We start from the raw sequence: 43403 nt of genomic DNA, 5'->3' as shown, positions 1-43403 counted from the left end.
GACGAGCAACGCGGCATGGCCGTCTCTTTGGCGGCAACCCGAAGGGCTGGCCCCAAAGCGGGCGCATTGCGGCGTCTCTCCCTCCTTGTGTACGTCCAGTACACCGCGTCGGTCGATCCTTGCACTGCGCCCGCTTTGGGGCCAGCGCAGCGATCAATTCAATGTCAACAGGCCCTGGTGTTCATGATTCCGAGCCTCAAAGTTTCGTTGCAAGATTACTGTCGATCCCAATGGGGGTTCTGTTCAAGGGCGTGGCGAAAAAGGCCCTCTTGCAAGACCTGAACGATATCAAGTCCGCAGTTGAACAGGGCAGTTGAACAGGAATGATCGATTGCGGCCTGGCGGTTCAACCGGGTTCGGCCGCAGAAAACACACTCTCCCTCACCACCCGTTCTCGGAGGTTCCATGAAGCGAGTCACTGGCATTGGCGGCATCTTCTTCAAAGCCAAAGACGCTCCAGCACTACAGGCCTGGTACAAGCGGCACCTCGGGATCGATGTCCAGGCATGGGGCGGCACGGCTTTCACCTGGACCGACGGTGAAGGCAAGCCGGTTGCCGGAACGACCGTCTGGTCCATCGGTTCGGCTCAAGGCGACCAATTTGCGCCCAGCACTGCAACTTTCATGGTCAATTACCGGGTGGAGGATCTCCACGCGCTGGTTAAAGTCTTACGCGAAGAAGGTTGCAACGTTCTCGAGAAGATCGACGATTCCGAGTACGGGAAGTTTGCCTGGGTCATCGATCCAGAAGGAAACAAGGCCGAACTTTGGCAACCGCCTGCCGGCCAATGACCCGTGTCATTGGCTTCAGCACGAATCTGCAGCCCTTCGGTGTTGTTCGTGCTGGTGACGTACCGGCCGCTTGATCATCGGCGCGGCGCGGCGGGTATAAAAGACCCGCCCGCCGGGCTCGGAACCCGGCCAGCGGGTCTTTTTGGGGCAGAGGCCGGGTTCCGGGAGCGGCGGGTGGGACTCGGCGAGCGGCGCCTCGGCCTTTTTGCCCGGAGCGTCGGTGTTTTAGTGCGGCGCATGCCCCTTTTTGGGTGGCGCCTGGGTCTTTGAAACCGGGCGCCGGGACGTTATGGGTGGCGCCTGGGCCGAAAAAGGGCATCGCTGGGGTTCATCGGCCCGCAGGTCTCAACCCGCTGTCGCATAAGCGTAAGCTGAGCCCCGCTGTCACCTACGAAATGGAGCTGGCCATGCCGAAGTACGTCATCGAGCGCGAGATTCCAGGGGCGGGGAAGCTCACGGCGCAAGAATTGAAAGCGATCTCGCAAACGTCCTGCGGCGTTCTCAACGAGTTGGGCCCCCAGGTGCAGTGGCTTCAAAGCTATGTGACGGGCGACAAAATCTACTGCGTGTATATCGCCCCCAACGAGGCGCTTGTAAGAGAGCACGCCAGGCAAGGCGGCTTTCCTGCAAACCGTGTATCGCAGGTCACGTCGACCATTGATCCCACAACGGCGGAGTAGCGCCGCTCGGCGCCCGGCTCATGCAGAACGGTTTCATCAATCACCTGGATCTCAGCGTCGCGGATCTGGCGATCTCCAGCGTCTTCTACGACAAGGTTCTGGGCCGGCTCGGCTACACGCGGACCAGTGAGTACGAGGGCGAAGTGCCCTGCTGGGTGCGCGCGCGCGCTGGCGCCACGCTCAGTATCGGTCTGCACCAGGCCAGGCTCGCGACGCCGCACAACCGGTATTCGGTCGGCCTGCATCACCTGGCGTTTCATCTCGGCAGCCGTGCGCAGGTCGACCGCTTTCACGAATTCCTGCTCGCCGAGCGGATCGGCACGGTTCTCGACGCACCCGCCGAATACGACTACACGCCGGGCTACTACGCGCTGTTTTTCGCCGATCCGGACGGGATAAAACTCGAGCTGGTCTACGAGCCGCGCTTCGATCCGCCCGCGTCCGCCTGACCGCGGGCACCCGCGCCAGCAAGGCGCAGAAGCAACAAGCGGCCTCACTTGCTTCGGCTCCGGGACGCTGCGAATAATGCCGCGCCCGGTTCGCGCCGATGGGAGGCGCGGACCGGGCAAGAGCTACTAAAACAATCGACATCGAATGGGGAGCCGCCATGAACCGAATCATCGTCGCAGTATTGTTGCTGTCCGCCGCGGGCACCGCTTTCGCCGGCAAGCCCTGCGAAGAACTGAAGACTGAAATTGCCGCCAAGATCGACGCCAAGCACGCCAGCGGCTACACGCTGGAGATCGTCGCCAGCGACGCCGCCGGCGACGCCAAGGTGGTCGGCAGCTGCGAGGGCGGCGCCAAGAAGATCGTCTACTCGAAGAAGTAGCCCCGATCACCGGTTTCTGTGCCGTCCGTTCGTGCATTGGGGCAAACCCGCATGACGCCGGCAGCAAACCCGACCTGTCCGCTGTGTGGCGCAGCCAACGGCTGCGCACCAGCGGCCAGCGGCACTTTCGACGGGCCCTGCTGGTGCCGTGACGTGGTCGTTGATCCTGCAGTGATCGCAGGCCTGCCCGTTTCGGAGCGCGGCAAAGCCTGCCTGTGCCGGCGTTGCGCCACTGCAAACGGCACCGTCCCGGCGCCGACGGTGAAGCCCGCGAACGACTAAAATCGGCAGCAGTCCGTTCGCCGGGAAGCTCGAAGCAATGCCGTTTTTCATCCTGTCGCTGATCGTCCAGCTTGGCTTGGTGGTGCATGTGCTGAAGACCGGCCGCAACATGAGCTGGATCTTCATCCTGCTGTTCTTTCCGCTGATCGGCACCCTCGCCTACCTGATCGTCGAACTGCTGCCGGAGTTCAGCAACAGCCGCGCTGCGTACAAGGCGCGGCACAATCTGAGCCGCAGGGTCAACCCGGACCGCGAGCTGCGCCAGGCCACGCAGCAGCTCGCCGTCGCCGACACGGTCAAGAACGCGCTCGCGCTGGCCGAGCAGTACCTGCAGAAAGAGCGCTACGCCGAAGCCCGGGAGCTGTACGCGCGCTACCTCAAGGGTATCCACGCCGACGATCCGCAGTTGATGGTCGGGCTGGCGCGATCGCAGTTCGGGCTGGGCGAATTCGACGCCGCGGCGGCGACCCTGGAGAGCTTCAAGGAGAAGAACCCCGACTTCCGTTCTGCGGAGGGCCATCTGTTGTATGCGCGCACCCAGGACGAGCTCGGCAAGACCGAGTCCGCGATCCACGAATACGAGGCGCTGCGCCGCTACTACCCGGGCCCGGAGCCGACCTGCCGCCTCGCCGCCGTGCTGAAACGCAGCGGCCAGGCGCAGCAGGCGTGCGAGTTGTTCCAGAAGATCGTCGACGAAAGCCGTATCGCCGGCCACCATTACAACAACGTCAACAAGCAGTGGGTCGCGATGGCACTGCGCGAGTCCCAGGCTGTTTGAATGAGCCGCATGCCATGATGCCCCTGCAGACCCCGCGGCTGCGCCTGCGCCAGCTGACACTCGACGATGCGGCCTTCATCCTCGAGCTGGTCAACGAGCCGACCTGGCTGCGCTACATCGGCGACAAGAATGTGCATGATCTCGACGATGCGCGCCGCTATCTGCGCGAGGGGCCGATCGGCAGCTACCAGCGGCTCGGCTTCGGCCTGTATTGCGTGGAGCTGCCGGCGGACTCGACACCGATCGGCCTGTGCGGGCTGATCAAGCGCGACACGCTGCCCGATGTCGACATCGGTTTCGCGTTGCGGCCGGCGTACTTCGGCCAGGGCTATATTCCCGAAGCGGCGCGGGCGGTGATCGAGCAGGGGCGCAGCGAATTCGGGCTGCAGCGCTTGCTGGCGATCACGCAGCCGGACAACCAGGCCTCGATCGCCGTATTGCTCAAGCTGGGGATGAAGCCGGAAGGCAGCGTCAGCCTGGCGGAGGCGGCGCCGATCCTGCTGTTCGCTATCGACCTGTAGGTCGGCAATCCTTTGCCGACGTGTGCCTCGATTGCGCATCGGGCTTTACACGTCGGCAAGGGATTGCCGACCTACGGCTTGTTTGACGCCGTGCTGGTCGTCAGGTAGCGGATCTGCGCCAGTGCCGCGATGCCGGCGATCAGGTGCATCGCGCGCGGCAACCGGTGCCGCTCGCCGACCAGCAGGTCGGACTGCCAGTAGCCGAGGCCGATCACCACGAAACCCCAGAAGGCCGCGAACATCACGCGGTAGATCGATACGCCGGATCGGGCCGCCATGTAGCCGGCGATCCACAAACCGATCACCAGGATCGCACCGGCCGCAACATGCAATGGCAACCATTGGCGCGAGTAACCGGCCCACAGCAGCACGCCCAGCCCCTGGGCGACGAGTGTGGCGATAACGGCGCAGACCACCAGCCGCTTGGCAAATGACAGCTGGGACACGAAAAGGAGAGCCGTTGCGGAGAAGCGCGGATTCTACGCGAGCGCCGCCCGCTGACCGGCGGCTGATCCCCCACCGCCACCCACACATGGCAAGATCGCGCGCTTATGACGACAGCCGATCCATCCCTGCCCGCACCGGTGCTGACGGTCCGCGATCTGTGCAAGCGCTACGGCGACAAGCGCGCCGTCCACGATATTTCTTTCCATGTCGCGCCGGGCGAAATCGTCGGCCTGCTCGGCCCCAACGGCGCCGGCAAGACCACGACGATCAACATGGTGCTCGGCGTACTCGAGCCCAGCGCCGGCCGCATCCTGATCGACGGCTTCGACGTATCGCGCCAGCGCAGGCGTGCGCTGGCCGCGACCAACTTCGCCGCGGTGTACGCGCCGCTGCCCGGCAATCTGACGGTCGAGCAGAACCTGCGGATTTTCGGCCTGATCTATCAGGTGCGGTCGCTGCAGGCGCGCATCGAGGCCTTACTGGAACAGTTCGATCTGCTGGCCTTCCGCGACACCCGCTGCGGCCTGCTGTCCAGCGGCGAGCAGACGCGGGTGTGCCTGGCGAAAGCGCTGCTGAACCGGCCTAAGCTGTTGCTGCTCGACGAGCCGACCGCGTCGCTGGACCCGGCGACCGCGCGTGATATCCGCGAGCAGATCCGGCGCATCGCCAATGATGACGGCGGCGGCATCCTGTGGACCTCGCACAACATGGTCGAGGTCGAGGAGGTCTGCGATCGCGTGATGATCATGTCGCAGGGCCGCGTGCTGCTCGAAGGCGATCCGCGCACGCTGGCGCAGGAACACCGCGCGGATTCGCTGGAAGACCTGTTCGTGCGCCTGGCGCGCGATCCGGCGAACAGCGCCGAGCAGCGCGAGGCCGCGCGATGAATCTGCATGCGCTCTACGCCATTGCGCTGCGCCAGTTCTACCTGATGCGCGGCAGCCCGACGCGGGTGCTGCCGATCTTCGCCTGGGTCGCGGTCGACATCGTGCTCTGGGGTTTCATCAGCCGCTATTTGAGCGGCGTCAGCCACGGCGGCCCGGACTTCGTCGCGACGATGCTCGGCGCGGTGCTGCTGTGGGACTTCTTCTCGCGCGTGATGCAGGGCGTGACCACGGCCTTCCTCGAGGACGTGTGGTCGCGCAACTTCCTCAACCTGTTTGCATCGCCGCTGTCGGTGCGCAGCTATCTCGGCGGCCTGGTGCTGACCAGCGTGCTCGCCAGCCTGGTCGGCCTGCTGGTGATGCTGGTGCTGGCGACCGGCGTGTTCGGCCTGTCGTTCGCGAGCTACGGCCTGCTGCTGATTCCGTTCATGCTGGTGCTGTTTTTGTTCGGCATCGCACTGGGCATCTTTGCCTGTGCGATGGTGCTGCGCCTGGGGCCGGCGTCGGAATGGCTGGTGTGGCCGATCCCGGCGCTGCTGTCGCCGTTCGCCGGCGTGTTCTACCCGCTGGCGACGCTGCCGCCGTGGATGCAGGCAGTCGGCCGCGCGCTGCCGCCGTCGTATGTGTTCGAAGGCATGCGCAGCGTCGTCGCCGGCGATGGTGTCTCGTCGGCCGCGCTGGCGGCCGGGCTGGGACTGGCGCTGCTGCAGATCGCACTCGCCTGCTGGCTGTTTTCGCGGGTGTTCAAGCAGGCGATCCGCAGCGGGCTGCTGGCGCGCTACAGCGCCGAGAGCGTGGCCTGAGCGGATCTGCATCCCTGCGCTCGTAGGTCGGCAATCCTTTGCCGACGTGAGGCCCCGGTTGCGCATCGAAGGTACACGTCGGCAAAGGATTGCCGACCTACGACTGTAGGAGCGGTCCTTGACCGCGATTGTGCCGACGGGGTCTCAATCGCGGTCAAGGACCGCTCCTACAGTAGTGCCATTGCAGTTCCCGAATGAGCCGCTGCACTAGCAGGATTCGCGGCGCTCTGCCAAGAGCAAACGGCTGACATTCATGCGCGCGCGGCTGATGCAGAATGCGGCCACTGGGGATCAACAAAAAGGGAGAGGGGCATGAACCTCCGTCTGTCCGCTGCAGCGATGTTGCTGTGCGTCTGCGCGCCGCTATGGGCCCACGACGTACAGCAGGTCGAGAACGTCACCAGCTTTACCGGCAAGGTCTATTCGGACCTGCGCAACCGAGACGTCATCTACTTCAGGCCCAACCAGGCCAGCGCGACGCCGGCGCCGGCCGTCGTGCTGCTGCATTACCTGCACGGCACACCCGAAGACATGGCCGACCTGACCAATATCGCGCGCCTGGCACGCGACTCGGGCGCCTGGGTGATCCTGCCCGACGGCATCGAGGGTAAATGGAATTACGGCGCGGCCTCGGTCAAGACCGTCGACGACGTCAAGTTCCTGACCCGGGTCATAGACGACGCCGTCGCCCGGTATCCGATCGATCCCAAGCGCGTTTACATGGCCGGCTACTCCAACGGCGGCCTGATGGCGCAGCGTTACGCCTGCGAGCAGCCCGAGCGCATCGCCGCGGTCGGTGTGGTGTCGACCACCATCGAGCAGCTCGACGCGCTGAACTGCACACCCCCGGTGGGCACGCCAATGCTGTACATCAACGGCGTCGCCGACCCGATCGTGCCGTTCAACGGCAACCTGTTGAAGCGCTCCGCGGCCGAGACGATCGCGCTGTGGCGCGGCATCGACGGCTGCACCGACGAGGCAACCGACTCGGTGATACCCGACACGGTCGACGACGGCACCTCGACCGTCGTGCATTCCTGGCGCGGCTGCGCCAGCGGCCTGGCGGTGGACCAGTACGTCGTCACCGGCGGCGGCCACACCTGGCCGGGCTCGGCGCGCTACACACTCGGGCTGGGCGTCACCAGCCAGGACTTCAACGCCACCGACGCGATCTGGGCTTTCGTCAGCCAGTTCGCGCGTCCTTGAGGGCTAGCCCATGAGCATCGTTCGCAACTGCATCGCCCTCGCCTGCCTGATCACCGGCGCCCTCGCACCCAACCTCGCCGCTGCGCAGGCCGCGCTCGCGCCGGAGTTCCGGGTCAACCCCGCCACGCCCGGCAACCAGGGCCTGCCGGTGGTCGCCAGCGCCGCCGACGGGCGCTTCGTCGTGGTCTGGGAAAGCGACAAGGGTAGCGCCCGACTCAACGACATCTACGCCCAACGGTATGCAGCGGACGGCACTCCGATTGGCGGCCAGTTCCGCATCAACAGCGAGTCTGCCGAGCGCCAGGGCAACGCGGCGGTGGCGATGAATGCCAGCGGCGAATTCGTCGTCGTCTGGAACAGCGCAACGCATCTGCCCGCGACCACCGGCGTGTTCGCGCAGCGTTACGCGGCCGACGGCACGCCGCGCGGCGGCCAGCTCCGCGTCAACACCGGCGAGCGCGACATCTATGCGCTGGTGAGCGTTGCGATCGGCAGCAATGGCGACTTCATCGTCGCCTGGCCCGAGCGCGGCAAGAGCCTGCCAGTGGCGACCAACGTCGTGCCGGGCTTCATCGTGGCGCAGCGCTACAGCGCCGACGGTGTCGCCAAGGAAGCGGCGATCACCGTGCAGAACAGCTACATCAACAATCTGCGCGTACCCAGCGTCGGCATCGACGAACAGGGCGGCTTCGTTGTCGCCTGGAACTCCGATTCGCAGGTCGGCCTGCTGACGCCGACGACCAACCTGGGCCAGTTCCTCGGCGTGTATGCGCGCCGCTACGGCGCCGACGGCAAGCCGCTGGGTGCAGGCTTCCAGGCCGACGTGAGCACGAGCGGCATCGCGGTCGATCGTCCGGTGCTCGCGGTCGCGCCCGACGGCAGCTTCGCGCTGGCCTGGCAGACCAATGCGCCGGACTCGACACCGCGCGGCATCATGCTGCGCCGCTACGGCGTCGACGGCGCCGCGCTCGGCGCCCCGGTCGCGGTCGATGCCGAGCATCTGCTGCGCAAGCCGGCGCTGGCGGCCAACGCGGCGGGCCAGATCGTCGTCGCCGCCTATTCCGACGGGCTTTACCTGCGCCGCTACGATGCCGACGGCACGGCCGGCGCGACGATCCGCGCCGACGGCGGCACCACCAGCAATGCCATCCTGCAGCCGGCCATCGCCTCGGACGCGGCGGGCAATCTGGTCGCGGCCTGGCAGGTCTACGGCCTGGATGGCAGCGGCCGCGCGGTGTATGCGCGGCGGTTCGCACCGTAGGTCGGCAATCCTTTGCCGACATGTACCGTCGATGCGCAACGAGGGCCTCAGGTCGGCAAGGGATTGCCGACCTACGGGCGGTTCAATAGTCCCGGCAGCAGTACCAGCGTGCACAACAGCGTCATGCACAAACCCAGCGTCAGCAGCAAACCCATGCTGGCCATGCCCGGATGCGGCGCCAGCATCAGATTGCCGAAGTTGGCGATGGTGATCAGTGCGCCATACCAGACCGCGCGCGCAGTGCTGGTCTGCAGCAGGTTGGCGCCGCGCGGCGCGGCGCGCCCGCTCTGCGCCAGATACACGCCGTAGTCCACGCCGACGCCGAGCACCAGCGGCAGCGCGATCACGTTGGCGAAGTTGAAGGGCTGCTTCAGCAACACCATCGCCGCGACCGTGAACGCGCCGGCCAGCAGCAGCGGCAACACCACGCGCAAGGTGTCGGCGACGCTGCGCAGCAGGATCATCAGCAGCAGCAGCACCGCGACGATCGCGTAGCTGAAGGCCTCGCGGAATGCGTCGACCACGGTGCGTCCGGCCTCCAGGAAGCCGATCGGCGGGCCGACCGCCGCCGGCGCGGCGCCGCGCACCGCGTCGACGAAACGTGCCATCGCCGCCGGCGATTCCAGCGATTCGCGCGGCCAGATCTCGACCCGATACTGGCCGTCGTCGCTGCGGTAGCGGCGACGCAGTTCGGCCGGCAGATCGGCTTCGGTGACGGCTCCCGCCTTCAGCGACTCGCGCAACTGTGCGAGCTGCGCCGGCAGCGCGCCGAACAGGTTTGTGTGCAGATGCGACACGATCGCGGCAGCGTCCGCGCCATCAGCCGACTGGACCAGACGCCGCAATTGCGTGCTCAGTTTTGCCGCTGCGGGCAAAGGGCTCGCAGCGAGCGCCTCGGCCAGGGCTTGCGCGGCCGCGGCCTCCTGCTCCGGCGTCACCGCGGCGGCCGGTGCCGGCGGCGGCAGGTTCAGGCTCAGCACCAGGTCGTCGATGATCGCCAGCTTGTCGGGCTGATCCGACGGCACCAGATCGCCGAGGCTGAAAGCACGCGCGACCTCCGGCAGCTTCGACAAACGGGCGCTGATCGCTTTCGCCTGCTCCGCATCCGGCGCCAGCACCGACAGCGTCAGCGGCGGCAGCGAGGGATCGCGCAGCAGATCGCGGAACGTCGCGACCGATTCGGAATGCGGGTCGCGCAGGTTCAGCGGATCGGTGTCGAAGCGCGCCTGCGTTGCCAGCGCGATCGCGGCCAGGCCGAGCACGACGGCGGCGATCCGGATCGGCCCGGCATAGCGATATGGCCAGGCCAGGACGCGCGCCGCAAAACCCGAACCGGGCTTTGTTACGCGCGCTTTGATGCCTTGAGGCAGACGCGCGATCAAGGCCGGCAGCAGCGTCAGGCTGACCGCGAAACTGACGAACATGCCGACGCCAGCGATCAGCCCCAGCTCGCCGATGCCGGCGAAACGGGTCGGGATGAAAGCGAAGAATCCGATCGAGGTGGTCAGCGCGCAGACCAGCATGAAGCCGCCGACTTCGCCAGCCGCGCGCGGCAGCGCCGCGGCACGCTCGATACCCTGGGCGCGATGCTCGCGGTACTGCATGCACAGGTACAGCGCGTAGTCGATGCCCAGGCCGACATAGAGCAGGCCGAAGGCGATCGAGATCAGGTTCAGATGGCCGACCGCGAGCGCGGCGAAGCCGGCCGTCAGCAGCAGGCCGTAGACCAGCGTCAGCACCGCGGCGATCACCAGCCAGACCGAGCGCAAGGCCAGCCACAGCAGCACGGCGACCAGCAGCGTCGCGCCGATCAGCGCGACACCGGTGCCACCGAAGGCGCTGAGCAGCTCCTCGTGTTCGAGCGCGACCGAGCCGGTCAGACGCACGCGCACCTCGTCCATCTGCGGATCGCTGGCCCGCAGCGCAGTGATCTGTTGCCGCACATAGCCGATCGCCGCGGCGGCCGGCGTCAGCTGACGGAAGTCGAGCACCGGGTCGAGCGCGATGAAGCGGCGCCTGCCGGGCTGCAGCATCGAGCTCGCGCTGCCGGCATCGGCGCCGCCCATCATGCTTTGCCAGGACAGCGCCTGATTACGGCCGTCGATGGCCGCGCCGACACCGTCGGCAAGCGCGTTGAAGGCCGGGCTCAGATCGAAAGGCAGCGCCTCGGGCCGCTGCAGCGCGGGGATCAACAAGCCGGACAAGCCGCGCAGGCTGGGATCGCGGCCCAGCGTCGCCAGGAAAGGCTGCGCCAGGTTCAGCTGCTGCGCCAGCGCGTCGAGCGCATCGGTGGGCAGGTAGAGCAGGCCGTTCTGGCGAAAGTAGGCCTCGGTCTCGGCCGCGAACACGCTGCGATACAGATCGGGCCGCTGGCGCAGCTGCCTGACCAGCTGTTGCTGGGCGAGGTCCGCGGCCTCCGGCGTCGGCGCGTCGATGACGACGGCCAGGCTGCGTTCCAGCTGCGGGAAACGGTCGAGCAGCGCGCGCTCGGCCTGCCTCCAGGGCAGCTGCGGCGACAGCATGTTCTCGGTGTTGGTGTCGACGCTCAGATGACCGGCGACGTAGACGCCGACTCCGATGCCGAGCAGAGCGCAGAACAGCAGCACCGCCGCGCTGCGGCGCTGCACGAAGGCGACCCAGCGTGCGGTCCATGGCGCTCCGCGTTGCGCAGTCGTTTTGTGCTCTTGCATACCACCTCTGGCGGCCGGATCATCCGCCGCCATGCTAACTCGTGGGTCGGCGATTCTTTGCCGACGTGTCGCTTTCGATGTGTAATCGAGGGCACACGTCGGCAAAGGATTGCCGACCTACGGGTGTAGGAGCGGGTCATACCCGCGACTGTGCTCTTCAGGGCCTCAGTCGCGGGTATGACCCGCTCCTACACGAGCACCGATGGCATGCTCAGAAACGGGACTTATCAACCAGCGAACAGGAGACGACGTGTCGAGATTCATTGCGGTGCTGGGCCTGGCGCTGCTGCCGGTGTGGGCCGGAGCTGCATCGTCACCGGCGGCCGCCGTCGTCGACGGACTGCAGACGGCGCTGATCGCCGGCCTGCGCATGCCGCAGTCCTGCGCGGCGCGGCGCCAGCGCCTGGAGCCGGTGGTCGGCAAGGCTTTCGACTTCGACCTGATCGCGCAGAAGCTGCTGCGCCGCCACTGGAAGGATCTGGATGACGCCCAGCGCGCGCGCTTCCGCGCCGTGATCGCCGACACCGCGATTACCACCTACGCCAGCGAGTTCGCCAGCACCGCCGCGGACAAGACCACGCACTTCGAAATGCTGAGCAGCGACGACGACGACGACGCAGCCGCTGGCCGCGTCTCGGCGCGGCTGCTGCCGGCCAGCGGCGACCCGGTGAGCTTCGACTACACGCTGCGCCAGAACGGCGGGGACTGGAAGATCGTCAACGTCGTCGCCCAGGGCGTCAGTGACCTGGCGGTGCGCTCGGCCCAGTACGAGGCGCTGATCACCCGCAGCGGCATCGACGGCCTGCTCACCGAACTCGAGTACCGCAACCAGCAGGCCCGCGCCGCCTGCGGAACCGCGCCATGAGCGCGCGTCGCCCTGCCCGGCGCCGCGCCGGGCACCGCGCCGCGTGGCTGGCTTTGGGCTTGCTGCCGCTGACCACAGCGTCCGCCCAGGACGAGGCCGCGAGCCTGCCGCTCACCGCATCATCCGATGCTCCCGCCGAGCGGCCGATGGAGATCGAAACCGTGGTCGTCACCGCCACCAAGACCGCGCGCGATGCGCAGGACGTGCCGGTGTCGCTGACCACGGTCGATGGCGAATTCATCCGCCAGGCGGGGCTGGCCTCGTTCAACGACCTGCAGAATTACGCGGCGAATCTCAACATCACCGTCGCCGGCAACTCGGGCACGCTGGGCGTGCGCGGCTTCGCCACGCCGGATCTGAATCCCTCGTTCGATCCCTCGGTGGGCACCGTCGTCGACGGCGTCTATTACGGCCGCAGCGCGTTCCTGTCGGCGTTCTTTTTCGATATCGACCGACTCGAGGTGCTGCGCGGTCCGCAAGGCACCTTGTTCGGCAAGAACACCACCGCCGGCCTGCTCAACCTGAGCACCAATACGGCGCGCTCGTCGACCGAGGCGGTCGGCGATTTCACCGGCAGCAGCTATGGCCGCCGCTCGATCCAGCCGGCATTCAACGTCGCGCTCGGCGACGGCTGGAGCTCGCGCCTGGCCGGCAACGCCACGTATGGCGACGAGGGCTCGCAGTACAACACCGACCTCGAGCGCGGCGAGTCCAACCCTTCGCAGCGCACGGCGCGCGCGCGCATCGGCTACGACGGCGCGGGTCCGTTCCATGTCGACCTCGGCGGGTTCTACTCGCACCAGTTCCGCAACTACAACCTGTTCGCTTTCGACCACGTCGGGCCGAACATGCTGGCCTTGGCGCAGACCTACGATCCGCTGGCCGAGGCCGACGCCAGCAATCACACCAACTCCGAGAATCATCCCTCGCGCGACGATGCCGATCTGTACGGCGGACATGTCACCGTCGACTTCGATCCCGGCGAGCTGTGGCGCATGAACAAGGCGACCGTGACCTCGGTCACCGCCTACGCCGGCAGCACCGAGCACCGCGACGATCTCGATGCGGATTTCAGCCCCATTCCATTTATCGTCGACCAGCTGGTCAAGCCCTCGCGCTACCAGCAGATCAGCGAGGAGCTGCGCCTGGCCGGCGAGACGCCGGATCTGTTCGGCTGGGGTTACGGCGTCAGCTTCGTCACCGGCTTCTTCCTGTTCGATTCGCACTACACGACCTCGGACCTGTTCCTGGTCGAAGACCTTGGTGCGGCCGCCGCCTACGAGGTCGCGGCGCAGGCCGATGCGCAGCTGGCGGGCCGCAGCAGTTCCGGCTCGGCCGGCCGCCTGTTCGGCGCGCTGGCGCCGCCGCTGGGCCAGATTCTCGACGTGCTGTCGCCGCTGACCGCTCCGGTGATCGGCCAGCAGGTTTCGGCGGCGGTGGGCCTGGACCAGCACACCCAGAGCTATGCGTACTTCGGGCAGTTCGAACATCGCGTGCTCGAGGATCTTTCGATCATCGGCGGCCTGCGCTTCGGCTACGAGCGCAAGACCGCCGATGCCTACAGCCACACCAACAGTCCGCTGATTCCGCTGATCACCAACGGCGCGCAGAAGGATCACGACACCCGCGCATCGCAGGGCGACTGGGACCTGTCGCCGAAAGCCGGCCTGAAGTACGAGCCGAACAAGGCCCTGACCGCGTATTTCACCTGGGCTCAGGGCTACAAGAGCGGCGGCTTCAACGGCCGGCCGCTGTCGGCCGAAAACCTCGAGTACCAGCCGGAGCTGGCGACCAGCTATGAGATCGGCGCCAAGACGCGCGCGCGCTTCTTCGGCATGCCGGTGCAGTTCAACATCGCCGCGTTCACGACCACGTTCGAGGACCTGCAGGTATCGACGTTCCAGGATGGCAGCTTCGTCATTCTCAACGCGGCATCGGCGCGATCCAGCGGATTCGAGGGCGATTTCACCTGGATGCCGCTGCAGGGCATGCTGCTCAGCAGCTCGTTCGGCTATGCGGATGCGCATTACGTGAAGTATGAAAACGCGCCGGCGATCTCCAGCTCCGGCGAGGACTCCCAGGATCTCGGCGGCCGGCCGCTGGAGCTGGCGCCGAAGTGGACCGCGAGCTTCGTGCCCGCCTACCTGCTGCCGCTGCCCGGCCCGATCCACGTGACCGTCGGCGGCGACCTGCTGTATCGCAGCCAGCGTTATCTGGATGTCGACGACGATCCCGCCAAGCTGCAAAAAGCGACCCTGGTCTACAACGCACGTGTCACCGCGGCGACGCCGGCGGAGGGCTGGACGCTGACCTTCGCCGGTCACAACCTCAGCGACGTGGCGATCTACAACCAGGCCCTGAGCCAGCCGCTGGCGCCGGGCAACAGCGTCCGCTGGATGGCGGACTACGGGCGCTTCTATACGCTGGACCTGACGATCAGGCTGTGAAGGCACACGCTGAGTAGGTTGGGGTGAGCGCAGCGAACCCCAACGATCACTGCCGTTGGCGCGGGACGAATGTTGGGGTTCGCTGCGCTCACCCCAACCTACTCGCTACTCGCTGACGATCCCGCCGTAGAACCGTAGGGTGGGCAAAGCGAAGCGTGCCCACGCGGGGAGTTAGCGCGTCATCCGCGTGGGCAAACGAAAAAATGTTTGCCCACCCTACTCCCCGATTGAGTTACCGGCGGGCGGGCGAATGGCAATCGCATAAACTCCGCGCATGCACGCCCCTGATCGCAAGCAAGTCGTCATCGTCGGCGCCGGTTTCGGCGGCCTGACCACGGCGCAGTCACTGGCCAAGGCGGACGTCGATATCACCGTCGTCGATCGCCGCAACTTCCACCTGTTCCAGCCCCTGCTCTATCAGGTCGCGACCGCGGGCCTGAATCCGTCCGACATCGCATGGCCGGTGCGCAGCGTGCTGCGCAACCAGGCCAATGCGCGCGTGCTGCTGGGCGCCGTCGGCGCGGTCGATACCGCCGCGCGCGAAGTCATCATCAATGACGGCCGGCGCCTGCCTTACGACTACCTGGTGCTGGCCACCGGCGCCACGCATACCTACTTCGGCCATGACGAGTGGGCGCCGATCGCGCCGGGCCTGAAGCGCATCGACGATGCCACGCTGATCCGCCGCCGCCTGCTGCTGGCCTTTGAGCGCGCGGAGAACACCGACGATGCCGCGCTGCGCCGCGCGCTGACCACGTTCGTGATCGTCGGCGGCGGGCCCACCGGCGTCGAGATGGCCGGCGCGATCGCCGAGCTGGCGCAGCATGCGCTGGCCGCGGACTTCCGCAGCATCGACCCGCGCGACACGCGGATCATCCTGGTCGAAGGCGCGTCGCGGCTGCTCGGCGCGTTTCCGGAATCGTTGTCCGAAGTCGCGCGCCGCGATCTGCAGCGCATGAGCGTCGACGTGCGCCTCAACGCCCAGGTGATCGGCTGCGACGCCCAGGGCGTCACGCTGCAGAAGGATCGCATCGACGCGCACACCATCGTCTGGGCGGCCGGCGTCGCCGCCTCTCCGGCCGCGCGCTGGGTCGGCTGCGCGGCGGATCGCGCCGGGCGCGCGCTCGTCGGCGCAGATCTGTCGGTGCCGGGGCACGCCGAGATTTTCGTGATCGGCGATACCGCCTCGGTCAAAGCGGCGGACGGCGCGCCGGTGCCCGGCGTCGCACCGGCGGCCAAGCAGGCCGGCCAGCATGTCGCCGCCTGCATCCGCGCCGAGACCGAGGGCAAACCGCGGCCGGCTGCCTTCCGCTACCGCAATTTCGGCAACCTGGCGACGATAGGCCGCAACAGCGCGGTGATTCATTACGGCCGGCTCAAGCTCAGCGGCCGCCTGGCCTGGTGGCTGTGGAGCTTCGCGCACATCTACTTCCTGATCGGCATGCGCAACCGCACCCTGGTCGCGATCCAGTGGTTCTGGAACTACCTCAGCTATGGCCGCGGCGCGCGGCTGATCGTCGGCTCGGATACGCGGCCTCCGGGCGCGCCGTGATTGCACTGTGCTCATGACGCGGCAGGAATCTGCAATGCAGCCACTGTAGGAGCGGTCCTTGACCGCGATTGAGGCCCTCCCGGCGCAATCGCGGTCAAGGACCGCTCCTACAGTTCCAGCACCTGGGCCTTGGGTCGACGCGGCAGAAATCTGCAATGAACTAAGGGTAGGAGCGGGTCGTGCCCGCGACTCCGGCCCTGAACCGCACAGTCGCGGGTACGACCCGCTCCTACCGTTCCAGCGCCTGGGCCCGTAGGTCGACGCCCTCGCCCCGCGGCGCGTTAAAGTGTGCCGATGAAGCTCCATGCACGACTCGACGATCTGCCGTTCGAAAACCATTTCGAGCGCCTGGACCCGGCCTACTACTCGCGCGTCGATCCGGCGCCGCTGAGCGATGTGCGGCTGCTGCATTTCAACGCCGGACTGGCCGCGGAACTGGGCCTGGACAGCGCTACGGCCGGCGATGCCGGCCTGACCGAGGCGCTGGCCGGCAACCGCAAAATCACGGCCGGCTGCTATCTGGCGACGGTCTACGCCGGCCACCAGTTCGGCTCCTACGTGCCGCAGCTCGGCGACGGCCGCGCGATCATGGTCGGCCAGGTCCGCGACGCGCGCGGCGGGCTGCGCGAACTGCAGCTCAAGGGCGCCGGCCCGACACCCTACTCGCGCTTCGCCGACGGCCGCGCGGTACTGCGCTCGAGCATCCGCGAATACCTGTGCGGCGAGGCGATGCACGCGCTCGGCATTGCGACCACGCGCTCGCTATCGCTGATCGGCAGCAGCCTGCCGGTGCGGCGCGAGACCCTGGAGCGGGCGGCGGTCATCTGCCGCGTCGCGCCCAGCCATGTGCGCTTCGGCCACTTTGAATACTTCTACCTGCTGCAGCGTCACGAGATGCTCAAGCCGCTCGCCGACCTGGTCATCGACGATCACTACCCCGAGCTCGCCGGCTTCCCGAACCGCTACGCCGCCTGGCTCAGCGAAGTCGTCGAGCGCACGGCGCGGACGATCGCGCAGTGGCAGGCGGTGGGCTTCTGCCACGGCGTGATGAACACCGACAACATGAGCGTGCTCGGGCTGACGCTGGACTACGGGCCTTACGGTTTTCTCGACGCCTTCGACTCTCACCACATCTGCAACCACACCGACGAGGGCGGGCGCTACGCCTACGACCAGCAGCCGACGATCGGCCACTGGAACTGCTCGCGCCTGCTACAGGCGACGCTGCCGCTGCTGCACGAGGACCCCGACCAGGCGGTGGAAATCGCCAACGGGATTCTGAATCGCTATCCGGCCGCGTACACGACGCGGATGATGGAACTATGGCGGGCCAAGTTCGGCCTGCGCTCGGCGCAGGAAGCGGATCGCGAGCTGATCAACCGCTTCCTGAACCTGCTGGATCGCGGAAAAAACGATTTCAGCCTCAGCTTTCGCGCGCTCGGCGAGCTGCGCATCGATGCGGCAAGCACGCCGCTGCTGCGCGACCTGATCACCGATCGCGAAGGTTTCGACGCCTGGCTCGCCGACTACCGCGCGCGGCTGCAGTTCGATGGTGAAGACGAGGCGGCGCGGCGCGCGCGCATGCACGCGGTCAATCCGAAATACCTGCTGCGCAATCATCTGCTGCAGGCCGCGATCGAGCGCGCCGAAGCCGGCGACGCCGACGAGATCGACCGCCTGTTCCGCATCGTGCAGCGGCCGTTCGACGAGCAGCCTGAAAACCAGGCTTACGCTGCCGAGCCGCCGCCGGAAGCGCGGCACATCAGCGTCAGCTGTTCTTCCTGAGTGCTCGGCCGCAGGGCCGACGATCTTCCGAATGCGAGGAGCCCGGGCATCATGACTTTGCCAACGATCATCGGCGACCCCGCCTGCGACGACATCCTGCGCTGGCTGGACGCGCACAGCGTGACGCTGAGCCTGGGCCTGCCGGCGCAGCTGCTGCACAAGCGCTGGGCCGAGGCCGGGCGCGAACCGGCACAGCTCGGCAGCTCGCTGCAGAGGCTGTTCGACGAAGACTGGGTTGCGCTGACACCGGGCCGCGAGCCGGTGCATCTGCGCTTCACCGTCGAAGGCTTCCGCCGCCTGATCGACATCACCGCCGCGCCGCCTGCCGCCGCTGCCGCAGCACCGGCGACATCGCCCCCGCCGGCCGCACCGGACCCGGCCGGCGTCGCGGCGGCGCAGCGCTCGCACCTGAGCGAGCTGCGATTACGCAACGACATCCTCGGCGTATATCGCGAGCTGCGGCTGAAAGCCGACAGCCGGCTGATCGGCATGACGCTGTCGCGTTACTGGCAGGAGATGGGCAACCGTGCCGGCGATCTGCGCACCGGCCTGGACGTCGTGGTTCGCGACGGCCTGCTGCTGCCGCGCCTGATCGGCATGGACCGCTACTGGCAGCTGACCCCTGACGGCGAAGCCTGGCTGCTGGGCCCGGTAACGCCCGAAGTGCTGCTGCAGCTGGCCCCTCCGCTGGCGGATGTGGCGCCCGCACCGACCACTGAGGTGGCACACCGCCTGGTTGCGCGGACGCTCGCCGGCCAGGCCGCCGGCGCGGCCTTCGTCCCCTATGAGCGGCTGCAGAGCGCCTGGGCCTATGCATCGAGCTTCGACGACAACGCGCTGCTGACCGGACTGGACCTGCTGCTCAAACACGGCCACGCAAGCCTGGATGCCGCAGCCGGCAACGGCTTCGCTCTGAACGAGCGCGGACGCGCGTTCGCCGGCGAAGAGACGCCGCGATTCTCCAAGCTGCTGGCAAAGCTGAGCCGCGTGCTGGGCTCCAACCCGTAGGTCGGCATGCCCTTGCCGACATGTACGCCCGATGCGCGATCGCAGCCTCATGTCGGCAAAGGCATGCCGACCTACACGTCACATCCATGCGCATCCTGATCATCGAAGACAACGCCGATCTGGCCGCCAACATCGGCGAGTTCCTGGAAGGGCGCGGCGAGATCGTCGACTATGCCGGCGACGGCATTAGCGGCCTGCATCTGGCCGTGATCAACTCCTACGATGCGATCGTGCTCGACCTGAGCCTGCCCGGCCTCGACGGCCTGGAGCTGTGCCGGCGCCTGCGCGCCGAAGAATCCCGCTACGTGCCGATCCTGATGCTGACTTCGCGCGACACCGAGCGCGACAAGCTGCTCGGCTTCGACATGGGCGCCGACGACTATCTGACCAAGCCGTTCTCGCTGCCGGAGTTGCTGGCGCGGCTGCGCGCGATGGCGCGGCGCGCCCATGCTCCGCAGAGCCTGCTGCAGGTCGCGGATCTGGAACTGAACCTGCGCACGCTGATCGCGCGGCGCGGCGAGCGGCGGCTGGAGCTGTCGCCGATCGGCCGGCGCATGCTGGAGAAACTGATGCGCGCCTCGCCGGCCGTGGTCAGCCGCGCCGACATGGTCAACGCGATCTGGGGCGACGATCCGCCGGACAGCGACGCGGCGCTGCGCACCCATATCCACGCGCTGCGCGCGGCCGTCGACCAGAACAACCCGGTCAAGCTGCTGCATACGATGCACGGCATCGGCTACCGGCTCGCAGTCGACGATGCGATCTAGGAAATCCGCCTTCGGCCTGCGCGCACGTCTGATCGGCGGCATGCTGTTGCTGGTTGTGCTGCTCGGCGGCGCCTTCTGCGTCGCGGTCTTCAGTTTCATGGAGCTGCTGGAAACCGAGCTGCTGTCGAACAATCTCGCCGAAGAGCTGCAGGAATTCGCGGCCGACTACCGGCATGACGCCAAGGCGCTACCACCGAGCGCCGGCGGCTTCGACGGCTATGTGGTGACGCCAGAATCCAGCGGCGACACGCCGCCCGAACTGCTGCCGCTGGGCCCCGGTCTGCACGAGGACGTGATCATCGACGGCCAGGAATACATGGTCGGCCGCCAGGACGTCGGCAAGGCGCATGTGTACGTGCGGCTTAACGTGCAGCCGGTGTACCGGCTCGAAGCGCGCCTGGCCTGGCTGGCAATGCTCGGCACGCTGCTCGCCTGCGGCCTGACCGCGCTGGTCGCGGCCGGCCTGTCGCGCTGGGTGATGCAACCGATCCTGCGGCTGTCGCAGAAAGTCTCGGGCTTCGATCCGAGGCATCGGCTCGAGCGGCTGCAGCCGCAGTTTCAGGAACGCGAAACCGAGGTCATAGCCAGCGCCTTCGATCGCTTCATCGAGCGGCTCGACGACTTCGTGACGCGCGAACAGACCTTCACCGAGGACGTCAGCCACGAGCTGCGCACGCCGCTCGCAACCATCGCCAGCGCGATCGACCTGCTGATGGAGCAGGCCGATCTCGACGAGGCGACGCGGCGGCGCGTCGCGCGCATGCAGCGCGCCACGCGGCAGATGCAGGGGCTGATCGAATCGCTGCTGTTCCTGGCGCGCGAGGACGGCGGCCTGCAGGTCTTCGACTACACCGTCGAGGAGATCGTCGAGGAGGCGGTCGCTGCGCAGCGCGAACAGCTGGCCGGCAGGCCGGTGAGCCTGCAGCTCAGCGCGCAAGGACCGCCGCAGATCGTGCGCGTGCCGCTGGGCATGGCCACGTCGGTGATTAACAACCTGATCGCCAACGCCGCCCAGTACACCCCCAGCGGACGCATTGAGGTACGGCTGGAAGCCGGTCATCTGGAGGTCAGCGACACCGGCCTCGGCATCGCGCCGGAGGAGCTGCCGCAGGTGTTCGAGCGGCGTTACCGCGGTGCCACCAGCCGCGGCAATGGTATCGGCCTGTACCTGGTCAAACGGATCTGCGAGCGCCTCGGCTGGCAGCTCGAGGTCAGCAGTACCGCCGGCGTCGGTACGCGCTTCGACGTGCATTTCACGACGGTTCGAGATCCCGGGACGCAGTGGTAACGAAAATTTAACGTAGATTTAACGGGCTCTTTTTCTGAGCCGCATAGCGTGTCCCCATTGTCTGCCTTGGGATACGCCATGGGTCTCGACCCGACCTCGCTGGTAACGACCGGACCGGCGGCCGCCCGTCTACAGCTGCTGACCGGCCTGCCGTTTGCCGAAACCGGCAGCCGCCGATATGCAGGAGCGCCGCAGATCGGCTTTCTGTTCAATCACGAACAGATCCACCAAATTGCGCACAGCGCGCCGATCGCCTTCGAGTTGTCGCAGCTCCATCCGCGGTGGCGCATCTGTCTGCTGACCTCCTCGGACGAGCAGGCGCGCGCACTCGAGGCACTGGCCGGGGCCTACCCCGAGCACCGCTGCGAAATGCTCAGGCTGGAACTGTCGCCGGGCTTCCGCTGGCTCGATGCCGTGGTGGGCTCGTGGCTGCCGGTGCGCAAGATCGGCGTGCTCAAATGCAATGCAGCGACCTTTCGCCAGTTCGATGCGCTGGTGGTGCCGGAGAAGACCAGCCTGATGCTGCGCACGCGCTTCGGCTGCCCCGATCTGAAGCTGATCCATACCCGCCATGGCGCCGGCGATCGCGCGGTCGGCTTCGACCGCAGCAGTCATCGCTTCGACCTGGTGCTGGTCGCCGGCGAGAAGATCAAGCAGCGGCTGCAGGACGCCGGCCCACTGCGGCCCGGGCAGTTCGAAGTCGTCGGCTATCCGAAGTTCGACGCGGTCGGCGCGCTGCGGCGCGGCGCTACGCGCAAGCGCTTTTTCGACAACGAGCGCCCGACGGTGCTGTACAACCCGCACTGCTCGCCGCATCTGTCGTCGTGGTACGAAGACGGCCTGCGCGTACTCGAATTCTTCTACCGCTCGCGCGACTACAACCTGATTTTTGCGCCGCACGTGATGCTGTTCCACAAGCGGCTGCAGATCAGCATCGACAAGCTGTCGGTGCGCTGGACCGGCGCGCTGCCGCAGCGCTATCGCGACTGCGCCCATATGCGCATCGACCTCGGCAGCCAGGCCTGCACCGACATGAGCTATACGCTGGCGGCCGATCTGTATCTGGGCGACGTCAGCAGCCAGGTCTGCGAATTCCTGGTCGAACCGCGTCCCTGCCTGTTCCTGAATCCACATGGTTTCGACTGGCGGCAGGACAGCTGCTTCGAGGCCTGGCAGATGGGCAGGGTCGTGGACCGGCTCGAGAGCGCCGACGCGCTCGGCCCGCATCTGGCACAGGCTTTTGCGACGCACGCCAGCGAGTATCGCGACCGGCAGCGGGCGTACTTCTCACGCACTTTCGATCTGTCGGAAGTGCCCTCGGCGCAGCGCGCGGCGGCGGCGGTTGCCGGCTTCGTGAAGAACTCGCGGCGCAGCCTGGCATAAGCCGTAGGTCGGCAATCCCTTGCCGACGGGCACACCCGATACGCAACCGAGGCCTCAGGTCGGCAAGGATTGCCGACCTACAACTCGGCGATGCGTCCGCAGCGCAGGTTGGCCGGCACCGCGACATCCATCAGCAGCGGCGGCGGCAGGTTCAGCCCGTTCATCAAGCGCGCATATTCGTCGGCGTCGCGCACCTGCAGGCGCGGGTTGTGGGCGCGCTCCTCGGCGATCGTCGATACCGTGCGGCCCTTGTAGTCGTGTGCCGGGTAGATCAGCGTCTCGTCGGGCAGGCGCAGCAGCTTGTTGAAGATCGAATCGTAGGCCTGGTAGGGATCGCCGTTCTGGAAGTCGGTGCGTCCGGTGCCGCGGATCAGCAGCGCATCGCCGGTGAACACCCGCCCTTCGCCGCTCGCGTCGGAGCGCCCGACCAGCAGGCTGAAGGATTCGTCGGTATGGCCTGGCGTATAGATCGAGCGCAGTTCGATGCCGTCCAGGTTCAGGCACTCGCCGTCGCGAAAGCGCGTGCTGACGCAGTCGGCGCGGCTGTGCTCACCCATCGCGGTGATGCAGCCGGTGGCTTCGCGCAGCGCGCCCAGGCCGGTCACATGATCGGCGTGCGTATGCGTATCCACCGCGATGGCGAGCTTGAGGCCGAGTTCGTCGATCAGTGCGACCAGTTCCGCAGTTTTCTCCAGCACCGGATCAATGATCAGCGCCTCGCCGCCAGCGCGCGACGCGAGCAGATAGGTGTACGTGCTGGAATTACGTTCGAAGAGCTGACGGAAGATCATGCGGATTTCAAGGGCAATGACTGTGCCGATCAAGCGGCGTGCCGTTCAAGCGGAAATCGAACCGCGTTCGATCGGTTTGGCGGCGAACAGACGCGGCGCCAGCCAGGCCGACAGCATCATGCCGAGCGCCATCGCAGCAACGAACACGATCGCGCCGAGACTGCCGCCACTGGCGACCACCAGCACTGGGCCCGGACATAGGCCCGACAAACCCCAGCCGATACCGAACAGCGCGGCACCACCGACCAGTTGCGGCGTGATCGGCGAGCCCGCCGGCAACGCGATCGGCAGATCGGTGACGAGAGTGCGCTGACGGCGGCGAGCCCACGCAAATACCGGGAACGCGATCGCCAGTGCCGAACCCATCACGAACGCCAGCGACGGGTCCCAGTTGCGCGTCACGTCGAGAAAGCTCAGCACTTTTTTTGGATCGGCCATGCCCGACACCAGCATGCCGGCGCCGAACAGCAGGCCGGCGAGCAGTGCGATGCCGCGAATGATCAGGTTCATGCGACACCGCCGAAACCGAGCGCGACAACCAGCGCCGCGACGCCCATGAACGTCAGCGTCGCAGTGAGGCTGCGCTGCGACAGATTGGCCATGCCGCAGATGCCGTGGCCGCTGGTGCAGCCCGAGCCCAGATGGGTGCCGATGCCGACCAGCAGCCCGGCGAACAGCAGCTTCGGCCAGACCGGGTTCGCCAGGTAATCCGGCCGCGCCCATACGCCGAGCAGGCTCGCCACCCAGGGGGCGGCCAGCAGGCCGACGACGAACCACAGTGCCACCGGCGTTGCACGGCCGGTGATCAGCGAGCCGAACAGGCCGCTGACACCGGCGATGCGGCCCAGGCCGAGCAGCATCAGGCTGACCGAGGAGCCGATCAGCACGCCGCCGATCAGGGCATGAATCACCGATTGCAAGGTCATAGCTTCCTCTCTCGTCGCCGCGTAGGTTGGGGTGAGCGCAGCGAACCCCACCACCCACTAAAAATCCAAATTCAAACGCACACCGTAAGTCACCGGCGGCGCCAACGTGTCTTCACGACCGAAGTCTGTATGGAACTGCGCCAGGTCGTAGCGCTCATCGCCCAGGTTCTCGCCGAACACCGTCACGCGGAACGACCAGGGCTCGTACAGATAGCTGATATGCGCGCCGATCAGATCGTAGTGCGGCTCGAAGGAATTGGCCGAGTTCTGCGCCAGATAGTAGTAGCCGGAGTTGTAGTAGTAATCGCCGGCGATGTCGAGCTTGCCGCCGGGCACGTCGAAGCTCTGGCTGATGCTGCCGGTCGCCGAGAACTTCGGCGTGCGCACGATACGATTGCCGTCGAAGGAGTTGCAGCGTGGGCCGTCTGGATTGCTGCAGTCGCTCTTCGCCGCAAAGCCGGCGTCGGTGAAATAGTGGCCGCTGTCGTAGTCGGTGTAGATCGCCTTCAGCCAGGTGGCGCCGCCGGAGATGACCAAGCCGGGGTCCCATACCCGCAGCGGCTGCCAGATCGTGTCGACTTCGACCCCGCGGATGCGGGCCTTGCCGGCGTTCTCGAAATTGATCGCGCCGCCCGAGGTGAACGACACGAAGCCGGTCTGCAGGTTCTTGATGTCGTTCTGGAACGCTGCCGCGTTGAAACGCAGCGAGCGATTGAACCACTCCGACTTGAAGCCGGCCTCATAGGACGTGACTTCTTCCGGCTTGACGTAGTCGGGCGGCGTGTAGATGTTGATGATGTTGTAGGTCGCGCTCTTGAACCCCTTGGTGTACGACGTGTACAGCAGCACGTCCTTGAGCGGCCGGATCTCGATCGAGGCTTTCGGCGAGAAGTTGTTCACAGTGGACGACTGGTCGCTCCACGGAATCAGCGTCGTGTCGCCGCCACCCAGGTTGCCGATGCTGAAGTTCGAATCCTTGAGCTGGCGGGTTTCGCGCTGGTAGCGGCCGCCCAGGGTCAGGTCCAGCCAGTCGGTGGCGCTGGCCGTGGTCTGCGCGTACGCCGAATACGATTCGGCATCGACCAGGCCATTGAAATAGAAGGTCAGCGACGAGGGCAGTATCACGCCGCTAAGCGCGTCGCGCAGCGGATCTCCGACCGCGGGCGGCAGGGAATCGAGCACGCCGTTGACCACGTCCGCCAGCGGCAGGTTGACGCTGTCCAGCAGCCGCAGATAGCCGGGTTTGTAGCCGCCTTCGCTCTTCAGGTAGTACAGACCGCCGACCCACTTCAGCCAGCTCGATCCCCAGCTCTCGGCGTTGGAGGTGAACTGCAGTTCGCTGGTGACGATGCGCTGGTAGTCGCTGTCGGCGCCATAGGTCGCGATCGGCTGCGACGAGCCGTCGAAGTCGTAAACGTAATCGTGCGCGTTGGTGTAGTAGTAGCTGCCGAGCAGCTTCACGTCGACACCCGGATTCTGCCAGTTGATCTTGCCGTACCAGGCACGCGTATCGGTGATCAGCGAGGGCTTGGAGTTCGCGGTGACGACATAGTCGCGGGTCTCGGCCGGTATCGTCAGGCCCAGGCCGCTCGGATCGGTATTGGCCGACGTGGTGGTGCTGGTGCCGCTCTGCTGCATCAGCATGCCGCTGAGCACGATCTGCAGATTCTCGCTCGGATAAAAGCCGATCTTGATGCGCCCGCCTTTGTTGATCTCCGGCGGCAAAGTATCGCCGCTGCCGTTGTCGAGCCGGTAGTAGTTGTCGGCACGGTTGTAGAAACCCGACACGCTGAACGCGAAGTTCTCGCCCAGCGGCACATTGGTATACACACGGGTCTTGGAGTCTTCGAAGCGCGGCGCATAGCTGGCCTGGATCGAGGTTTCCGCGACCGCTCCCGGGTCCTTGGTCCACAGCATCACCGCGCCGCCAGTGGAATTACGGCCGAACAGCGTGCCCTGCGGGCCTTTCAGCACTTCGATGCGTTCCAGCGCGCCGAAGGACTGCGCCATGCTGTGCGCCGACGGAAAGTACACGCCGTCGAGATAGGTCGCGACGCTGGGATCGGCCGACGGGATGAAGGCGTCGGTGCCGATGCCACGGATATAGATCAGGTTGTAGCCGGCCAGATCGGTGAACTGCAGGCCGGGCACCGCGATGCCGAGATCGCGCACGTCGACGATGCCGCGCGCGTCGAGCTGCTCGGCCGAGAACGCCGAGACCGACACCGGTACGTCCTGCAGGCGTTCTTCGCGTTTGCGCGCGGTGACGATGACTTCGTCCATCAGCACAGGAGCCTCGGTATCGGCACTGCGCGGCGGTGCGACTTCGGGCTGCTGCTGAGCCGGCACCGGGATACTCTCCAGTGCAGCTTCGGGCGGCGCATCGGCGGTGGTCTGCGCCCATGCAGGCGTTATCAGCAGCGGCAGCAGCAACAAACCGCTGGCGCGACGGCGGCGGCGGTCACTCGAACTCATCGCGAAACTCTCCCCGGCAAAAAATGGAACGAACCCGTAGCCCGGGTGAAACCCGGGGCTTTTCGATTTCTGGAACCATCCCGGGTTTCGCCCGGGCTACTACTGAAACTGGTCGAGCAGCGCCGCGCCCGCCACCGCGATGCGCTCATCGGCCGCCAGCTGCGCCTGCGCGTAAACCACATCGCGCTGCGTGTCGACGATCTGCACCGCACGGCGTGCGAACTGTTCCGGCGCCTGATGCACCCAGACCCAGGCGCTGCCGGAGCTGCCCTGCACGCTCGCCCGCGGCAGGCACAGCAGGCCCGGACGCGATGGCGAAGGCAGTGTCAACGCAAGCTCGGCCAGGGCCCCAGGCGCGAGTGTCGGTACACCACCGTCGAAATCGAGCAGCAAGGTCCAGCCGGGCTCCGGCGATGCCGGCGAATAACCGACGACATGCAGCGGGTAGTCGCGCACGTCGACCGATGCCGTGGCTACGACATTGCCGCGCGTATAGCGCGGGTCGTAGACGCGCGCCGCCAGCCGCGGACGTGCGCCGGCGATCTCGAACAGCGGCTGCGCGCGTGCCACTACTTCGCCGGCGGCGACCGCTACGCGCTGCAGGCGGCCGGCTTCGCCGGCGCGGATTTCGACACGGCCCGCCAGGCTCTGTTGCCCAAGCTGGATCTGCCGCTGCAGCGTCTCGTATTCGGCAAAGGCCTGCTCGACATAGGTGTTGCCCTCTGCGCCGATGCCGTTCGCGCGCTGCTGCAGACGCAGCCGATCGACGTTGACCTGGGCGATGCTCAGACGCTGCTGCAGGCTCGCAATATTCACTTCGCGGCTCGCACGTTCGCGCTGGCTCAGCGAGGGCTCCAGCACCGCCAGCAACTGGTTCGCGGCGACCGGCTGCCCGGCGACCGGCCAGCCTGCGCCGGCGGCGACCAGGCGGCCAGGCTCAGGCGCCTGCAAGCGCCAGCTCGCCTCGGGACGTTGCACGACTTCACCGACCACGGCCTGTGCTGCCGGGAAGCGCTGATCGCCGACGCGCGTGCTCGTGATCGCCAGCGCGCGCTGCATCGCTTTGCTGACGGTGACGACCTCGGCCGGCGCGGCCGAGGCCGATCCGGCGGCGTGATCTTCGCCGTTGTGCGCCGACACGGCGACGGCGTTGCCGACAAGTACCGCGCTGCACGCGGCGAGCACGAACCGCTTCATGGAGATTGCAGGCGCAGCAGCGTCGATGCATCGACGACCACGCGGTCCTTCGCGCCCAGCCCGCCGGTCACCAGCAGGCTGCGCTCATCGGCAGCGGCGACATCGACCGCACGCGGCACGAAGCGCTCGGCCGATTCATGCACCCAGACCTGGGCGCGGCTTTGGTCGATAAAAGCGCTGGATTTCGGCAGGCGCAGCTGCGGCGTCTTCAGCGGCACTTCGACGTCGATGGCCTGTCCCGGCGTGAACTCGGCGGCCACATCGGTATCGGCATCGGCATCGACCGCATAGACCGCGCGCCAGGCGCGCAGCGAGGCGTCGTAGCTGTCGCCGATCAGTTGCAATTTCGAACGATGGTTCGAACGATGGTATTGGGCTGAATCCAGATCCAGCGGCTGGCGATCGTCGTGTATCAGCTCGATCACCAGTCCACCGGCAGCGGCGCCTTCAAAGAGCGCATCGCCGGGTGAGGCGAGTTGCCGGCTCTGCGCGAAACTGGCCAGCACCACTCCGGCCGACGGCGCTTTCAACGCGAGCCGCTCGCCCAAGGCACGATCGAGCACCTCGCCACGCGCCTGCGAGCCGTGATAGTCGGCCACGATCTGCATCGACGGCGTCGGCAGGCTGATATCGATCTGCTTTTCGGTGTCGATATCGAAACGGTGGATCTGCACGGTAGCCAGATCGAAATCACGTTGCTGGACACGTCGCTCGGACTGCAGATCGCGGCGCTCTGGATCGGTGTAGGCCGGCCGCAGCCAGGCCAGCACCTGCCCGGCCGCGACGCTCGCCCCGGCAACCGGGAACCCGCCGTCCGGCGCTTCGAGTACCCCGGGCTGATCGCTCATCGCCCGCCACAGACGGCGCGGATCGGCGAGCACGCGGCCGCTCAGCCGCAGGCTCGATTCGAGCTGCGGCTGCTGCGTCGTGATGGCGAGCTGATGCTGCTGCTGCTTGTCGATCAGCAGCGATGACGCGCCCCGCACGTAGGTTGGGGTGAGCGCAGCGAACCCCAACATCACGCAGGCTATCGAGCGCGCAATGTTGGGGTTCGCTGCGCTCACCGCCAACCTACCTCGGTGCATTAGGGCGTCGCCGTCGCCGGCTTAGCTTCGAGCAGCTCGACGATCTTCGACAGGCCGCGCAGCTGCGCGACACGCACCGGCGTGTAGCCCGAAGCCGAGGCGATCGCCGGGTTTGCGCCATGCGCCAGCAGCAGCTGCACTTGCGGCTCATGGCCGGCGGCGCTGGCCAGATACAGTGCGGTCAGGCCGCGGTTGTTCTGCGCATTGACGTTGGCGCCGTGATCCACCAGCAGGCTCAGCAGCTCTTCGCCGGATCCGAAATACGCGGCATGAATCAGCGGCGACCAGCCCGCGTGATCGGCGAGGTTGACGTCGGCGCCGCGCGCGATCAGCTGCTTCACGCAGGCGACCTGGTTCTGGCTGACGGCCGCGATCAACGGCGTCTGGTCGAGATTGTCGAAGCCGTTGATCGGCAGGCCGGATTTCAGCGCCGGCTCGATCTTGTCGCATTCGCCGCGGCGCACGTCGTTGATGAAGAACGCCAGCCGGTCCTGCTGGCTTAGCGCATCGGCTTCAGTCGCCGGCTTTTCGACGGCGGCGCTCGGAACCGACGGCGACGCCGCGCAGCCTGCGAGCACCAGCGCAGCAAGGATGGATGCCAGCGTGGCGATACGCGGCTTTTGCGGCAGGTCGACTTGGGACATGGTTTTCATCCGCTGTTTTCATCCACTCTTATTTGCTGCTCTTGGCCGCGCCGCCGCCATTGCTGGCGGTTGCGCCGGGACCGGTGATCTTGGCGCCCCTGGTCAGCGACGCGGTCAGCTCTTCGATCTTCAGCTGCGCGGTGCGCTGGCGCAGCGCTTCGTGCGAGCCGTCGTCGAGCTGGTCATACGGCAGCGGCTTGGCGACCGGGCGCGGCGCCTCGTCCAGCTTCACCACGTGCCAGCCAAAACGGCTGCGCACCGGCGTCTTGCTGTATTCACCTTTTTTCAGCGCAACGACGGCGTCGCTGAAATGGTGGTCAACGAAAATATCGGGGCGGAACCAGCCGAGGTCGCCTCCGTTTTCCTGGCCACCGGGGTCCTGGGTGTAGCGTTTTGCAACGGCGGCGAAATCTTCGCCTTTCTTCAATGCAGCGATCGCCTCGAGTGCAGCGGACTGCGACGAGGTCAGCACCTGGCGCACGTGATACTCGGTGATCTTGCCGTTCGCGCGGTTCCACTCGTAGGCGGTGCGCAGGCTGGCGTCGTCCACCGGGTTGGCGGCGAAATAATCTTCGAGATACGCGCGGGACAGAATCAGCCGCTGTTGATAAGCGAGCTGGTCGGATACTTCGGGCTGCTTGTCGAGCCCCTTCTTGCGTGCGGCCTGGGCCAGCACTTCTTCGGTAATCAGCTCGGCGCGTGCGGCATTGCGCACGTCGTCGCCATTGATCTGACGCGCTCCTTTCTGTTCGTCGATGCCGGACGACATCAGCCGCACGTGGTTGACGCTGATGGGCTGGCCGTTGACGAGCAGATCGGCTGCAAGGCCGGAATCGGCAGGCAAAGCCTGATCGTCGGCAATGGCGGCACCCGCCACAGCGGCGAGCAGTGCGACACCGGCCAGACGGTTAGCAGTTCGTAACACGGGCAACTCCTCTCAATAGAAATCGAATCAAAGAATCGAAAACAAAGTCCCTCCCCCGCGAGCGGGGGAGGGGCAGGGTGGGGGCGTGATGTCACAACGAACCTTATGTTGTGACATCACGCCCCCCTCCCAACCTCCCCCCGCTGCGCGAGGGGAGGAGTAGCAGCCACTACAGAGCACCATCCGGATCGAGCGGCGCGGCCGGGAAGTAGCCCGGGCCGAACAGCGGGGCACCGTCGCGCTCGAAGATCGCGGAGTGCGGCTTGGCGCCACCCTTGACGCCACGCTCGCCCGGCCACAGCCAGGCATCACGAGCGGCGGAGTCGAAGTCCAGGCAGGGCGTGCCGAGCAGCTCGTCGGTGAACGAGGTGTCGAGCACGGTGGCACCGGTGGTGCGATCGAGCTTGCCGAGGCAGACCGTACGATCGCCGTCCGAGCCGGTGCCGGGCAGCGGCACGTGGTTCAGTTCGACGAAGTACTGGATGAACACGAAACGGTCAGTGCCCGAAACCTGGCTCTGGCCGATGACCTGGTTGCGCGGCGTGCCGCTGGCACTCGGACGCAGATCCTTGTACCCGCCTTCACCGGCCGGCGTGGCCTCATAGCCAACACGGTCGATATTGGTGAAGTGAGGGCCACCGTGGGTGTACAGGTTCTGCAGCGAGTTCAGGTTGCCGCTGCCCGGAGCGCCGCCGGTGCCGGAAGGCTCGCCGCCGGCGTGCTCGTCGGTGACGATGATGCCCAACGGAGTCAACGCACGGACTTCGGTCACTGCCTCTGCCAGGCGGATGTAGCCGACGCCGGGCTGGCTGGTGTTGGACGAAGCCGTCGTGGCCAGGCCAACGCCGTTCGGGCCGGTTTCGAACTGGCCGATCGCACCGCGCACGCGAGGGCAATCATCGGCCTCGTTGTTGTGGTGCAGCACGTTGAACGCGGCGCTGACACCACCCGACAGGTCGGCGCGCTTGGCCGCGGTGCCGAGCGTGGTGTTGGCCGTGCGGCTGGCGTCGGCCTCGGGGAAGTCGCAGGCGATGCTGGTTGTAGCCGTGCTCGCGGTGCCCTTGGCCAGCAGCGGACGGATGTCGACGGTCAGCACGCGACGGCTGTGCTCGCGAGGATAGTCGCGGTCAAAGTCGATACTGCCGGCGGCGTCGATCGACTTGGGGCTTTCAATGCCCGAAACCGGCAACACCAGGAAGCGATCGTCATCCGCAATCGTGAAGTACGACACGCCCGAGCAGGGGCCGACGTCGTACACCGCACGCCAGTACGGACCCTTGCCGCCGAACACGTTGGCTTCGTCGCCGCGGATGCTGATATCCGGGCTGTAGAACAACACGCCACCGCACATGCTGGCGCTGAAAGCACCCTTGTGCGGTACGTAGTCGGCATCGCCTTCGGAGCAGCTGTTCGGGCTCTTGCCAGACGCGTTGGCTGCGACGCCGGCTGGTGTAACCGCCTTGTCGTAGCTCGGATCGCCCTTGTTGACCCAGCCTTTCTGATCGACGCAGTGATGCGACTGGTGCGGCAGGCCGAAGGCCATCAGGCCTTCGTTCTCTTCGTGGATCAGGATCGGCTCCTGGCGCGGGCCGTCCGGCACGGCGCTGACCGAACGCAGATACTTGTTGCCGTCGTAGACGCCGGCTTGCTTCAGAGAATCGGTGGTCTTGCCATGCGTGTATTCGCCGCTGGTTTCCCAGACGCGAACCGATGAGCCGAAGCTTGAACCGCAAATGCCGAGCGGGCCGATGCCGGTGCCGGTGCCGCCGTTGGCAGCGCTGCCGCAAAGTTCGCCGAGCGCGCCGTTGATCGCAGCGCCGCCGATCGAAGCCGCCACCGCGTAGTCGGACGTCGCCAGGTACTTGCCGTCATAGGTCAGGCCCATGCCGTGCGGCACCGATTCCAGGCCAGCGTCCTTGTTGCCCAGGAAGAACAGACCCTGGTTGGCGGTTCGCGTCTGGCGAGTGTCGGGCGAGCTGGTGTACTCGGTCGGATTGCGCGGCTGATTGGCGCGAACCGAGCCCGGGTATTCGGTGATGCCCACGTGGCCCAGCAGCGCGGTGTCATCCGGCGGCGCGCCGAGGTTGGCGATCAGGCCGAACTGCTTGGCGTTCTCGAGCAGCGCCACCGGAGCCGGTACGGCCGGCAGGCAGCCGCCGAGCGCGGTCGGAGCGGTACGGCTCGGATCGATTTCGGTGACGGTGCCGCCCGGTCCGTACACGTAGTTGCTCATGTAGGTGTACATGATCTTGTGGCCGCCGGTGTTCGAGGGCATGACCACGAAATCATCGGTCAGCGACGAGCGCCGCACCTGCGTGCCGCAGACCGCGATCTCCGCTTGTCTGATGCCGCGCACGCTGGTGATGTCATAACGGAAGACATTTTTACTGATCACGCCGCCAGCGAAAGTGTACTTGCGGCCGGCGCTGAGGCCGTCGCTGCCATCGGAGATGTACGAGGTGTAGCTGAGCATGTGATGCGGATCGTTGTGCGAATCCGAGCCCAGCGCGCCGAGGATATTGCCGGCGACGTTGGACGCGAGCACGTTGGGCAGCTCGGCCGTCCAGATCACGTTGCCGTAGGTCGTGGAATTGGGTTCGGCGTCGACCACCGCCAGGAAATCCTGCGCGGTCTTGGGATTGCATAGCGGCGAGGCGCAGCCGTCGCCGGTCCACAGCAGCAGCACGGCGCCGTTGGCGATCTGGCCGCCGGTGTACTTGTTGATCGCCGGCGGCGCGACGCCGCCGGTTGCAGCGGAGGCGTCGTCGCGCGTGCTGAGCAGGCTCTTGGCCGACGACACCGTGCTCTGCACGATGCCGCTGGTGGTATTGAGAACATTGCCGAGCAAGGCCGACGCGGCAACCGGCGGTGCAGCGGTAGCGGTGGTGGAAGCCAGCAGTGAAGCAGCCGTGAAGCAGGCCGACGCGGTTGAAAGCGCAGCAGCCCCCCAGGCCTTTGATCGTCCCCGTGGACGCGAACTAAAGAGATTCATCAGGCACTCCTTTGTGATTTATAAGCAAGCGAAGGCATCCGGGATGCAACGCTTTAGCTCACTCCTCTTCGTGAGGTAGCCGGCGTCAGTTGCTTTCCGCTCCCTGCGGTGACGGCAAGATACACGCGGGTACCGTGATCTATCTCTCTCGGAATTAGACTTTTTCGGGATCTGACGCAGCGTTCTGGTTATAAGGCGAATCAGATGTCATGTTTGCCGGAGAAACCGCGCCCGTAGGTCGGCAATCCTTTGCCGACGTGAGGACTCGATTGCACATCGGGCGTCACACGTCGGCAAAGGATTGCCGACCTACAGCTACAGCTGCGCCGGCATATCGATAGATCAAAATCGGCGTGACGAAGCTGTCCAGCGCGGTACCGCACAACAGCCCGCCGAAGATCACCAGCGCGACCGGGTGCAGGATCTCCTTGCCCGGCGCGTCGCCGGCCCACAGCAGCGGCGCCAGCGCGAGCGCGGCGACCAGCGCGGTCATCAGCACCGGCAGCAGGCGTTCGCTGCAGGCGCGCAGCACCAGCGCGCGCAGCTCGGACTGCGGGGATTCGCGCGCGAGGTTCAGGCAGTGGCTCAGCTTCAGCAGCGTGTTGCGCGTGGCGATGCCGAACAGCGTGACGAAGCCGACCGCGCTCGCTGCGCTCAGCGGCGTGCGGGTCAGGGCCAGCGCCGCGATGCCGCCGATCGCCGACAAGGGAACCATCGCCATCACGATCGCGGTCAGGCGCGGATCGCGGTAGCGCGCGTGGATGACGGCGCTCATCAGCAGCAGCGACACCAGGCCCAGCAGCAGCAACCGAGCCAGCGTGGACCGCTGCTCGGCGGCCTCGCCCTCCACTGACGCCTCGTAGCCCGCGGGCAGATGCAGGCCGGCGAGCGCGTCCGCCACCGCGTCCGCGGCCGGCGCGAGCGCAGCACTGGGATACGCGGACACGACCAGGCGGCGGCGCAGATTCTCCCTGAGGATCTGGCTCTCGCCATCGACCAGCGCCGACTCGGCAATCGACGACAGCGGCACCGGCCCGGCCGGCGACTCGATCAACAGGTCCGGCAGCGCCGCGCTGAGGCGCTGCGCTTCGGGCAGGCGCAGCACCAGATCGAAGCGGCGCTCGCCCTCGACGATCTGCCCCAGCGTCTGGCCGCCGGCGAGCACGGCGATCTGCTCCTGTACACGCGGCGGCGACAGGCCCCAGGCGCCGGCGCGGACCGGGTCGACTCGCGTCTGCCATTGCGCGACCGGCGTCTGCTGCTCGACCTGCACACCGGTCAATCGCGGGTCGTGCTGCAAATGCCCGGCGAGTTCGGCGGCGAGGCGGCGCAGCGTGGCCAGATCGTCACCGATCAGCTTGACCGCCAGCGGCGCGCGCACGCCGGACAACACGTGATCGAGGCGATGCGCGATCGGCGCGCCAATGGACAGACTGCCGGGCAAGCCGGCCAGCGCCTGCCGTATCGCGGCCTGGACCTGCGTGCGCGATGCGCTTGCGGCCAGCGTGACGTCGAACTCCGAGTAGTGCACGCCCTCGGCATGTTCGTCGGCTTCGGCGCGGCCGCTGCGATGCGCGGCGCGGATCACACCCGGCACCGCCAGCATCTGCTGCTCCGCCAGCAGCGCGACGCGCTGCGACTCCGCGAGCGCGATACCGGGCCGCAGCACCAGATTCACGGTCAGCGTGCGCTCGGAAAACGGCGGCAGGAACGTGCGCGGCAACAGCAGCGCGGCCAGCAGCGCGATCGCGGCCAGGGCGGCCGTCGCGAGCAGCAGCAGCCTTGGCCGGGCGAGCGCGCGGCCCAGCGCCAGCGTGTAGCGCGCCCTCATGCCCCGCACCCAGGCACGCTCGGCCGGAAGTGATCGGCCGCCATCGAGCCCGAGCAGACACAGGGCCGGCGTCACCGTCAGCGCGACGCCCAGGCTTGCCAGAATCGCAGCGACGTAAGCGCACGCCAGCGGCGCGAACAAGCGCCCGGCGACGCCGCCGAGCGCGAGCACCGGCGCGATCGCCAGCACGATCACTACGGTCGCGACCAGGATGCCGGATCGCACTTCGGCGACGGCGCGCACGATCACCTTCACCGCGTCCACCGAACCCCGTCCCTCCCGAGTAGCCGCAACTTGTACCCGAACATCCCGAGTAGTCCCGCGTTGTGGGACGTATCGAGGGAGGGACGCATCACGCTCAGCAGCTTCGCGCAGGCGTCGCACCACGTTGTCGACGCCGACGACCGCGTCGTCGACCAGTTCGCCGACCGCAATCGCCAGACCGCCGAGCGTCATCGTGTCGATGCTGAAGCCGAAACCGTGTAACAACAAGACGGCCGATATCAGCGACAGCGGAATCGCGACCGCCGCTGCCAGCGTGGCGCGGCCGCTACCGAGAAACAGCAGCAGCACGAGCGCGGCGATCAGCGCTCCATGCAGCAGCGCATCGCGCACATTGCCCACTGCCGCCTCGATGAAATCCGCTTGCCGGAACACCGGCTCGATCACCGCATCGCCGGGCATGCCGCCACGCAGCTGCTGCAGGCGCCGCTCGATCGCCGCATCGAGTTGCAAGCTGTCGACGCCGGGCTGCTTCTGCACCGTCAGAATCACCGCCGCCTCGCCATCGACACCGGCATCGCCGCGCTTGATGCGCCGGCCCTCGGCGACTTCTGCGACCTGCTGCAGGCGGATCGGCGCATTGCCGCGCCAGGCGACCGCGGCCTGGCGCAGGCCGTCGAGATCGAAGGGCCGGCCGATGGTGCGCAGCACGCGCTCCCGGGCGTCTTCCTCGACAATGCCGGCGCCGCCGTTGCTGCCGTAGCCGCGCACCGCGGTTTCGATCTGCGCCAGCGTGATCCCGCTCAGGCGCATGCGTTGCAGATCGGGCCGCACCTCAAACTGGCGCAGTTCGCCGCCGATCACCAGTACCTGCGCCACGCCGGGTACCGCGAGCAGCGCGGGCCGCGCCGCCCAATCCGCCCATTCACGCAAGGCCGCGGGCGCGACCGCCGCCTGCGGCGAGCGCAGCCCCAGCAACATGACTTCGCCCATCAGCGAAGTGATCGGCCCCAGCCGCGGCTGCAGGCCGGGCGGCAGACTGCCGCGCGCGGCTTCGAGGCGCTCGGTGACCAGTTGGCGCTGCCGATACAGGTCACTGCCCCAGTCGAACTCGACCTGGATCAGCGACAGGCCCGGGGTCGACGTCGAGCGCAGCCGCTGCAGGCCCGGCAATCCGGCCAGCGCGGACTCCAGCGGATAGCTGACCAGGGACTCGACGTCTTCGGTCGCAAGCTGCGGCGCCTCGACCTGCACACTCACCGTCGGCCGCGCCAGATCCGGCAGCACGTCCACCGGGATATCGCGCAGGCGCAGCGCGCCCAGCAGCAACAGCACCGCGGCCGCGACCAGCACCAGCAGCCGCTCGCGCAGGCTCCATGCAACAAGCTTAGAAATCATGCGCGCGGTCGGCGGCGCCAGGCCAGGAATGTGATCACGGCCAACACGATCGCCAGCAGCACCGCGATGGCCAGCGTCAATTTCGAATAGGGCTCGATCGTCCGCGCGCTACCGTCGTGCGGACGCGACAGATGGCCGTCGTAATGCTCTTCCCAGTCCTTGCCGCGCAGGCTCAGGCTGATGTCGGGCTGATTCGGCTCGCCGAGCAGATCCAGCGGCACGCGATAGGTGCCGGCCTCAGCTTCCTGCGCCTGCACGGCGCCACTGCCAATGCGCGCGCTGACGGCGAGACCGGAAAGCGGGCGATTGCTGGCAAAGTCATCAACCCACACGACCAGACCCTGCGCGTCGATCAGCGCAACCGACTCGATGCGCTCCGACTGATAGCTGAGCCGCGGCGTCTGCGGCGTGATTGCGGCTGCCGGCGCGTGGTCGTCATGCCCTTCGTGAGCACGAGCCGGTGCCGCCAGCAACATGGCCAGGATCGCCATGCACAGGGCATATCGGGCTGAAGCCCGACCGGCCCGATCCACCATCGGCAGGTCGGGCTTCAGCCCGACATCGGTACTAATGCGCCGCTGCTTCGGCAAAACGTCGGTCATGGACGAAGCGCTCATCGCTCAGGGTTTGGAGAAAGGCCAGCAGGTCGGCGGCGTCGGCATCGCTAAGCGAGGCGGCCTGCCGCAGTTTCGGATCGTTGAGCGCAGCCGGCGCAATGCCGCCGCGGTAATGCTGGATCACCTGCTCCAAGGTATCGAAGCGCCCGTCGTGCATGTACGGGGCCGTCAGCGCGACATTGCGCAGGCTCGGCACGCGGAACAGGCCGCGGTCCTCGGGTTTGCCGGTGATCAGCGCGCGGCCGATGTCGTCGTTGACGACGCCGTCGCTGCGATAGGCGTGATCGGTGAACAGCGGCTCCTGGTGGCAGGACGCGCAATGCTCGCGAAAGCTGGCAAGGCCGCGCTCTTCTTCTGTGCTGAATGTCTCGCGGCCGGCGACATGGCGGTCGTAGCGCGAGTCGGCGGAAATCATCGTCACCAGGAACTGGCTCAGCGCGTATAGCAAACGCTGCGAATCGACCACCTGCCCACCAGCATCCACCGGGCCGAACGCGCGCTCGAAATCGGCTTTGTAACTGGCGTCGCTGCGCAGCTTGGCCAGCACGCGGGCCAGCGTCTCGCCCATCTCGACCGGATTGGTCAGCGGCGCCAGCGGCTGCAATTCCAGATGCACGATGCCCCCATCCCACATGAAATCGCGCTGCCAGGCCAGGTTGGCCAGACCCGGCGCGTTGCGTGTGCCGTTGGCGCCGTTGAGCCCGTGACTGACGCGGTGATCGTAATGCGCGAAGCCGGCGAACTGCTGATGGCAGCTGGCGCAGGCGATCGTGCCGTCCTTGGACAGGCGCGTGTCGTAGAACAGGCGGCGGCCCAGCTCGAAGCCCGCCTTCGTCACCGGGTTCTGGCCGGCGTCGTAGACCGGCGATGGCCAGCCCGACGGCGTGCTCAGCCGCGGCGTGCGCTGCTGATCGAACCAGGCCGCGAGCGGCGTCGCCCACAGGCCGACCGCCAGCGCGAGCAGGGCCGTGACGGCGACGAAGCACTCACGCGGTCGAATGGGTCGAATGATGGGGCGCATGCACCGCCGTCAGTGCCGTGGCTCGTGATGCACGTGATCGACCCGGAACAGTTCGGCGTAGCGGTCGGCGACGAGCTTGCCGCCGGCCGGATCCATGATGTTGGCGTGCTCGGCAATCGACAGTGCATCGGGCGACTGGGATGGCGACTGGAATAGCGCGGCGATGTCCGCGTGCAGGTGCACGGTCGACGTCAACTCGGCGGCCAGCTTCAGCGGCTTGGTGCCCAGCGGCAGATAAACCGTGCGCGCGTTGTTGGCCGGCTCGCGGCTGCCGCCGATGTGGTAGCTCAGGCTGTGCCCGGTGGCGGTCGACTGCGGCGAATGGCCTTCGAGCTTGAAGAAGATGTAGCCGGTGTTCCAGGTCCAGAACATGCCGTGTTCCGGATCGAGCGCTCCGGTCTGGGCGCCGGCCGCGTTGCGCGCGGCGTCCACGCCGATCAGGAATTCGAGGCCCTCGTAGTCGCCAGCCGCGAAACCGTCGACGCTGAGGGTCTTGGAGCCCGGCTGCGATTCGTCGACCAGAAAATAGGCACGCGCATCCCGCTCACTGCGCTCGCCGGCCGACCAGCTGCCGTCGTGTCGGCGCAGCCGGAAATTGCTCAGGTAATAGCGCAGCTTGTCGATGCTCAAGTGATCGCCGTCGGCCAGTGCATAATCGCTGCCCAGCTGCAACGGCTGCTCGCCGACGACGTGGCTGATCTCCACGTGCAGCGGCTGCGTCGCATTGCCGCCGTTGCACGCGGCCAGGCCCAGCGACAAGGCTGCCGCGAGTGTCAGGTAGGCGGCCAAGCGCCCTCGCCCAGGCGAGCCCAGCGGTCCATATGCCGCAGCCATGCGTTCTTGCCTCTTAGGGAACCTCTGATGAAGTCCCGCGCGCCCGCGTTGCCCCGGAAATGACGCCAGGCAAGGCGCGAGCCGCGCGGTTTGCTCATTGCAAATAAGCGGCGAGCAACGCCGCATGGCGTCATTTCCGGGGCAACCCGAAGGGAAGGCGCCGGATGGGGTGCATTGCGGCGTCACTCGTTCCTCCTGTATGTCCAATACACTTCGTCACTCGTTCCTTGCACTGCGCCCCATCCGGCGCCTTCGCGGGCGCGCGGGACTTCATCAGAGGTTCCTTAAGTGCGGCGAATCTAAGGAAGCGCTACCGACCTGCGAAGGAATATTTAGCCTTACTCTTATGCTAAAAAATAACAGTGGTTCCAGGATTCGCCCGGCAGAGCCTCTTTCTGCGGTGCGATGGGGGCTGGCGATCGCCGCCTCCCTGCTGGCCGTCGGCAACGCCGGTGCCGCCGACCGCGTCACCGGCCGCGCCTTCGCCACGCGATCCGAAGTCATCGCGACCCACGGCATGGCCGCGACCAGCCAGCCGCTGGTCACGCAGATCGCGCTCGACGTGCTCAAGGCTGGCGGCAGCGCAGTCGACGCGGCGATTGCGGCCGACGCCGCGCTCGGCCTGATGGAGCCGACCGGCAGTGGCATGGGCGGCGACCTGTTCGCGATCGTCTGGGACCCGAAGACCTCGAAGCTGTACGGCCTCAATGCCAGCGGCCGCTCGCCGAAGTCGCTGACGCTGGCGGAATTGCAGAAGCGCGGCCTGACGCACATCCCGCCGCGCGGTCCGCTGCCGGTCAGCGTGCCGGGCTGCGTCGACGGCTGGTTCGAACTGCACCGCAAATTCGGCAAGCTGCCGATGAAGAAGCTGCTGGCGCCGGCGATCGGCTACGCCCGCGACGGCTTCCCGATGACCGAGCTGATCGCCTACTACTGGGATCGCACGGTGCCGCTGATGGCGATGTATCCGGGCTTCCTGGAGCAGTTCACGCACGACGGCCACGCGCCGCGCAAGGGCGAGATCTGGAAGAACCCGAACCTCGCCAACACGCTGGAGATCGTGGCCAAGGGCGGCCGCGACGCGTTCTACAAAGGCGACATCGCGAAGACCATCGATGCGTACATCAAGGCCCAGGGCGGCTATCTGTCCTATGAGGATCTCGCCGCGCACAAAAGCGAATGGGTAGCGCCGATATCAACCAACTACCGCGGCTACGACGTCTGGGAACTGCCGCCGAACAGCCAGGGCCTGACCGCGCTGCAGATGCTCAACCTGCTCGAAGGATACGACCTGAAGGCGATGGGCTTCGGCAGCGCCGAGCATCTGCACGCGTTTATCGAGACCAAGAAACTGGCGTTCGAGGATCGCGCCAGGTACTACGCCGATCCGGCGTTCGCCCAGCTGCCGCTGGCCGGCCTGATCTCCAAGGACTACGCCAACGAGCGCCGCAAGCTGGTCGGCCCGAAGGCCGCCAAGCGCTACGACGCCGGCAACCCGGCGCTGTACCAGGGCGACACGATCTATCTCACCACCGCCGACAGCAGCGGCATGATGGTGTCGCTGATCCAGTCCAACTACCGCGGCATGGGCTCGGGCATGGCGCCACCGGGCCTGGGCTTCATCCTGCAGGACCGCGGCGAGATGTTCTCGCTTAAAGAGGGCGAAGCCAACACCTACGCGCCGGGCAAGCGCCCGTTCCAGACCATCATCCCGGCCTTCGTCACCAGTCACGGCAAGCCTTGGTTGAGCTTCGGCGTGATGGGCGGCGACATGCAGCCGCAGGGCCATGTCCAGATCCTGAACAACCTGATCGACTTCGGCATGAACCTGCAGGAAGCCGGCGACGCGCCGCGCATCTACCACACCGGCTCCAGCGAGCCGACCGGCGAAGTCATGGCCGATGGCGGCGAAGTGTTCCTGGAGTCCGGGTTCCCGCTGGAAAGCGTGCGCGAGCTGCGCGGCCGCGGCCATGCCGTCGGCTGGGGCATCGGCGAATACGGCGGCTACCAGGCGATCCTGCGCGACCCGGTCAGCGGCGTGTATTACGGGGCGTCGGAGTCACGCAAGGACGGTCAGGCCGCGGGTTACTGACGGGCACTGTTTGTAGGTTGGGGTGAGCGCAGCGAACCCCAACATTCGTCCGCGCTGATGTTGGGGTTCGCTGCGCTCACCCCAACCTACGGACCGTCCACCGGAGCAGCACCGCACCGGCCAGCGCCGACAACACCGACCCAGCGAGCACGCCGACCTTGGTTTCATCCGCCAGATGCGGCAAGCCGGCGAAGCCGAGCGCGCCGATGAACAGGCTCATCGTAAAGCCGATGCCGCATAGCAGGGCGATGCCGTAAAGCTGCAACCAGCTCGAATCGGCCGGCAGCTGTGCCAGCCCGCTGCGTATCGCGAGCCAGCAGAAGCCGAACACACCGATCTGCTTTCCGGCGAACAGGCCGGCGGCGATTCCCAGCGGCACCGGCTCCAGCAGATCGCGCGGACTCATGCCGGTGAACGCCACGCCGGCATTGGCAAAACCGAAGATCGGGATGATCAGGAACGCGACCCAGTAATGCAGGCCGTGCTCCAGACGCAGCAGCGGAGCCGAGTTCGCCTCGGCGCTGCTGCCGGATGAGCGCAGCGGAATCGTCAACGCCAGCGCAACGCCGGCCAGGGTCGCGTGGATGCCCGATTTCAGCACGAAGAACCAAAGCACGGCGCCGACCGCCAGATACAGCGAAAGGCGCTTGATACCGAGCAGGTTCATGGCGACCAGCACCAGGATCGCGACTGCGGCCAGCCCCAGGAACGGCAGCGACAGCTCGCTGGTGTAGAACAGGGCGATGACGACCACCGCGCCCAGGTCATCGATGATCGCCAGCGCCGTCAGGAATATCTTCAGCGAGGCCGGCACCCGCGGCCCCAGCAGCGCCAGCACGCCCAGCGCGAACGCGATGTCGGTGGCCATCGGCACCGCCCAGCCGCGCAGGGCTTCCGCCTTGCCCTGGCTGAAGCAGACATAGATCAGCGCCGGAACGGCCATGCCTCCAAGCGCCGCCACGCCGGGCAATACGCGCTGCGGCCAGGAGGAGAGCTGCCCTTCGAGCAATTCCCGCTTGATCTCCAGGCCCACGAGCAGAAAGAACAGCGCCATCAGCGCATCGTTGATCCAGTGCAATACGCTGAGCCCACCGACCGTGGCGTGCTGAATCTCGAAATAGGCAGGACCCAAAGGCGAGTTCGCCACCAGCAAAGCCAGCGCCGCGACCCCCATCAGCAGGATGCCGGCCGAGGACTCCTGTTGCAGAAAGTCGCGGATAAAGGATCGGGGCGTGCCTTGCTCGGCGGCGTTCTTCTGGTTCATCGTCATTCAGGGTAGCGAAGCTAGGCACGCGGCCGGTCGGGTCAAGCCTAGCGGATTCAGCTGTGCGCCTGGCGTTCGCTGCGTGCCGCGCTCCACACCTCCGCGGCGGCATCGACGTTCATCGAGGCGATGCCCAGACCGACTACGACATCGGGCCAGACCGATGCGTGCACCGCAGTCACCAGTCCCGCGCCGATGATGGCGATATTGGCGTAGGCGTCGTTGCGGGCCGACAGGAACGCCGCCTTGGTCAGGCTGCCGCTGTGGCGCCGGTAGCGCGCCAGCAGGAAAGCGCAGCACAGATTGACCACCAGAGCGCCCAGTCCGGTGATCGTCAGCGGCATCGGTGCCGGCGGCAGCGGCGCATTGAACTTGCTCCAAAGCGCCCAGACGAAGGCCACAGCCGGCAGCAGCAGGATCCCTGCCAGCGCCATCCCCACCCGCGCGCGCCGCGCGGCCGTCCATGCCAGAGCCATGAAGATCAGGAAATTGACTGCGGCGTCCTCGAAGAAATCCGCGCTGTCGGCGAACAGCGACACCGATCCGATCGCCAGAGCCACCACGAATTCCAGGCCAAAATAAGCCAGATTCAGCAGCGCCACGATCGCGACGACGCGCCGCAATCCGGTGTCGGTAGTGCCTGCGATGTTTTCGGCTTGACGGTTCATTCTTTAGGGCCTGTTGACATTGAATCGATCGCTGCGTTGCCGCCAAAGAGACGGCCAGGCAAGGCGCGAGGAGGAGGCATAGTGGTGACTATGGTGACGACGAGCAACGCGGCATGGCCGTCTCTTTGGCGGCAACCCGAAGGGCTGGCCCCA

38 protein-coding genes are annotated in these 43403 nt (G+C 66.7%); 21 read left to right on the top strand and 17 right to left on the bottom strand.

All coding sequences use genetic code 11. The features are described 5' to 3' along the window. The 8 genes from JWQ90_RS11245 to JWQ90_RS11210 all read left to right on the top strand — a co-directional run. Positions 1 to 317, top strand: a 317-nt coding sequence (locus tag JWQ90_RS11245; RefSeq protein ID WP_299693643.1) for a hypothetical protein, incomplete at its 5' end; no start/stop codon positions are given. Between the two features lie 88 nt (positions 318 to 405). Continuing rightward, on the top strand, positions 406 to 792 hold the full coding sequence (locus tag JWQ90_RS11240; protein ID WP_299693641.1) for a VOC family protein: 387 nt from the start codon (positions 406 to 408) through the stop codon (positions 790 to 792). 407 nt (positions 793 to 1199) lie between these two features. Continuing rightward, positions 1200 to 1472, top strand: coding sequence for a DUF4242 domain-containing protein (locus JWQ90_RS11235; RefSeq protein ID WP_299693638.1), 273 nt, complete (start codon positions 1200 to 1202; stop codon positions 1470 to 1472). Between the two features lie 20 nt (positions 1473 to 1492). Then, positions 1493 to 1921 carry a VOC family protein gene (locus JWQ90_RS11230; RefSeq protein ID WP_299693635.1) on the top strand — a complete coding sequence of 143 codons (429 nt, stop codon included), beginning with the start codon at positions 1493 to 1495 and terminating at the stop codon, positions 1919 to 1921. 158 nt (positions 1922 to 2079) lie between these two features. After that, entirely contained in the window at positions 2080 to 2301 is a 222-nt protein-coding gene (locus JWQ90_RS11225; protein ID WP_299693632.1) for a DUF1161 domain-containing protein, read from the top strand. Positions 2302 to 2352: 51 nt separating this feature from the next. Continuing rightward, entirely contained in the window at positions 2353 to 2583 is a 231-nt protein-coding gene (locus tag JWQ90_RS11220; protein ID WP_299693629.1) for a cysteine-rich CWC family protein, read from the top strand. A 37-nt stretch (positions 2584 to 2620) separates the two neighbouring features. After that, positions 2621 to 3361, top strand: coding sequence for a tetratricopeptide repeat protein (locus JWQ90_RS11215; RefSeq protein ID WP_299693624.1), 741 nt, complete (start codon positions 2621 to 2623; stop codon positions 3359 to 3361). Positions 3362 to 3375: 14 nt separating this feature from the next. Continuing rightward, a complete protein-coding gene (locus JWQ90_RS11210) occupies positions 3376 to 3882 on the top strand; it encodes a GNAT family N-acetyltransferase (protein WP_299693622.1) in 507 nt (168 codons plus the stop codon). Positions 3883 to 3953: 71 nt separating this feature from the next. On the opposite strand, the gene JWQ90_RS11205 is transcribed toward JWQ90_RS11210, so the two are convergent. Further along, a complete protein-coding gene (locus JWQ90_RS11205) occupies positions 3954 to 4328 on the bottom strand; it encodes a hypothetical protein (RefSeq protein ID WP_299693619.1) in 375 nt (124 codons plus the stop codon). Between the two features lie 105 nt (positions 4329 to 4433). Between JWQ90_RS11205 and JWQ90_RS11200 the strand changes: the two genes are divergently transcribed. The 4 genes from JWQ90_RS11200 (at position 4434) to JWQ90_RS11185 (ending at position 8483) form a co-directional block, all read left to right on the top strand. Further along, a complete protein-coding gene (locus tag JWQ90_RS11200) occupies positions 4434 to 5216 on the top strand; it encodes an ABC transporter ATP-binding protein (RefSeq protein ID WP_299693616.1) in 783 nt (260 codons plus the stop codon). Then, positions 5213 to 6016, top strand: coding sequence for an ABC transporter permease (locus JWQ90_RS11195; RefSeq protein ID WP_299693613.1), 804 nt, complete (start codon positions 5213 to 5215; stop codon positions 6014 to 6016). The genes JWQ90_RS11200 and JWQ90_RS11195 overlap by 4 nt, the downstream gene beginning before the upstream one ends. A gap of 312 nt (positions 6017 to 6328) precedes the next feature. Beyond that, a complete protein-coding gene (locus JWQ90_RS11190; RefSeq protein ID WP_299693610.1) occupies positions 6329 to 7222 on the top strand; it encodes a PHB depolymerase family esterase in 894 nt (297 codons plus the stop codon). 10 nt (positions 7223 to 7232) lie between these two features. Then, positions 7233 to 8483 (top strand): hypothetical protein, encoded by a 1251-nt coding sequence (locus JWQ90_RS11185; RefSeq protein ID WP_299693607.1) that lies wholly within the window; start codon positions 7233 to 7235, stop codon positions 8481 to 8483. Between the two features lie 71 nt (positions 8484 to 8554). Here the strand turns inward: JWQ90_RS11185 and JWQ90_RS11180 are convergent, their stop codons facing one another. Next, positions 8555 to 11173 (bottom strand): MMPL family transporter, encoded by a 2619-nt coding sequence (locus JWQ90_RS11180; protein WP_299693604.1) that lies wholly within the window; start codon positions 11171 to 11173, stop codon positions 8555 to 8557. A 250-nt stretch (positions 11174 to 11423) separates the two neighbouring features. Here JWQ90_RS11180 and JWQ90_RS11175 point away from each other — a divergent pair, with 250 nt between their 5' ends. The 8 genes from JWQ90_RS11175 (at position 11424) to JWQ90_RS11140 (ending at position 22268) form a co-directional block, all read left to right on the top strand. After that, positions 11424 to 12038: an ABC transporter substrate-binding protein gene (locus JWQ90_RS11175; protein WP_299693602.1), complete on the top strand. Its 615-nt coding sequence runs from the start codon at positions 11424 to 11426 to the stop codon at positions 12036 to 12038. Continuing rightward, positions 12035 to 14485, top strand: coding sequence for a TonB-dependent receptor (locus JWQ90_RS11170; protein WP_299693599.1), 2451 nt, complete (start codon positions 12035 to 12037; stop codon positions 14483 to 14485). The genes JWQ90_RS11175 and JWQ90_RS11170 overlap by 4 nt, the downstream gene beginning before the upstream one ends. 274 nt (positions 14486 to 14759) lie before the next feature. Further along, positions 14760 to 16037, top strand: a complete 1278-nt coding sequence (locus JWQ90_RS11165) for an NAD(P)/FAD-dependent oxidoreductase (RefSeq protein ID WP_299693597.1) — start codon at positions 14760 to 14762, stop codon at positions 16035 to 16037. A gap of 294 nt (positions 16038 to 16331) precedes the next feature. Next, entirely contained in the window at positions 16332 to 17822 is a 1491-nt protein-coding gene (locus tag JWQ90_RS11160; RefSeq protein ID WP_299693595.1) for a protein adenylyltransferase SelO, read from the top strand. A 51-nt stretch (positions 17823 to 17873) separates the two neighbouring features. Continuing rightward, complete coding sequence (locus JWQ90_RS11155; RefSeq protein WP_299693592.1) at positions 17874 to 18830, top strand: hypothetical protein; 957 nt, start codon at positions 17874 to 17876, stop codon at positions 18828 to 18830. 86 nt (positions 18831 to 18916) lie between these two features. Then, entirely contained in the window at positions 18917 to 19597 is a 681-nt protein-coding gene (locus JWQ90_RS11150) for a response regulator transcription factor (RefSeq protein WP_299693589.1), read from the top strand. Further along, on the top strand, positions 19587 to 20885 hold the full coding sequence (locus JWQ90_RS11145; RefSeq protein ID WP_299693587.1) for a HAMP domain-containing sensor histidine kinase: 1299 nt from the start codon (positions 19587 to 19589) through the stop codon (positions 20883 to 20885). Before JWQ90_RS11150 ends, JWQ90_RS11145 begins: the two co-directional genes overlap by 11 nt. A 78-nt stretch (positions 20886 to 20963) precedes the next feature. After that, positions 20964 to 22268, top strand: a complete 1305-nt coding sequence (locus JWQ90_RS11140; RefSeq protein ID WP_299693584.1) for a hypothetical protein — start codon at positions 20964 to 20966, stop codon at positions 22266 to 22268. Positions 22269 to 22345: 77 nt separating this feature from the next. On the opposite strand, the gene JWQ90_RS11135 is transcribed toward JWQ90_RS11140, so the two are convergent. The 13 genes from JWQ90_RS11135 to JWQ90_RS11075 all read right to left on the bottom strand — a co-directional run bounded on the left by JWQ90_RS11135 (position 22346) and on the right by JWQ90_RS11075 (position 39181). Then, a complete protein-coding gene (locus JWQ90_RS11135; RefSeq protein WP_299693581.1) occupies positions 22346 to 23059 on the bottom strand; it encodes an MBL fold metallo-hydrolase in 714 nt (237 codons plus the stop codon). Between the two features lie 45 nt (positions 23060 to 23104). Then, positions 23105 to 23569: a DUF6691 family protein gene (locus tag JWQ90_RS11130; RefSeq protein ID WP_299693577.1), complete on the bottom strand. Its 465-nt coding sequence runs from the start codon at positions 23567 to 23569 to the stop codon at positions 23105 to 23107. Further along, on the bottom strand, positions 23566 to 23985 hold the full coding sequence (locus tag JWQ90_RS11125) for a YeeE/YedE thiosulfate transporter family protein (RefSeq protein WP_299693574.1): 420 nt from the start codon (positions 23983 to 23985) through the stop codon (positions 23566 to 23568). The genes JWQ90_RS11130 and JWQ90_RS11125 overlap by 4 nt, the downstream gene beginning before the upstream one ends. Positions 23986 to 24042: 57 nt before the next feature. After that, a complete protein-coding gene (locus tag JWQ90_RS11120) occupies positions 24043 to 26460 on the bottom strand; it encodes a TonB-dependent receptor (protein ID WP_299693571.1) in 2418 nt (805 codons plus the stop codon). A 99-nt stretch (positions 26461 to 26559) separates the two neighbouring features. Then, a complete protein-coding gene (locus JWQ90_RS11115) occupies positions 26560 to 27657 on the bottom strand; it encodes a hypothetical protein (RefSeq protein ID WP_299693568.1) in 1098 nt (365 codons plus the stop codon). Beyond that, entirely contained in the window at positions 27654 to 28721 is a 1068-nt protein-coding gene (locus JWQ90_RS11110) for a hypothetical protein (protein ID WP_299693566.1), read from the bottom strand. The genes JWQ90_RS11115 and JWQ90_RS11110 overlap by 4 nt, the downstream gene beginning before the upstream one ends. A gap of 20 nt (positions 28722 to 28741) precedes the next feature. Beyond that, positions 28742 to 29386: an ankyrin repeat domain-containing protein gene (locus JWQ90_RS11105; protein WP_299693565.1), complete on the bottom strand. Its 645-nt coding sequence runs from the start codon at positions 29384 to 29386 to the stop codon at positions 28742 to 28744. A gap of 28 nt (positions 29387 to 29414) precedes the next feature. Then, positions 29415 to 30311 (bottom strand): peptidylprolyl isomerase, encoded by an 897-nt coding sequence (locus tag JWQ90_RS11100; protein ID WP_299693562.1) that lies wholly within the window; start codon positions 30309 to 30311, stop codon positions 29415 to 29417. A gap of 169 nt (positions 30312 to 30480) precedes the next feature. Next, positions 30481 to 33303 carry a hypothetical protein gene (locus tag JWQ90_RS11095; protein WP_299693559.1) on the bottom strand — a complete coding sequence of 941 codons (2823 nt, stop codon included), beginning with the start codon at positions 33301 to 33303 and terminating at the stop codon, positions 30481 to 30483. Positions 33304 to 33586: 283 nt separating this feature from the next. After that, on the bottom strand, positions 33587 to 36754 hold the full coding sequence (locus tag JWQ90_RS11090) for an efflux RND transporter permease subunit (protein ID WP_299693556.1): 3168 nt from the start codon (positions 36752 to 36754) through the stop codon (positions 33587 to 33589). Continuing rightward, positions 36751 to 37356 carry a hypothetical protein gene (locus tag JWQ90_RS11085; RefSeq protein ID WP_299693553.1) on the bottom strand — a complete coding sequence of 202 codons (606 nt, stop codon included), beginning with the start codon at positions 37354 to 37356 and terminating at the stop codon, positions 36751 to 36753. The genes JWQ90_RS11090 and JWQ90_RS11085 overlap by 4 nt, the downstream gene beginning before the upstream one ends. Continuing rightward, positions 37322 to 38392, bottom strand: coding sequence for a cytochrome c peroxidase (locus JWQ90_RS11080; RefSeq protein WP_299693550.1), 1071 nt, complete (start codon positions 38390 to 38392; stop codon positions 37322 to 37324). The genes JWQ90_RS11085 and JWQ90_RS11080 overlap by 35 nt, the downstream gene beginning before the upstream one ends. 9 nt (positions 38393 to 38401) lie before the next feature. Continuing rightward, complete coding sequence (locus JWQ90_RS11075; protein WP_299693547.1) at positions 38402 to 39181, bottom strand: MbnP family protein; 780 nt, start codon at positions 39179 to 39181, stop codon at positions 38402 to 38404. Between the two features lie 391 nt (positions 39182 to 39572). On the opposite strand from JWQ90_RS11075, the gene ggt reads away from it, so the two are divergent. Further along, complete coding sequence (ggt, locus tag JWQ90_RS11070) at positions 39573 to 41318, top strand: gamma-glutamyltransferase (RefSeq protein WP_366919498.1); 1746 nt, start codon at positions 39573 to 39575, stop codon at positions 41316 to 41318. Positions 41319 to 41394: 76 nt separating this feature from the next. On the opposite strand, the gene nhaA is transcribed toward ggt, so the two are convergent. Both nhaA and JWQ90_RS11060 read right to left on the bottom strand, forming a co-directional pair. Further along, entirely contained in the window at positions 41395 to 42582 is a 1188-nt protein-coding gene (gene nhaA / locus JWQ90_RS11065) for a Na+/H+ antiporter NhaA (RefSeq protein WP_299693542.1), read from the bottom strand. A gap of 56 nt (positions 42583 to 42638) precedes the next feature. After that, entirely contained in the window at positions 42639 to 43250 is a 612-nt protein-coding gene (locus JWQ90_RS11060) for a cation transporter (RefSeq protein WP_299693539.1), read from the bottom strand. Positions 43251 to 43403: the final 153 nt, after the last annotated feature.

The organism is Hydrocarboniphaga sp. (genome assembly GCF_028291725.1).
Lineage (GTDB): Bacteria > Pseudomonadota > Gammaproteobacteria > Nevskiales > Nevskiaceae > Hydrocarboniphaga.
Note: the sequence above shows the minus strand (reverse complement) of the source record. Positions and strands in the feature narration are given on the sequence as shown.

What these genes read in the sequence shown, in the direction of transcription:
- JWQ90_RS11135 (WP_299693581.1), bottom strand. Translation starts at nt 23,059, where the DNA reads ATGATCTTCCGTCAGCTCTTCGAACGTAATTCCAGCACGTACACCTAT.
- JWQ90_RS11160 (WP_299693595.1), top strand. Translation starts at nt 16,332, where the DNA reads ATGAAGCTCCATGCACGACTCGACGATCTGCCGTTCGAAAACCATTTC.
- JWQ90_RS11140 (WP_299693584.1), top strand. Translation starts at nt 20,964, where the DNA reads ATGGGTCTCGACCCGACCTCGCTGGTAACGACCGGACCGGCGGCCGCC.
- JWQ90_RS11190 (WP_299693610.1), top strand. Translation starts at nt 6,329, where the DNA reads ATGAACCTCCGTCTGTCCGCTGCAGCGATGTTGCTGTGCGTCTGCGCG.
- ggt (WP_366919498.1), top strand. Translation starts at nt 39,573, where the DNA reads ATGCTAAAAAATAACAGTGGTTCCAGGATTCGCCCGGCAGAGCCTCTT.
- JWQ90_RS11195 (WP_299693613.1), top strand. Translation starts at nt 5,213, where the DNA reads ATGAATCTGCATGCGCTCTACGCCATTGCGCTGCGCCAGTTCTACCTG.
- JWQ90_RS11150 (WP_299693589.1), top strand. Translation starts at nt 18,917, where the DNA reads ATGCGCATCCTGATCATCGAAGACAACGCCGATCTGGCCGCCAACATC.
- JWQ90_RS11130 (WP_299693577.1), bottom strand. Translation starts at nt 23,569, where the DNA reads ATGAACCTGATCATTCGCGGCATCGCACTGCTCGCCGGCCTGCTGTTC.
- JWQ90_RS11095 (WP_299693559.1), bottom strand. Translation starts at nt 33,303, where the DNA reads ATGAATCTCTTTAGTTCGCGTCCACGGGGACGATCAAAGGCCTGGGGG.
- nhaA (WP_299693542.1), bottom strand. Translation starts at nt 42,582, where the DNA reads ATGAACCAGAAGAACGCCGCCGAGCAAGGCACGCCCCGATCCTTTATC.
- JWQ90_RS11200 (WP_299693616.1), top strand. Translation starts at nt 4,434, where the DNA reads ATGACGACAGCCGATCCATCCCTGCCCGCACCGGTGCTGACGGTCCGC.
- JWQ90_RS11230 (WP_299693635.1), top strand. Translation starts at nt 1,493, where the DNA reads ATGCAGAACGGTTTCATCAATCACCTGGATCTCAGCGTCGCGGATCTG.
- JWQ90_RS11120 (WP_299693571.1), bottom strand. Translation starts at nt 26,460, where the DNA reads ATGAGTTCGAGTGACCGCCGCCGCCGTCGCGCCAGCGGTTTGTTGCTG.
- JWQ90_RS11060 (WP_299693539.1), bottom strand. Translation starts at nt 43,250, where the DNA reads ATGAACCGTCAAGCCGAAAACATCGCAGGCACTACCGACACCGGATTG.
- JWQ90_RS11215 (WP_299693624.1), top strand. Translation starts at nt 2,621, where the DNA reads ATGCCGTTTTTCATCCTGTCGCTGATCGTCCAGCTTGGCTTGGTGGTG.
- JWQ90_RS11085 (WP_299693553.1), bottom strand. Translation starts at nt 37,356, where the DNA reads ATGACCGACGTTTTGCCGAAGCAGCGGCGCATTAGTACCGATGTCGGG.
- JWQ90_RS11105 (WP_299693565.1), bottom strand. Translation starts at nt 29,386, where the DNA reads ATGTCCCAAGTCGACCTGCCGCAAAAGCCGCGTATCGCCACGCTGGCA.
- JWQ90_RS11080 (WP_299693550.1), bottom strand. Translation starts at nt 38,392, where the DNA reads ATGCGCCCCATCATTCGACCCATTCGACCGCGTGAGTGCTTCGTCGCC.
- JWQ90_RS11170 (WP_299693599.1), top strand. Translation starts at nt 12,035, where the DNA reads ATGAGCGCGCGTCGCCCTGCCCGGCGCCGCGCCGGGCACCGCGCCGCG.
- JWQ90_RS11165 (WP_299693597.1), top strand. Translation starts at nt 14,760, where the DNA reads ATGCACGCCCCTGATCGCAAGCAAGTCGTCATCGTCGGCGCCGGTTTC.
- JWQ90_RS11210 (WP_299693622.1), top strand. Translation starts at nt 3,376, where the DNA reads ATGATGCCCCTGCAGACCCCGCGGCTGCGCCTGCGCCAGCTGACACTC.
- JWQ90_RS11240 (WP_299693641.1), top strand. Translation starts at nt 406, where the DNA reads ATGAAGCGAGTCACTGGCATTGGCGGCATCTTCTTCAAAGCCAAAGAC.
- JWQ90_RS11180 (WP_299693604.1), bottom strand. Translation starts at nt 11,173, where the DNA reads ATGCAAGAGCACAAAACGACTGCGCAACGCGGAGCGCCATGGACCGCA.
- JWQ90_RS11090 (WP_299693556.1), bottom strand. Translation starts at nt 36,754, where the DNA reads ATGATTTCTAAGCTTGTTGCATGGAGCCTGCGCGAGCGGCTGCTGGTG.
- JWQ90_RS11125 (WP_299693574.1), bottom strand. Translation starts at nt 23,985, where the DNA reads ATGACCTTGCAATCGGTGATTCATGCCCTGATCGGCGGCGTGCTGATC.
- JWQ90_RS11220 (WP_299693629.1), top strand. Translation starts at nt 2,353, where the DNA reads ATGACGCCGGCAGCAAACCCGACCTGTCCGCTGTGTGGCGCAGCCAAC.
- JWQ90_RS11235 (WP_299693638.1), top strand. Translation starts at nt 1,200, where the DNA reads ATGCCGAAGTACGTCATCGAGCGCGAGATTCCAGGGGCGGGGAAGCTC.
- JWQ90_RS11115 (WP_299693568.1), bottom strand. Translation starts at nt 27,657, where the DNA reads ATGAAGCGGTTCGTGCTCGCCGCGTGCAGCGCGGTACTTGTCGGCAAC.
- JWQ90_RS11155 (WP_299693592.1), top strand. Translation starts at nt 17,874, where the DNA reads ATGACTTTGCCAACGATCATCGGCGACCCCGCCTGCGACGACATCCTG.
- JWQ90_RS11225 (WP_299693632.1), top strand. Translation starts at nt 2,080, where the DNA reads ATGAACCGAATCATCGTCGCAGTATTGTTGCTGTCCGCCGCGGGCACC.
- JWQ90_RS11145 (WP_299693587.1), top strand. Translation starts at nt 19,587, where the DNA reads ATGCGATCTAGGAAATCCGCCTTCGGCCTGCGCGCACGTCTGATCGGC.
- JWQ90_RS11185 (WP_299693607.1), top strand. Translation starts at nt 7,233, where the DNA reads ATGAGCATCGTTCGCAACTGCATCGCCCTCGCCTGCCTGATCACCGGC.